The following is a 55,242-nucleotide window of genomic DNA, read 5'->3' as shown; positions in this document are numbered from 1 at the left end:
GCCAGCAGCGTCTTGCCGGTGCCCGGTTCACCCTTGATCAGCAGCGGGCGCTGCAGCGTGACCGCTGCGTTGACCGCCATCTTCAGATCGTCGGTGGCGACGTAGCGCTCGGTTCCTTCAAACCTCATCTGTAAATCCTCGCTCGATTCAGGCGGCCGGCTTGCAACCGGCGCAAAGCTTCGAGTCTAGCAGCGTCGGGGCGGCGGCTGAATGGCGAGAGCGGACAGAGGCTTGACTCAAGGGGTCAACTCATCGGAGCGATGCCATAGATTCGGCAGTTCGTCGTTGGAGTAACCGGAGATGAAGCGCTTCTGTTCGCCGCTGGCGCTATCGTAGCTGTGACGGCTGACGGCGCCGATGTTGGCGCCGTAGACATGGATGCTGACGGTCGGTGCGTCCGGCAGGGCGTTGGAGACGCGATGGATGTCGCCGATGCGCGGTGAAACCAGATCGATGCTGCCCGAATGCAGTTCGTGGCTGCCCAGCGCCAGCAACTTGCCGGTCTGCGGGTCCGGTGCGAACTCCTCGCAGCGTTCAACACCCCGCAGCACCCCGATCATGCCCCAGACCGTGTGATCATGTATCGGCGTGCTCTGGCCCGGGCCCCAGACGAAGCTGACCACGGAGAAGCGCTCCAGCGCGTCGCAGTGCAGCAGGTACTGGCGGTAGCTGCCCGAATCCGGCCGGCTGAAGGCCTCCGGCAGCCAGTCGTCGTGGCGGATCAGATCGGCCAGCAGCGCCTCGCCCGAGTCGAGCATCCGCGCCTCGTCGTCGCCGTATTCGTCGATCAGGGCGGTGAAGGCCTGGATAAAGTCGCGCAGGCGGGAAATATTCGACATGCCTATCTCCTCGAATCAGTGTGGCGATCGAAAGCGGTGTTCTATCGCAAGCGTAACAGAGGGCGAGGGGTTGTGCCTGATGCAGATCATCTCCGTGGGTCGAACGTCTCAGCCTGCGGGCGTGAGCCCGAGCACGATATCGAAGCGGGCGTTCTGCTCCAGCGGGCTTTCCGGCCTGGGCACGAAGTCCGTCAGCACCGTTTCTCGCAGTGCCGCCGGTATCCGGGTGAAAAGACCGTCGCGCAGGTTCTGCGCTTCGCCGCGAATGTAGCACTGGGTCGTGAAGCGTGGCTGGCCGGGCCGGGACACGGCCACATGAATATGGGGCGTGCGGCCCGGATAGGGAACCGGCCTCAGGGTCCGGAAGTAGTACTTGCCGTCGCTGCCGGTCTCGAAGCGGCCATAGCCCTGAAAGTGGCTGTCACGGCGCGCATGGCCGAAGCTGCCGCTGTGCAGGTAGACGCCTTTGCTGTCCACCTGCCAGATCTCGACCAGCGCGCCGTGCAGGGGGCGTCCGCGCAGATCCAGTATGCGGCCGTGAAGATGCACCGCAATACCGTCCGCCGGCGTCAGGCTGTCGTCGACGATCAGCAGGTCGTTATCGCGATCGATCGGCAGCCGGTCCGGGTAGAAGGGGCCTTCCGTCTGGCGCACCGTTGCCGTCAACTGCTCGGCGAAGGCTCCGGGCAGCCAGAGACTCTGAGCGCCCAGGCAGGCCACGCCGGTGCCGAGGCTCTGCAGAAACCGCCGCCGAGTTTGCGATTGCCTGTTCATCGCACGTCTCCCAAGTTAGCTAGCTATATTAGCTTACACCGTATACTGGTGAGTGGTGAGTGCTGAGTGCTGAGTGGTGAGTGGTGAGTGGTGAGGCGTGAGGCGTGAGGCGTGTGGTTGGTACCCGGGTTATCGGAACTCCGGATTGGAGGAAGGGTTTAGCGATGCATCGCAGGGGGATCTATGTCTGCAGCAAAGTACAGGCATCGCGTAACCACCAGGGAGGGTGGAAATCCTGTAAACGCAGGAGCGGTTTTCAGGGAAACCGTCATATCGATCGCCGTACAGATCGATTGGCTTCAGCTGGCAGTTGGTAGGATGGGGACGGCGATGCACCACAGATGATTTTAGATCTTCTGCCTAAAGGGTATCGAGTAACCCATCAAACCAGCCGGCACTTCGTTACAGATGCCCACTAGGGCAACGACAGGACCAGGGACAATGAGCGATCGGTTGATAGAGGCGCGCAATCTCTGCAAAAGCTACCGCAACGGCCGCGAAACGGTCGCGGTGCTGCACAATCTGTCGCTCGAACTCGAGCCTGGCGAAACCGTTGCGGTGACGGGGCCCTCGGGATGCGGCAAGAGCACGCTGCTGAACCTGCTCAACGGCCTGTCGCGGCCGGATGCCGGCGTGCTCGAGGTTTTCGGCAGCACCCCGGCCGACGATGACGCCTGGGCGGCGTTGCGACGAAGCCGCATCGCGACCCTGTTTCAGGACGGCAACCTGATTCCGACACTGACGGTGGCGCGCAATCTGGCGTTTCGGGCAGGTCTCGCCGGACGATCGGCCGACGGCGCTGCAGCGTTGCTCGAAGCGCTCGATATCGCTGCGGTGGCCGAGCGCTATCCCGACCAGCTTTCCGGGGGCCAGCGCCAGCGTGCCGCGCTGGCCTGCGCCTTTGCCATCGAGCCGCGCCTGATGCTCGCCGACGAACCCACCGGCAGTCTGGACGAGGCCACCGCCTCCCGGGTGATGCCGCTGTTCGTCGAGGCGGTGCGCCAGCGTGGGCTGACCGCGCTGATCGTAACCCATAACCCCGAGCTTGCCGGGCGCTGCGACCGGGTCCTGCGCCTGCATGAGGGCGGGCTGGTGCCATGTCCGTAGCGCTGGTCTTTTTCAGCCACTACCGGCGCCATCCCGGCCAGCTGGCGGCGTTGTTGCTGATACTGGCGTGCGCGGCGGCGCTCTGGAGTGGCGTGCAGGCGTTGACCGGCGGGGCGCGGGAGGCGGTGGCCGGGGCCAGCGAGGCTTTGCAGCCGCGGTTCGCGATCGAGCGCAACGACGGGCAGGCGGTGACGGTGGCCGATTTTGCCCACTTGCGCCGCGCCGGGGCCTGCGTGACGCCGCAGCTGGAACTGCGTATCGGTGCCGATGCGCCGCGACTGCTCGGCATCGATCCGTTCAGCGCCGCTTGCCTCGGCGATGCCGGCAGCGGCGCAGCGCAGTTGCCGCTGTTGCTAGACGCGCTGGATAGGCCTCTGGTGCTGGGGCGAGCCGGGGATCTGGCGCACTGGCGCCGGCTGCGCCCGCAACCGGACTTCGAGGGCCAGGTCGTGGCGCAGCTGCCGGCAGGTCTGCTGCTTGCCGATATCGCCGTCGTCGAGCACTTGAGCGGTGCGCAGGAGACCCGGCTCGAGCTGTTGTCGGACGCCGACGGCAGCGCGGCACTGCCGGCCGGTTATCGGCGGCATCTGGTCGATTACGGCGTCGAGTCCGACCCGCTGGTGGATGCTTTTCTGCTCAGTCTCGACGCACTGGCGCTGCTGGCGCTGCTGGTGGCGGCCCTGCTGCTGCGCAGCGTCTACCGCCTGGCGCTGGTGCAGCGCCGGCGCACGCTGGACATCCTGCACCGCGTTGGCGTGACGCGTCGACGCCTGCATCTTTGCCTGGGTCTCGAAGTACTGCTGCTGGTGCTGATCGGCGGCCTGGCGGGCAGCGGCGGCGGCCTGCTGCTGGCCAGGCTGCTGAGCGACGGCTTCGAGGCCACCCTGGACGGGCTCTACGATGTCGGAACCATGGCCGGGCCTGCGGCCTTTATCGATGTCGGACCAGGCGCGCTGCTGCTTCTGCTGTCGCTGACAGCCTGGTCGGCGCTCGATCTGTGGCGTCGCCCGGGTGCCGGCAAAGGAGGCGGGCGCCGGCGTCTGGCCCCGGTAGTGGCCCTGCTGCTGCTGGCAGGCGCTGTGCTGCTGACGGCGAAAAGCCTCGGCGTTATCTACGCCGCCAGTGCCGCGACCCTGCTGGCGGCGGGCCTGCTGATGCCGCCTTTGCTGGCGTGGCTGCTGGAGCCCCGGACCGGGTCGGGTGCGGGCTCGCTTTGGGAGTGGTCGCGTTCGGAAATGGCCGCGCTGAGCCGGTTGCTGAGCCTGCCACTGGTGGCACTGGCGTTTGCCGTCGCCGCTTCGGTCGCGGTGCAGGCGATGGTCGCCAGCTTCGAGTCCACCTTCGAGCGCTGGCTGGAACAGCGCCTGCAGGGCGATCTGTACCTCGATCCGGGACGGCCTTTGCCGGCCGCTGACGACTGGCGCGCCCGGCTTGAAGCGCTGCCCGGTGTCGCCGGGGTACTGCCGATGGTGCGGGGGCAGGGACTGTTGAACGACAGGCCCGTGGATATTCTCGGGGTCGATCCGGGCTCGCCTTTGCTGGGCGGCTGGCGCTTTCTGGCCGGTGATCCGGCACCCTGGCAGATGCTTGACGACGATGCCGTGCTGATCAACGAGCAGCTGGCGCGCCGTCGCGCTCTGGCGCCGGGCGAGCGCGTCGAGCTGCGCCTTGGCGAGCAGCTGCTGCAGCGGTGGGTCCTGGCCGTTTATGCCGATTATGGCCGTCCGGAAGCTGAGGTGCTGTTGCCGCTCGAGGCGTTGCCCGCCGATCTGCCGCGCCGCTACGCAAGCTTCGTGCTGCAACTCGACGGCGCCGACTGGTCGGACTGGTCCCGACGTTATGACTGGCTGGCGGACAGCCGCCTGCGGGACCAGCAGAGCCTGAAGGCCGCGGCGCGGGCCGCCTTTGACCGTACCTTCCGGCTTACGCGCACGCTGGAGCACCTTACCCTGGCTCTGGCCGGACTTGCCCTGGCGCTGATGGCGCTGGCGATGCTGCGTTTGCGGCGCGGTGTCTACAGCCTGCTGTTCGCCTGGGGGCTGCCGCGCAACGAGCTGCGCCGGATCCTGGTGCTGCAGGCAATGCTGGTGACCGGCCTGCTCGGTTTGCTGGCGATACCGCTGGGGCTGTTCCTCGGCTGGGTGCTGGTGGCGAAGATCAACCCGGCGGCGTTCGGCTGGTCGCTGCCGCTGGGTCTCTATCCCGGATTCTGGTTGCAGGTCTGGCTGCTGTGCCTGCTGATCGGCGCGCTCGCCGGCCTGGTACAGGGCGATCCGGTCAGGCTGGAGTCACTGAAAAATGAATAACTCGTGGGCGCGACGGTCCTGGTTGCAGCCGGCTTTGCGCATGGCGCCAGGCTGGCTTGAGCGGCTGGCGCCGGGGCCATTGCGCCGCCTGCGGATCCTGCTAGGGTGCCTGCTCGCGTTACTGCTGGCCGGGTGCGGTGACCACGAAGGCCGGGACGAGGCGGTGGCGACGCTGAGCGGGCAGGGGGAGGGCTTTGCGCAGGCGGTCCCCGGCATGGAAATCGGGTTGCCCCGGGATCTCGGCCCGCACCGGCGCTTTCGCCTGGAATGGTGGTACCTGACCGCCAACCTGCGCACGGACGACGATCAGCCGGTGGGCGTGCAGTGGACGCTGTTCCGTCTCGGGCTGCGGCCTGGCCCCAACGCTGACCGGGCGCCCGGCTGGCGTCGCGACGAGGTCTGGCTGGCGCACGCGGCCCTGAGTCGCCCCGACGATCATCGCTTTGCCTCGCGCAGCGCCCGCGGCGGCGCGGGGCAGGCCGGCGCCCGGGCGCAGCCCTTCCATGCCTGGCTCGACGACTGGGAAATGGCTCAGCAGCCGGACGGCCGCTGGAGACTGGCGGTTCGGGCGGACGACTTCGCTTACCGGCTCGACCTGCAGCCCGTGCTGCCGGTGGTGCTGCACGGCGACAACGGCTTCAGCGCCAAATCCGCCGACGGTGGCGGTTCGATGTACTTCAGCTATCCATCTATCGCCATTGACGGCAGCGTCGAGATCGATGGCCGACACCAGGGCGTGTCGGGTCAGGGCTGGTTCGATCGCGAGTGGAGCAGCCAGTATCTGTTGCCCGAACAGCAGGGCTGGGACTGGCTGGCGCTGCATCTCGATGACGGGCGCCACCTGATGCTGTTTCGCATCCGCGGCGACGATGACTACCATACCGCGACCCTGGTCGAGGCCGACGGGCGATACCGGGTACTGGCTGACGGGGATTACCAACTGACGCCGACCGGACACCGCGACAGCCGCTTCGGTCGGGTGCCGGTGGCGTGGCGACTGCTGATGCCGCAGGCGGGACTGGATCTCGATATCGCCGCCTGGCCGGGCGACTACTGGAACAGCGGTCGGCTTCGATACTGGGAGGGGCCGGTAACGGTCGGCGGCAGTCACGCAGGCGAAGGCTATCTGGAGATGACCGGCTATGGGGAGTGACTGACGGTTTACGACCGAAGGCCGCTTCGGGTTATGCTTTGCATCCGACTGGTCCGGCTGTATCAGGGATACGATGGCACTTTTCGTCAAACTGGGATGGTTTTTCCGCGAACACCGGCGTACCTATCTGCTGGCGCTGCTGATGCTGGCGGGTGTTGCCGTGCTCAACATGGCCGTCCCCTGGCTGGTTGGTCGCGCCATCGATGCGCTGGTGGCCGGTAACGGTAAAGCCGGTCTGCAGCTGCTGGCATTGCTGGCCCTGGGAGTGGCGCTCTACGGCCTGCGTTTCGGCTGGCGCCTGGTGCTGTTCGGCACGTCCTACCGGCTGGGCAACCTGCTGCGTCTGCGCCTGTTCCAGCGCCTGACCCGGCAGGGGCAGGCGTTCTACACCGTTCACAACACCGGCGATCTGATGGCGCGGGCCACCAACGATATCGACGCCGTCGAACTTGCCGCCGGCGAAGGCGTGTTGTCCGGCTTCGACGGCGCGCTCACGCTGGTGCTGGTGTTGCTGATGATGCTGGTGGTGATCGACTGGCGCCTGACGCTGGTGGCGCTGCTGCCCTTTCCGCTGATGGCGTTCGGCTTCTACCGTATCTCCAGCGCGGTACACCATCAGTTTCAGCGTGCGCTGGAGCAGTTTTCCCGCCTCAACGACCGCACCCAGGAAGCGCTGTCCGGTATCCGGCTGGTCAAGGCGATGGGGCGCGAAAGGGCCGAGGATCTGGCCTTTGCCGCCATTGCCCAGGACGCGGCGGACACCAACTACAGGGTTGCCCGCAGCGAGGCGCTGTACGAGCCGGTCATTTTCCTCTGCATGGCGGCGGCGCTCGCGCTCAGCGTCGGCTACGGCGCCTGGCTGATTCTGCAGCAGTCGCTGACGGTGGGGGCGCTGGCCAGTTTCATCCTCTACCTGGGTCAGCTGATCTGGCCGATGTTTGCTTTTGGCTGGCTGCTGAACATCGTCGAGCGCGGCAGTGCCGGTTTCGACCGTATCGAGCAGCTGCTCAAGACGCCCGACAGCATTGACGACAGCGGGGTGCGCATGCCCGACGGCGCCGATATCGTCGTTCAGGGGCTCGGCTTCACTTATCCCGGGAGTCGCTCGCCCGCGCTGCAGTCGATCGACTTCAGCCTGCCGGCCGGCGGTGTGCTCGGCATTGCCGGCCCCACCGGCGCCGGCAAAAGCACCCTGCTGCAGCTGCTGATGCGCTACTGGGAGCGCAGCGACGGCGAGATCCGCTTCGGCGGCCAGCCGCTGCCAGCCCTCAGCCTTTCGGCGCTGCGCCGCGGCTTCGCCTACGTGCCCCAGGACGCCTTTCTGTTCAGCCTCAGCATCGGCGACAATATCGCGCTTGGCCGTCCGGGTGCCAGCGCGCAGGCGATCGAAAACGCGGCCCGACTGGCGTCGGTACATGAGGATATCGTCGCATTGGCGCAGGGTTATGACACCCTTGTCGGCGAGCGCGGCCTGACCCTTTCCGGCGGTCAGCGCCAGCGTCTGGCGATCGCGCGGGCGCTGCTCAGCGATGCGCCGGTGCTGGTGCTGGACGACGCTCTCTCGGCGGTCGATGTCCAGACGGAACAGCGCATCCTGGCGGCCCTGCGCCACGAACGCCACGGCAGAAGCTGCATCATCGTCAGCCACAGGCTGTCGGCGCTGCAGCATGCCGACGAGATACTGGTCCTGTCCCACGGCCATCTGCAGGAACGTGGCGATCATGCCGCGCTGATGGCGCGCGACGGCTGGTACGGCCGCATGTACCGCTATCAGAAGCTGGAGGCGAGTCTCGATGCGTTCTGACAGCTCAGTGCAGGCGAAAGAGCGGCGCGGCGCGCTGCGCCTGCTCGGCGGTTACGTACTGCGCGATCGCGGCCTGCTGACCCGGGCGTTGTTGCTGTTGCTGCTGGCGACCGCCGCCGATGTCACGGGCCCTGTGCTGATCAAGATCTTCATCGACGATCACCTGCTGGCCGGCGACTTCGCACCGGGGGCGCTGGCGCTGCTCGGCGGCACCTATCTGCTGACGCAAACGGCCGCGGCCTGGCTGCGTTACCGCCAGACCCTGCGTTTTTCCGAGATGGCCCTCGGCGCCGTGCTGGATATTCGCAAGCGTGTGTTCGCCCGGGTGCTGCGCCTGCCGCTGGCATTCTACGATCGCGCCATCACCGGTCAACTGGTGAGCCGGATCACCAACGATACCGAGGCGATCAAGGATCTCTACGTGCAGTTTCTGTCGGTGGTGCTGACCAACCTGGTGCTGCTGCTCGGCATCATCGTGGCGATGGCGCTGCTCGATCTGCAGCTGATGCTGATTGCCCTGTTGCTGGTGCCGAGCGTGGTCGGCGTGATCTATCTCTATCAGCGTCTGAGCGGCGCCGCGGTCAGCGAAACGCGGCAGCTGCGTTCCGACATCAACGCCTCGATATCGGAGTCCATTGGCGGCATGCCGGTGATCCAGGCATGCAATCGCCAGCAGGGTTTCATCGACCGCTTCGACGGGCTCAACGTTGACTATTATCGCGCGCGAATGCGCAGTGTGCGCGCCGGCGCCATGCTCCTGCGCCCTGCCATCGACCTGCTCAGCGTACTGGTGCTGACCGCGGTGGTCTGGGGGTTCGGGCTGCAGGTGCAGGCGGGGTTTGCCGAGGTCGGAGTGCTGTACGCCTTTCTCAACTATCTCAGTCGATTCACCGAGCCGCTGGCCGAGATTACCCAGCGCTTCAATCTTTACCAGCAGGCGATGGTCGCCGGTGCCCGGGTACAGCAGCTGCTGCAGGAGTCCGAGGAAACCTGGTCCGGAGCCGAGGCGAGGGTCGAGCGCGGGGCGGTGTGCTTCAGCGCGGTGGACTTCCACTATGATCCGGGCAAACCGGTGCTCCGCCAGCTCGAGTTCGAGGTGCCTGCGGGCGGTTTCTACGCCGTGGTCGGCCATACCGGCAGCGGTAAGAGCACGCTGCTCAATCTGCTGCTGAATTTCTATCAACCGGTGGCGGGGGAGGTCCGCATCGACGGCAGACCCCTGCCGGCGTTCAGTCAGGCCGCGTTGCGTGCCGGGATCGGGCTGATCCCGCAGGAGCCCTTCGTGCTGGCGGCCACGGTGCGCGACAACATCGACATGGGGCGGGGGCTGCCGATGGCCGCTATCGAGCAGGCCTCGATGCGGGCGCACCTGCATCCGGTGGTCGCGGCGCTGCCGCAGGGTTACGATACCGAACTCGGTGAACGAGGCACCCGGCTCTCGACCGGGCAGCGACAGCAGTTGATCATTGCCCGCGCGCTGGCGGGCTCGCCGCGAATCCTGCTGCTCGACGAGGCAACCTCCAGCGTCGACAGCGAAACCGAGCAGGTGGTGCAGCAGGCGCTGGCGGAGCTGCACGGCGAGGTGACGCTGATCGTGGTGGCGCACCGGCTTTCCACGGTGCGTCAGGCCGACCGCATTGTGGTGATGTCCCACGGCGAGTTCGTCGAGGCCGGCAGCCATGATGAGCTGATGCGCATCCCCGGGGGACTTTACGCGTCCATGTACCGGCTGCAGTTGCAGGCGCATCGGATCGAAGCGCTGGAAAGGCCTTAATTTTGCGATCGGTATCGAACTTATCGCCGGTCGGGCACTCTACAGTTTCCGGAATCATTGCTACCAACGGACCTGCGACGACGCCGGTCTGCAACTGCTGCAGGGAGCTGCAACAACAGTGAAAGCGCTGCTCTACAGTCTGACATTGCTGCTGTTCTCGCTGGGTGTCGAGGCGGCGGACCGCTCGCAACTGGCGACGGCGGTGCAGTCGGTTGGCGTCGAGTCGCTGGTGCTGCATTCGGCTCCGGAACCGGCCGCCTGTTGCGGTCTGGACAACAGCGTCCTGCCCGTTGCGGTCTCGGGTGTGGCCACCGGCTACCGGCTGCTGCCCGAATCCCTGCCGCCGTTTTTCGCTCCCTCCGCAAGCAAGACCCGCAGCTCCATTCGCGCGCCTCCCGCCGCACTCTCCTGAATCAGGGTTCTCCATCATCGATGTACCGTGAATTTTCCATATCAGGAGACGGCGTCCTCGCGCGCGCGGCGTTGTCGGGAGCAGAGCATGATTACCTCGACACTCGTTCGCTTTCGCGGAATCACCGCAGGTCGGGCGCGACTGACCGACTGATGCTACAGGAGAAAAGGATATGACACGAAAAATCCGTTATCTGATGGTTTTGCTGCTCTGCACCCTTTCGCTAGGCGCCAGTGCGGCGCTGCCGATGAGCGACCCTGCGGGCAGGGAGCTGCCGTCGCTGGCGCCGATGCTGGAGGAGGTCAATCCGGCTGTCGTCAATATCGCCACCTACGCCAGGCATGAGCGCGAGCAGAATCCGCTGCTCAACGATCCCTTCTTCCGTCGCTTCTTCAATATTCCGGACGAGCAGGCCCGTCCCCGTCAGGAGCGCCGCCAGGCCAGCGCCGGATCCGGCGTCATTGTCGACGCCGGCGACGGCATCATCGTGACCAACTTCCACGTCATCAAGGGCGCCGACGAGATCCAGGTGTCACTGATCGACGGCCGTACCTTCGAAGCCGAGCTGGTCGGTGCCGACCCCGAGGTCGATATCGCGGTCCTCAGCATCGAGGCGGATGACCTGTCCGAGGTCGCGCTTGCCGATTCCGACAGCCTGCGCGTCGGCGACTTCGTTGTCGCCATCGGCAACCCCTTCGGCCTCGGTCAGACCATCACCACGGGCGTGGTCAGCGCGCTGGGCCGCACCGGTCTCGGCATTGAAGGCTACGAGGACTTCATTCAGACCGACGCGTCGATCAACCCGGGCAATTCCGGAGGCGCCCTGGTGAATCTGCACGGCGAGCTGGTGGGCATCAACACCGCCATCATTGCCCCGGGCGGCGGTAACGTCGGCATCGGTTTCGCGATTCCGGTCAATATGGCCCGTGCCAGTCTCGAACAGATCGTCGAGCACGGCGAAGTGAAACGCGGCCAGATCGGCGTTGCCATCCAGGACATGAACCCGGCGCTGCGCAAGGCCTTCAAGCTGGATAACGGTCAGCACGGGGTGCTGGTCACCGACGTCAAGAAAGACTCGGAGGCCGAAAAGGCCGGCATCGAGTCCGGCGATCTGATCACCGCGGTCAATGGCCGTGCCACCCCGACCACCGGAGAGCTGCGCAACAGCATTGCCTTCAGCGACATCGGCGAAACCGTCACCCTGACCGTGCTGCGGGACGGCAAAGAACAGGAGATCAAGGTCAAGGTCGGTGAGCCGATGACGCTGGCTGGCAGTGAGATACATCCGCTGCTCAAGGGCGTAGAGCTCGCGCCAAGCCCGGACGGCGGCGTCAAGATCACCGGCATGGAGCGCTCCTCGGGTGCCGCGGCAAGCGGTCTGCGTCCGGGCGACGTGTTGCTGAGTGTCAATCGTATCGAGGTGTCGACGGTCGAGGAGGTCGAGCAGGCGCTGGCGAAGGACAAGGACCAGGTGCTGCTGCAGGTTCAGCGCGGTCGCGGGGTCTTTTTCCTGGTGCTGCGCTGATTGCCAACGGCCGGCAGTGCCGGCCCTGATCCCCAGCCCAGCCTGTTGTCGGGAATGCAACCCAGGGTGTGAATTCGCAGGAGCCGCGTACCCAAACTTACGGGCACTTCCCCGCGGCGAAGCTTTTGGCCAAGGCGGCTATTCGCGGCGAGGCGCCGCTCCTGCGAGTCCTCGGCGCTTTGCCTTGGCGGCCTCGATACGGTCTTTCAACAGCCGGTCTCAGCGGTTTTCCAGCCGGCTGTAATCGAGTATGCCGGCCTCCAGCGGTTGTATCCGCTGGTAGTCCAGCAGCAGCTTGTCGCTGTATTCCCAGAAATCGCCGGCGGTGCGGCGGATGCCGTACCGGTCGAGCATCTTGCGGTAGGCGCGCTCCGAGTCCACCCGGGCCAGGCGCTCGACAAAGTCCTCCACATCCCCGGCTTCGACGCGCAGGAACTGGTTCGGGTAGGCTCCCAGCACGCCGGTGGCAAGCAGCAGGCTGTCCTCTTCGGGCAGGCGCCGGTCCTGCTCGTGAAACAGCTCCGAGACATTGCTGTGGGCACTGTTGCGCAGCAGCGTGAAATACCAGCGTTGACCGTCGTCGCCATCGACCCGAATCAGCGAGATTTCCGGCAACAGCGCAAGCCCCGCGCCCTGCAGCGACTGCAGCCGCACGAGTGTCCTGACAACCCCTGGCGGCGCGCTGCTGTCTTTGGGCCTGGCCCCGGCCGGTTGCAGGTCTGCAAAGTGCTGGCGCAGCATGTCGTAGAGCTCCGGCAACGGCGCTGAACTGCTGAACTCGATCGCCGAGTCGCCGTTGTAGAGCAGCTTCCGGTCGAACAGGTAGCCCTTGATATGGGACAGGTAGTCACGCACGTGTTCGCCGGCGTCGCGGTACCAGTGGTCCCGTACCGCTTCTCGGGCGCTGCGGGGCAGCAGGGTGAGAAAGTTGAACTCCGACTCCATGCGCAGAAAGTCCATGTAGATCCGGCTGCTGAGCTGGTGTCCCACGTTGCCGTAGACATCGAAGCCGGCTACCAGCAGGTAGTGAATGCGCTCCAGGGTCGGATAGCCGATCAGCCAGGCGGTCTGAGGCTTCTCGCCGAGCAGGCCGCGAACCACGGTGGCGCTGTCGAAATGACGGAATACCGTCAGGCTGGCGTTGCTGTTGTCGCCGTCGCCATCCCACAGGTAGTCAAGCGACGGTGGCACGCGGCGCGCAAAGCGTTCGACGGCGTGGCGCTTGGCGTCCAGATAGTCGGCCTCTTTTTCGGCATATCGCAGCCAGTTGAGCAGGCCGGCGCTGCTTTCGGCGGGCAGTCGCAGCTTGTCCCGCTGTTCGGCGAGAAAGCGCGCCTCGCCTTCGGCCTGCAGCAGCTCCGGGTCGACAAAGAACACCCAGAAATAGTCGTTGATCACGTTAAGCGCCACCTGACCCCGGCAGACCGGGCTCTTGATAAAGCCACGAATGGTGAATCCGGCCTCGTCGAGCATAAAGCGGTATCGGCTGCTGACCGGCAATGCCTCGAAGGTGACGAAGGGATTGGCGGCGCTTTCGGGATCGTAGCCGGGCAGCCTGTCGACGCTGTAATCCGGGGCGAGAAACAGCTGTTGCCAGCGCTGCAGGCGCCGCGGATTCAGCGCGTAGGGTAGACGGGTTTTGGCCAGGCCCGCATCCTGCAGCGGTATCAGCCGGTAGTAGACGCGCTCCGTGCCGGGCGGGTCGTAGGGACGGCGGCTGGCGATCGCCACGACCGGCTGCCCCGGTGGTGTATTGGAGCGGACCAGCCGGAAGAAGGTGGGCGCGGCGTCGCCCCTGCCGACGGCGTCGAAATGCAGACTGGCGGTGAACAGGTGCTCGTAGATGTAGCGGCTCATCAGCCTTGCCTTGTTCGACGGCTGGTTGAGAAACGCCTCCCAGTCGGCAATGGCGGCGCTGTAAGGCGCCACTGGCCAGCTTTTCGCCCGCCCGGGGGCGCCGGCTTCGAGCCAGCTCAGCAGAGCTTGCTGTTCCTGCGCAGGCAGTGCCGGCAGGCCGTAGGGCATCCCCCAGAGCGGATGCTCGTCGGCATAGTCGTCGAAATCCCCGGGCGCCGGGCAGCTCTGATCGCGGTTGAGCCTGAGATCGAAACCGTCGGGCAGCCGAGGACCCGCTGGCAGCGGGTGCAGCTGCTTGAGCTTGAGCAGCTGCAGCATCAGGCTGCTGTCGCGGGTGTCACCCAATACCGGGTGAAAGCCCTTTTCGCGCCAGGCCCCGGCGCCCTCGGCATCTTCCAGCCGGGTCAGGGGCGCGGCCAGCAGCCGGGTGACGTCGTAGATTCGGTCAGGGTTGGCGCCGCGTACCAGGCCCTCCCAGGTATTGAGCTTGAGCTGGCAGGGCGCATCGTAACAGCCGTGGCAGACCACACAGCGCCGCTCGAGAATGGGGGCAATCTCCTCGAGGTAGTCCGGCGTGGCTGCACGCAGCAGCGGTGAAAGTGACATCCAGAGCAGAAATGCCAGTCCCATCGCAAGCCTGTATCTTGGGTCGAGGCCGTGCTGCGTTATCATCAAGGGCATCCAGTGGAAGGGCGGGGGGAGCCCGGTAAACGGGCATCTCTGCAGCATAGTCCCGATTGGCCGAAGCTTCATTCTGTGCTTCCATGGCTGACACCACATACAACACAGGGACGCTCGATGCCTTACGCTATCACCTTGCACCTGCTCGCCGCCGTGATCTGGGTTGGCGGCATGTTTCTCGCTTATGTCTGCCTGCGCCCGGTGGCGGCGTCGATCTTGGAGCCGCCGCAGCGTCTGCGGCTCTGGGCGGCGCTGTTCGGCCGCTTTTTCCGCTGGGTCTGGGCCTGCGTGCTGGTGCTGATCATCACCGGGCACTGGATGATCGCGCTCTACGGCGGTTTCGCCGCCGTGGGACTGCATGTGCACCTGATGCTGGTCAGCGGATACCTGATGATGGCGCTGTTCGCCCATCTCTACTTCGCGCCCTTCCGGCGCCTGCAGCAGGCGGTCGACGGTGCCGACTGGCCCGGCGCCGGTCAGCAGCTGAACCAGATCCGCCGCATTGTCGGTATCAACCTGGTGCTCGGGTTGCTGACGGTCGCCAACGCGGTCGGCGGGCGTCTACTGTACGGCTGATATACTGTCTGGATCAAGGTCGCAACCGTGCGGCCGTTCCTGACCCAAACGCGCGCAGGCCCTTATATGAAGTCGGTGGACGGCGAGTCGCTTCTGCAAGCCTGGGGCCCCGAATTCTTTCGGGAGCTCTCCACATTCGGAGCCCTGTCGGACCGGGTGGTTCGGCGGCTGCTGTGCGAGGGCAGCATTTTCGAACTCGATGCCGGAGAGGTCGTCTACCGTGCCGGCGAGCGTACCGACTCCTTCTATGTGGTGTTGCGCGGCGCCATGAATCTGTATGTCAGCACGGACCATCTTCACGTGCTGACGCGGCAGCACCTGCGTGGCGAGGAATTCGGTTTCGTGCCCATGATCGCCCTGCACGATCGCACCGCGACTGCGGTATCGGCGCAGGCGGGCACGCTGGTGGTGAAAGTGACCGCCGGCCAGTTCCACGAGCTGCACCTCAGCGAACCGGATGACTTCGGTCTGCTGCTGCTCAACCTTGCGCGCGAGATGGCGCGGGCTGTCGGTGTCCTCAGCCAGTCCATACTCAAGCTCAGCGAGCAGGCGACAACGGGGCGGCCGCCGGCGGCTCCCTGAGCGGGCGGGTCGCACGGTTCACAGCCTTGGCGTAAAGTGTTGGGCAACTCAGTCCCGGAATCCTGCCGATGCGCCGCCGTTCCTCCTATCATCCCGACGATGACGATGTCCGCTTCAATCTGCAGACACTCAGGTCGCTGATTCCCTACCTGCTCGAATACCGCCTCCGGATCGGCCTGGCGCTGGCATGCCTGGTCGCGGCCAAATGCGCCAGTGTGGGAATGCCCTTTATCCTCAAGCACGCGGTCGACGCGCTCGACGCCCAGCAGGGTGCGTTGGTGGCGCTGCCGCTGGGGCTGTTGCTGGCGTACGGCGCGGTGCGTTTTGCCAACGTGCTGTTCGGCGAGATCCGCGACACCCTGTTCGGGCGCGTCACCGAGCGGGCGATGCGTCGCATCGGCCTTAGGGTGTTCCGCCACCTGCACGACCTGGAACTGGATTTTCACCTCAATCGCAGTACCGGTGGCCTGTCCCGCGATATCGAGCGCGGCGTATCGGGAGTCAGTTTCCTGATGCGCTTCATGGTGTTCAACATCGTGCCGACGCTGTTCGAGATTGCGCTGGTGGTGGGATTGCTGCTGGCGAACTATTCGGCCTGGTTCGCGCTGATCACGCTGGTGGCGGTGATCGTCTATGTCGCCTATTCGGTCGTCGCCACCGACTGGCGTACCGGCTACGTGCGCGCAGCGAACCGCGCCGATTCCGAAAGCAACTCCCGCGCCATCGACAGTCTGCTGAATTACGAAACCGTGAAGTACTTCACCAATGAAAGCTACGAGGCGCAGCGGTACGACCGCGACCTGGCTGCCTGGGAGCAGGCACGGCGCAAGAACCGGCTGACGCTGTTTGCGCTCAATGGCGGTCAGGCGCTGATCATCGCGCTGGCGATGACCTCGATGATGGTGCTGGCGGGGCGCAACGTCGTCGCCGGCAACATGACGCTGGGGGATTTCGTGCTGATCAATGCTTTCATGATGCAGTTGTTCATGCCGCTCAACTTTCTCGGTTTCGTCTATCGCGAGATGAAAGGATCGCTGGCCAATATCGAGCGCATGTTCGCGTTGCTGCGGCGCGAGCCCCGCATCCGGGATGGCGCCGGCGCGCAGGCGCTTCGCGTCGCAGACGGACGGATCGAATTTCGCGATGTGGATTTCGCCTACCGGCCCGAGCGGCAGATCCTCGACGGCGTCAGCTTCGAGGTACGACCGCGGCAGAAGGTGGCGGTGGTGGGCGCCAGCGGTTCCGGCAAGTCGACCCTGGTGAAACTGCTGTTCCGCTTTTACGATATCGATGGCGGCACCATTCTGATTGACGGCCAGGATATCCGCTCTGTGACGCAGGATTCGTTGCGCCGGGCGATCGGCATCGTGCCGCAGGATACGGTGCTGTTCAACGCCTCGATCTACGACAACATTTGCTACGGCCGCATCGACGCGACGCCGGCTGAGGTGGACGAAGCGATCCGACTGGCGCATCTGGACGATTTCATCGCCCGGCTGCCGGACGGCCACGGAACACTGGTGGGTGAACGCGGCCTCAAGCTCAGCGGCGGTGAGAAGCAGCGTGTCGCCATTGCCCGTACCATTCTCAAGCGCCCGCCGATTCTGGTATTCGACGAGGCCACCTCGTCACTGGACAGCCGTTCCGAGCGCAGTATCCTGAGGGCGATTCGCGAAGTATCGCGCGGCCAGACCAGTCTGGTGATCGCGCACCGGCTGTCGACCATCGTCGACGCCGATCATATTCTGGTGATGCAGGACGGGCGCCTGGTGGAGCAGGGCAGTCATGCCGAACTGCTTGGCCACGACGGCACCTACGCGCACCTCTGGCGGATCCAGCAGCAGCAGCGGGAAGCGGCGAGCCGGCACCCGCAGGCGGCAAGCGAAACCTAGGATGGGTCAAGCGATGCGACCCTGGTCCTTCCCCTCTTGCGCCGCCGCCCGGGCATCGCGGCCCCATCATATCGATCGCCGTACAGATCGATTGTCGTCGGCCGGCACGGGTGTTGGGTTACGCGCCTTCGGCGCTAGACCCAACCTTGTGGAAGTTTTGGCACCGCCTTCAATCATGTGCGATGGGCTTTTCGGTAAAGATGTAGTCGCGCAGTTCGGCGTCGAGGGTGGGATCGCGGCGTCGGATCCACTCCAGCACCATTGCCGCGTGCTCCTTCTCCTCGTCGCGGTTGTGCTTGAGAATGGCGCGAAGCTCGTCGTCCTTGCAGGCATCCACGCGCTGGTTGTACCAGTCGACCGCCTCCAGTTCCTCCATCAGCGAGGTAATGGCGCGGTGCATGTCGCGGGTTTCGTCGGACAGTTCGTTGATGGGCTCATGGTAGCCTTCGTTGGCCATGCCTGTACTCCTGTGGTTGTCGCTTGGATCAAATGTCTTCAACGGTCAGAAATAGAGTGTAGACGAGGCTGGTCCCGGACATCCGGATTTTGCCGTTTCGGCTATGCTAAGAGAAAGTCGATGGCACCTGGAGACAACTCATGGGCCGGCGATACGACAGCATACTGGAGACCGTCGGGCGAACGCCGGTGGTGCGGATCAACCGACTGGGTCCTGAGGGCGTAAATCTTTACGTCAAGCTCGAAGCGTTCAACCCGATGGGCTCGGTCAAGGACCGCCTGGCGCTTGGTGTTATCGAGGATGCCGAGCGCCGCGGTGCGTTGCGGCCCGGGCAGACGGTGGTCGAGGCGACGAGCGGCAACACCGGCATCGGCCTGGCGATGGTCTGCGCCTGCAAGGGTTACCCGCTGGTGGTGACCATGGCCGAGAACTTCAGCGTCGAACGCCGGCGCATGATGCGCTTTCTCGGCGCTCGGGTGGTGCTGACGCCCGCGGCGGAAAAGGGCAGCGGCATGCTGGCCAAAGCGGTCGAGCTGGCCGAAAAGCACGGCTGGTTCCTGTGCCGGCAGTTCGAAAACGAGGCCAACGCCGATTTCCATTCCCGCACCACGGCGGTCGAAATATTGGAGGATTTCGCCGACACCCGGCTCGATTACTGGGTCACCGGATTCGGTACCGGCGGCACGCTCAAGGGCGTGGCGCGTGTGCTGCGCGAACGCAGCCCCGCTACCCGCGTGGTGGTGTGCGAGCCCGACAACTCGCCTTTGCTTGGCAGTGGCGTCGCTCAGGCGCGCACCGACGACGGGGCTCCGGCGGCGAGCCATCCGGGGTTCCGCCCCCATCTTATGCAGGGCTGGACGCCGGATTTCATTTCCCGGCTGACCGAGGACGCAGTCGCGTCCGGCTATGTCGATCAGGTGATGCCGATAGCCGGGAACGACGCGCTGCGCCTGTCGCGGGAGCTTGCACGTCAGGAGGGGATATTCTGCGGCATTACCGCCGGTGCGACGCTCGCAGGTGGGCTCGAACTTGCCCGCAGCTGTAACCCGGGTAGCCATATTCTCTGCATGTTGCCGGATACCGGCGAGCGTTATCTCAGCACGCCGCTGTTTGCCGATATCGAAACCGAGATGACCGAGGAGGAGCTGGAGATCTCCCGCTCGACACCGGGTTTCCGTTTCGACCGTTCAAGCGCGCCGCCACCGGCGGCAAAGGCGACGACGGTGGCGCCAAGCGCCGATGCGCAGGCGTTCGTCGACGAGGTGCTGAACGATCCGAACCGACCGGTGGTGATGTTCGCGCTCGAATGGTGCGAGTTCTGCTGGTCGCTGCGCAAACTGTTCGCGCGCTGCGGTATCGACTATCGTTCCGTCGATCTCGACAGCACCGAGTACCAGGCCGATAACCGCGGCGGCGCCATCCGCGCGGCGCTGAACGACCGTACCGGTTGCGTCACGATACCGCAGGTGTTCGTGGCCGGGGAGTTCGTCGGCGGCTGTACCGAGGTGTTCGACGAATTTCGCAGTGGTGAACTGCAGCAGCGCCTGGCGCGCGCCGGCGTGGATTTCGACCGGAACCTGGAGCTGGATCCCTACTCGTTGCTGCCGACCTGGCTGCATCCGCGCGATTCGTAGGTTGGGTCTAGCGGCGCAGCGACTGCAATGGACTGCAGAAATGCCGGCATTGCAGGAGCAAATGCCGTCCGCGTAACCCAACATGCGTGATGGATCCACCATACGCTGCGGGCAGTGCCGGGGTGATGGGTTGCGCTGCGCTCCACCGCATCCTACAAAAGCGTGATACCACAAGCTCTCGTAGGTTGGGTCCAGCGGCGCAGCGACTGCAATGGACTGCAGAAATGCCGGCATTGCAGGAGCAAATGCCAGTGAACCCAACACACCTGACTACGGTCTTCCGAAGATATCGTCGCCCTGCTGATCGATCGTTTGTTTCGCTTTCTGCAACGTGAGTTCGTCGCACATCTCGCGGCTCGGGAGCTGGTCTGCACGGAAGAAGAGGTGCTCGCGGGTCTCGCCGTCGATTTCCTTGCGAATCACTCCACCGACGCCGAACTGGCCGTCCAGCGGTCGTGCCTTCAGGTAGATCCGATACCCCTTGTACTCGATCGCGTCGCCAAGGCTTTCTTCCCCGGCGCCCTCATCGGTGCCACCCAGCAGTTTTTTCAATATGGATCCCAGGCCCACGGCGTTCTCCTTAGCTCTGATCAAGGCCAGACCCTAGCCCGAGATGGAAAGGCTGGCAAGTGGGCACTGACTGTTCCTCTCAGCGCCTGAGTTCGGCATCCCGATAATGGTCGTCGGTCCAGCAGCGGGGCAGGGCTTCGCCCGAGAGGAAGATCAGGTCCTGCTTGTCGAAATCTTCGGGCTCCTGGGCTTCCTCGCCATGGTTGTAACGGCCGTTCACGGTCGACTGGAAGGGGTTGAACAGGTCCTGCAGCGACAGGACCTCGATCAGGTGGCCACTGGATTTTTCTTTCAGGAACATGGGTATCCTCCGGGAGGGCGGTCTCGGCACGGTGCAATACAAGGATAGATGATGTTGCCGCAGGCTGCCCTGCATCCGGAAACCCTTCACCATCCTGCGAATTCTGCAACCTAATGCCGGAATGCTTGGATACCGTTCATGATGGATCCCTGTATTCTTCGATCTTTATGCTCTCGATTTTCAGTCTTTAACTGTTTGATTTTTATAAATAAAAAATAGAATTCTGCTGGTTGCTCCCTGTCTTTATCATTATTTGTAATTCATAATTTAGCTGGTGCGTATTGTTAACAATCATGTTCAATAGTATGTACATAACTTTGTTTATTGTGTAAAACGAAAGGGCACTGAACGGAAACAGGTAACACCACCATGCAGATTCGAGTAATTAACCCCAACACCACGGCAGGCATGACCGCCAAGATCGGGGAGGCGGCACAGCGGGTCGCCTCGCCCGGCACGCGGATCCTCGCCACCAATCCGCACAGCGGCCCCGTCTCGATCGAGTGCCATTTCGACGAGGTGGTCAGCGCAGTCGGCGTTGCCGAAGAGGTGCTTGCAGGAGAGCGGGAACAGACCGACGCCTACGTCGTGGCCTGTTTTGGCGATCCCGGCCTGCTGGCCGCGCGAGAACTGACCCGGGCTCCGGTCATCGGGATCGCCGAGGCCGCTTTCCATATGGCGACGCTGATCAGCACCCGCTTTTCCATCGTCACCACTTTGGGGCGCACCGGCATCATCGCGGAGCACCTTTTGCAGTCGTATGGCTTCGCCCACCACTGCCGCCGCGTGCGCGCGGCGGAAATACCGGTGCTGGACCTGGAGGACGACGGCCGCGCCGCGCTGGACCGGATCATCGAGGAATGCCTGCGCGCCAAGGCCGAGGACAATATCGGGGCTATCGTGCTGGGATGCGGCGGCATGGCCGACCTGACCGATGAAATCCGCCGCGAGGTCGGGCTGCCGATCGTCGAGGGGGTGACCGCTGCGGTCAAGCTGGCCGAGTCGCTGGTGAGCCTGGGACTGGAGACCAGCAAGTTCGGCGATCTGGACTATCCGCGACCGAAGACCTTCAGCGGGGAGTTCGCGCGCCTGTCGGGCACCGGGGGCTGAATCCCGTAGATCCGGGCAATCAACGGGTCCGGGAATTACTACAAAAATAACAAGGCGGGTTGCGGCCCGCGCCATGAGGACAACACTATGAGTAACGATCAGGTACTACAGGCAGATCTGCCCGTGGATGGTGTTATCGAAACCAAGCATGCTGGCGAAGAATCGCTGGCGCCGCAGAAAACCCGGATCATGGGCCGGCTGTCCTACCTGCTGGCCTGGTTCGGCGGCTGCGTTTCCATCGGTACCTTCACCATGGGCTCCAGCATCGTCGGCACCCTGAACCTGCTGCAGGCGTGTCTTGCCATCGCCATCGGCTGTTTCGTCATCGGTATCGCGCTGGCGCTCAACGGCGCCGCCGGCTACAAGTACGGCATCCCGTTCATTGTCCAGGCCCGCAGTGCCTTCGGCTTTGGCGGTACTCACTTTCCCGGTCTGGTCAGGGCGGTGCCGGCCATCGTCTGGTACGGCTTCCAGAGCTGGGTCGGTGCCGGTGCCCTCAATGCGGTTTCGGCGACACTGCTCGGCTTCGACAATCTGATTTTCTACTTCATCACCTTTCAGCTGTTGCAGATCGGCCTTTCGATGTTCGGTTTCAAGGGCATCAAGTGGCTGGAGAATATCGGCAGCGGCTTTATCCTGGTTTCGCTGGTGTACATGTTCTACAGCGTCGTCGACAAGTACGGCGATGCCATCAGCACCCAGCTGGTGAATATCGAAGGCACCTGGGGGCTGCCGTTCTGGGGGGCCACCATGCTGTTCCTCGGTATCTACAGCACCATGATGCTGAACGTCAGCGACTACTCCCGTGAGCTTAAGGAAGGCACCGGCCGCGGCGTGCTGTCCACCCTGTACGCCATGTCGATCCTGCCCTGCACCCTGTTCATGGGCCTGATCGGCCTCATGGTTTCCGGCGCTACCGGCATTTCCGATCCGGTCCAGGTGTTCGCGAATGCCGTGGACAACCAGCTGCTGCTGGTCACCACGCTGCTGTTCATCGCCTTTGCCCAGGTCACCACCAACGTGCTCAACAACGTGGTGCCGCCGACCTACATCCTGATGAACGTGTTCAAGCTGAAGTTCCGCACCGCTACCATCATCGTCGGTCTGCTGGCCTTCTGCACCTTTCCCTGGGAGCTGGTCAAGGACGAGTCCGCCGCCGGCCTGCAGATGTTCGTGCAGATCTACTCGGCATTCCTGGGCCCGATCTTCGCGGTCATGGTGGTGGACTACTTTATCCTGCGCCGCCAGAAGCTGAACCTGGAAAACCTGTATGACGAGAACGGTCCCTACCGGGGCATCAACTACGCGGCCGTTATCGCCTCGCTGGCCGGCGCTGTCGTCGCGCTCTGGTTCTCGTCGGTATCCTGGTACGCCAGCCTGATACCGGCCGGTGTGACCTACTACCTGCTGATGACCAACTGGTCCGCCTGCGCGCGCTTTCGCCAGTAACCCTCCCGCCCCGTCGATGCGCGGGGCTTTTTCTCGCTCTTACTTCCGTCACAACCTGGAGATACAACAAAATGACAAAGCTCCGGCTAAGCGCTGCCCTGGCCAGACGATCGATCGGTTTCCTGTTGGGCGCCTGTCTATTATCCTCGACGGTCCAGGCCGGACAGGATGAGTCGATGCCCCCTGTACCAACCGAAAGCCGTGCCAAAACCATCGTTCTGATCAACCCCAACTCCAACGCCAAGGCAACCGAGTCGATGGTCGCGCTCGCGCGGCTCGAGACGCAGGGCGTGGCGGACGTGGTGGGGAGAAGCAATACGGACGCTCCGCCGTTGCTGACGACGCCGCAGGACATGATCGATGCCGTTCCCGGCGTGGTCTCGGTCGGGGTTGAGGCCGCCAGGGATGAGCGGGTGGCTGCGATCATCGTGTCGGCTTTCAGCGATCCGGGGCTCGAGGAGCTTCGCGCGGCGGTGGAGATTCCGGTGTTCGGTATCGGCGAGGAAGTGTTTCACGAAGCCGCGCGCGGCGACCGGCCATTCGGCATCGTGACCGTGACGCCGGACGAGGGCCTGATCGAGTCCTTCAGGCAAAAAGCCGCCTCCTTGGGTTACGAGCACCTGTATCGCGGCGTCAGAGTCACATCGGGCGATCCGCTGGTCCTGGTTCAGTCGCCGGAGAAGCTTGATGCGGCGCTTGCGGGTGCGGTGCGCGAATCCCTCGACAAGGATGGGGCCACAGCGGTAATCATGGGCGGGGGACCGTTGTCCGCATCCGCACTGCGATTGCAGCCGCAGTTCGACGCACCGCTGGTCGTGGCGGTCAACGCGGCGGCCCGCGCCGCAGTCAGGGCTATTCAGGGCGAGCCGAACTGACGGCATCGTGCCAGCTTTCGACTAAAAAGCCGGCTTCGCAAGGGGCCGGCTTTTTGTCGCATGATCGGCAGACTGTCTCGCTGCTCAGGGCGTCGGCTTTTTGCCTGCTTTCATATCCATTATCGCCTGCTGCTGGGCGGCCAGCAGCTGCCTGCTGTGATCGCGTTCGCTTGCGAGCTGCAGCCAGGCCCGGAGCTCGGGCTCATTCTGCAGCGGGTCCCACTGATAGACTGCGTTCATCATCGAGCGGGTCAGACCAAGGCAGTACAGCAGCACGATATCGGCATAGCTGAAGTCCTTGCCCGCGACCCAGGGCTCGAAGCGGGCGACCCGACCGAGCGCGGCCAGTCCCTTTTCCACATCCGCGCGCACTTCGCCCTTGGCCTCTTCCGACAGGGGGGCGCCGAAGAAAATATGTCCCAGAAAGCGGCGTGACGGGGCGTCCAGGTACAGCTCGGCGATGCGTTGAATCTCACGCGCCTTGGCGCGCTCGTAGGTCGCGGCGGGATAAAGCTTGGGTACCGGGTGCGTTTCTTCGAGATACTCGAGAATGGCGCTGGTTTCGGAAAGAAACCCCTGCTCCGTTTCGAGGCAGGGGATTTTCCCCATCGGGCTTTTCGCCAGGTATTCGGGCTTTTGTGACGGCGGTGCCGGCACCTCTTCGAAGGCGATGCCCTTTTCCAGCATCGCCTGCTTGACGATGTTGTAGTAATTGCTGAGCGGCAGGCCGTAGAGTTTGAGCATGGTGCGGGTCTCCTTGTCGGTGGCTGGCAACATCCGTTTCGATACCCGTATCGAGCGGGTGTTCCCAGACATTACCACAGAGTCCGCTTCTTTCACTGTGGTCTTCATGCCCGGTTCAGTTGCACTGGTGTTTCATGGGCATCAGTTGCACAGGGCCCCGACGGGTCTCTGATCTGCCAGAAGAGGGAGAGTCGCATGAAAAAGTTTCTACTGACATTTTTGCTGGCGACGCTGCTGCCGGCGACGGCCATGGCCCGCGATCTGACCACGGAATCGGCCATAGGCGGGGCCCTGGGCGGGGCAATCGGCGGTGCGCTTGGTGCCGAGATGGGCGGTCGCGACGGTGCCGTTCTGGGGGCCGGCCTTGGTGCCGTGGTCGGCACTGCGGTGGGTACCCGTGAGTATCAGGATAGATACCGGGATTACCGACCGGACTACCGGCCGGACTACCGTCCTGAGTATCGCCCGGCGCAGCGCCACGTAGTGATCGAGCGTCATTATTACGAGCGCGATCGCCGCTATCGCCATCATCACAAGCGCAAGCACTGGAAAAAGCACCATCGTCGCCACTATGGTTACCACGGCCATCACGGCCACCACTGGCGCTAACGCCCGTACCGACGACTAGAATCTGTATACCATCTGAATGATGCCCGCGCCCTTCGAAGGGGCGGGCGGGAGTAAGTCGCTGTGAAAAAATCGACAATCGCAATCGCCGTATTTTCCCTGTTGCCGGCCGTTACGTTTGCCGGCGACCTGACCGTGGACTCCGCTGTCGGTGGCGCCATTGGTGGCGCCGTCGGCGGTGCCATCGGTGCGGAACTCGGCGGCCGAGAGGGTGCGGTGATCGGTTCCGGCATCGGCGCCGCCGTCGGTACCTCGGCCAATACCAAAGACTACCGTGACGATCGTCATCGCGGTGAGCGGGAATACCGCGAGTACCGGGAGGAGCACCACTACTACGGGGACGATCGGCATAACCGGTCTACCTTCTGCCCGCCGGGACAGGCCAAGAAGGGACGCTGCTGATCCAGGGTCACCTGACCCACCCGAACTTACCCCTCAGCCGGTAAGGTCCTCGAGCAGCTCCCGCAACTCCGTCACTTCGGCCCGCAGATTTGCCACCTCCTGCTCGAGTGCCGTCAGGCGATCCTCGTCGACGGGCGTCGTTGCGGGGGCCGCTGCCGTCATCGGCTCGGCGGCCGTGACTTCGCCGCTGAACAGATGGGCGTAGCGCGACTCGCGTTTGCCGGGCTCGCGCGGAAGGCGTGCCACGAAGGGACCGTCGTCACGTGCCAGCAGTTTTTCCAGCACCTTCTCGACCTGCTGCACGTCGCTGAAACTGCACAGCCGGTTGGTGCGGGTGCGCAACTCCCCGGGGGTCTGGGGCCCGCGTAACAGCAGCACGCAGATGATGCCGAGTTCCTGCCCGGTAAACTGCAGCTCTCCGAACTCGGTGTTGCAGAAGCGGTGCTTGTACTTGGATACCCGGCTGCCGAAGCCCGTTTCTTCCTTCACCAGCCGCAATTTTGCCAGCTCGTCCAGCGTTTCCTGTACCGTGCTTTCTTCAAGTTCGAGCACCGGGTCGCGGTTGCTTTTCTGGTTGCAGGCCAGTGTCAGCGCATTCAGCGACAGCGGATACTGGTCCGGGGTGGTGATTTCCTTTTCGATCAGCGCGCCGATCACGCGCGCCTGCTGGAGACTCAGGTTTAGATCCATCGCTGCTTTCCGAAAGATGTATCGTTGTTGGCATTATTGATAGACCCCTAAGCATGCACCAGTATTGGGTCTGTGGCGAGGCCTGTCGAGTGGAGATGCCAACGACTGGCCACCGGCGGCCGGGCGCTTCGGCTGCTATGGTTGGAGCAGTGGCCGGATACCTGTCCGGCTGTTATCGAGACCAGGGGGATGTCGAGATGAGAGATGCCTTCCTGCACGACCTGCAGACCCAGCTCGACCAGATCAGGGCCGACGGCTTCTACAAGGACGAGAGGGTGCTCGACAGTCCCCAGGCGGCGCAGATCCGCCTGAGCGACGGCCGTGAAGTACTGAATTTCTGCGCCAACAACTATCTCGGTCTTGCCGACGACCCTCGGCTGATCGAGGCCGCGACCCGGGGGCTCCAGCAGTTCGGCTTCGGCATGGCTTCGGTGCGCTTTATCTGCGGCACCCAGTCGCCGCACAAAACGCTGGAGGGGGCGCTGTCGGGATTGCTCGGCACCGAAGACACCATCCTCTATTCGAGCTGCTTCGATGCCAACGGCGGTCTGTTCGAAACCCTGCTCGGCGAGCGGGACGCGGTGATTTCGGATGCGCTCAACCATGCCTCCATTATCGATGGCGTCCGCCTGTGCAAGGCTCGGCGCTACCGTTATCGCAACAATGACATGGACGACCTCGAAGCGCAGCTCAGGCAGGCCGTCGCCGACGGTACCCGCTACCGGCTGATTGCCACCGACGGGGTGTTTTCGATGGACGGCGTGATCGCCGACCTTGGCTCGATCTGCGAGCTGGCGGACCGTTACGGCGCTCTGGTGATGGTGGACGACTCCCACGCGGTGGGATTTGTCGGCGGGCGCGGGGCCGGTACGCCCGAATACTGCGGCGTGCAGGACCGGGTCGATATCGTCACGGGTACCCTCGGCAAGGCGCTCGGTGGTGCCTCCGGCGGCTTTACCTCGGGTCGACGCGAGATCGTCGAGCTGCTGCGTCAGCGTTCCCGACCCTACCTCTTCTCCAACAGCCTGGCGCCGGCTATCGTCGTCGCTTCGATCGAGGTACTGCGGTTGCTCGACAGTGATGAGGGCAGGGCACTGCGCGAGAGGCTGCGCCGCAACAGCGAGCGCTTTCGTACCGGCATGGCGGCTGCCGGCTTCGAACTGGCCGGCGCCGGTCACCCCATCGTGCCGGTGATGCTCGGCGATGCGGCGCTGGCCGGGCGCATGGCCGGGGCCTTGCTGGCCGAGGGCATTTACGTTATCGGTTTCTCCTACCCGGTGGTGCCGAAAGGGCAGGCGCGCATCCGCACCCAGATGAGCGCGGCCCACAGCGATGAACAGATCGACCGTGCCATCGAGGCGTTCGCCCGAACCGGGCGCGAGCTGGGGGCGCTGCGATGAAAGCGCTTTGCAAGCTCGAGGCGGGGCCGGGGCTGACGCTTGCGCGCACGCGCCGGCCCGTGCTGGGTCACAACGACGTCATGATCCGGATTCGCAAGACCGCCATCTGCGGCACCGATATCCATATCTGGAACTGGGATGCCTGGGCGCAGCGGACGATTCCGGTACCGATGCACGTCGGCCACGAGTACGTCGGCGAGATCGTCGAAATCGGCCAGGAGGTCAGGGGCTTCAAGATCGGCGACAGGGTTTCCGGGGAAGGGCACATCACCTGCGGCTTCTGCCGCAACTGCCGTGCCGGGCGCCGCCATCTGTGTCGCAACTCGGTCGGGGTGGGTGTCAACCGGGAGGGGGCCTTCGCCGAGTATCTGGTGATTCCGGCATTCAACGCCTTCAGGATACCGGACGATGTTTCCGATGACCTTGCGGCCATCTTCGATCCGTTTGGCAACGCGACCCACACTGCGCTCAGCTTCGATCTGGTTGGCGAGGATGTGCTGATCACCGGAGCCGGTCCCATTGGCGTGATGGCGGTGGCGATTGCGCGCCATGTCGGCGCTCGCAGCGTGGTGATCACCGACATCAACGACTACCGGCTGGGCCTTGCCAAGCAGATGGGCGCGACGCGCACGGTCAACGTCGAGCGTCAGTCTCTCAAGGAAGTGATGGATGACCTCGGTATGCAGGAGGGCTTCGATGTCGGGCTGGAAATGTCCGGCGTGCCGTCGGCGTTCAAGACCATGCTCGAGCGCATGAACCACGGTGGCAAGGTCGCGCTGCTCGGAATTCCACCCGAGAACACCGCCATCGACTGGAACCAGGTGATCTTCAAGGGGCTGGAGATCAAGGGCATCTACGGCCGGGAAATGTTCGAAACCTGGTACAAGATGGTGGCGATGCTGCAGAGTGGGCTGGACCTTTCCCCGGTGATCACGCACCATTTCCCGGTTGCCGACTTCGAGGCCGGCTTCGCCGTCATGCTGTCGGGCGAGAGCGGCAAGGTGATACTGGACTGGAGCGACTGATACATCGGGCATTAAGGCGGGATTGCATACCGTGCTACAAGGGTCGGGATAATGACACCACAGGGAGAAAACCGAATGATCAGCCTGAACAGGGCGATAATGCTGTGCTGGGTACTGCTGCTGGCGGGCTGTGCCGCCGTGCAACCGAATTTTCAGAAGCCTGAGGTCAGCGTGACATCGTTCCGGGCGCTGCCGTCCGAGGGTATGGTGCCGCGCTTCGAAATCGGCCTGCACGTGATCAACCCTAACCGCGATGCACTCAGTCTGGAAGGCATGGTTTACAGCGTGTCACTGGAGGGGCGCAAGCTGCTCAACGGCGTCGCCAACGATCTGCCGACCGTGCCGGGATACGGCGAGGCGGATATCCGTGTAACGACCACGGCGGACCTGTTCAACGGCATTCGCCTGCTGGCGGATCTGATGCAGACGCAGCGCGACAGCGTCAGCTACGAGCTCAGTGCACGGCTGGATCTCGGGCGCTTTCTGCCCTATGTCGACGTAGTGGAGGAAGGGGAGGTCAAACTGGCGGGGCAAAGCAGGTAACGCGTAACGCGTGACGGGTTACGCGTCACCCGTCACGCGTCACGAATGCATTACTTCTGGGCTTCGTAGGCGGCAGCGGCCTTGGTCACGGCTTCGCGCGCGGCGTCGGCGCCGGCCCAGCCTTCCACCTTGACCCACTTGCCTTTCTCGAGCGTCTTGTAGTTCTCGAAGAAGTGGCCGATCTGCTCCTTCAGCAGTTCCGGCAGGTCGTCGATATCGTTGATATCGTTGTAGGCCTGGCTCAGCTTCTGGTGCGGTACCGCAACCAGCTTGGCATCTTCGCCGGCCTCATCAGTCATGTTCAGGATGCCGACCGGGCGGCAGCGGATAACAGAACCGGTCATGACCGGGTGCGGCGTAACGACCAGCACGTCCAGCGGGTCGCCGTCGTCGGCCAGGGTGTTGTTGACGTAACCGTAGTTGGCCGGGTAGAACATCGGCGCGGCCATGAAACGGTCGACGAAGATGGCATCGGCATCCTTGTCGATTTCGTATTTGACCGGCGAGCTCTCGGCCGGGATTTCGATGATCACGTAGAGATCGTTGGGCAGTTCTTTGCCGGCAGGCACTTTAGCAAAGCTCATGCGAGTATTCCTGTTTCTGATTATGGGGAAAGCGTAGAGTCAGCGTTGGATTATACCCGGCAGCGGCCCTGTCTATGAATACGACTTAAGGCCGCTGTCGGTTACGGGTCACTGGTCCGGCGTATGGTAGCGCAGCAGGGCTTCGACCTCGTGGCGCGAGCCCAGGGCGATCGAAACGCGCTGATGGATTTCGGTCGGCTCGACGTCGAGAATCGGCGAGTAGCAGGTGCTGGCAAGGCCGCCGGCCTGTTCGATCAGCAGGCTCATCGGGTTGCCTTCGTACATCAGGCGCAGCTTGCCCGGCTTCTGCGGTTCGCGTTCGTCCCAGGGGTAGGTGAAGATGCCGCCGCGGGTCAACACGCGGTGAACCTCCGCGACCATCGACGCGATCCAGCGCATGTTGTAGTTCTTGCCGCGCGGGCCGTCGCTACCCTTGAGCAGGTCGCCGATGTAGCTCTGCATCGACGGCTCCCAGAAACGCTGGTTTGACATGTTGATGGCGAATTCCCTGGTTTCCGCCGGCACCTGAACATTTTCCTGGGTCAGGATGAAGTCGCCGGTGTGCGCCAGGGTGAAGAAGTTGACGCCCTGGCCGGTGGTCAGCGCCAGCACCGCGGACGGGCCGTACAGGACATAGCCGGAGGCCAGCTGTCTGCGGCCGTTCTGCAGGTAGGCCCCGTGGCTGGCGGGATCCTCGCCTTCGCGCAGCTCGAGGATCGAGAAAATGGTGCCGACCGACACGTTGATGTCGATGTTGGACGAGCCGTCCAGCGGGTCGAAGGTCACCAGGAAACGGCCTTCGCGGTTGCCGGCGACCGGATCGTCTTCTTCCTCGGAGGCCAGGCCCGCGACCAGCGGGTTGTCCAGCAACACCTTTTTCAGCACGTCGTTGGCGATGATATCCAGTTTTTTCTGGGTTTCGCCCTGCACGTTGACGTTCTCGGAAGTGCCCAGAACACCGGCCAGCGCGCCTTCGCGCAGCTGAAGTGCAATTTCCTTGCACGCGACCATCAGGGTTTCGATCAGTTCGACCAGTTGTTCGTCGGTTTTGCGGTGTTTCAGGAACGAGCTCAGGAGCTGCATTGTTCTGTTTTGACCTTCGAGGTTTTGGAACGGGATTCGGCGCGCAATTGTACGGGAATCGGCAGCCGAATGCATGGTTTGGCGCCCACTTATTGTAGACCAGAGAGCCTGCGCGCAACCCCGGTTGGAGCTCTTCGGGGCAGTCGCGCGAATCCTGGCCTTTGGGCGGGCGCTTTCCTCCGGTGTGTCGAGCCTGGCCGTCGTAAGTGCGGTCCTGGACCTCTGCGCCCGATCCTGATGTGCTGTTGCGCCACCGATGCGGTGCCCCGGTGAAAAAACGGTTATCATCTGCGCCAGACTTTCTGAACAGGATTTGGTTGCGTGCATATCCACATTCTCGGCATCTGCGGCACCTTCATGGGCTCGCTGGCAATCCTGGCGAAGCAGCTCGGCCATCGGGTGACCGGGTGTGACGCCAATGTTTACCCTCCAATGAGCACTCAGCTCGAGCAGCAGGGGATCGACCTGATCCAGGGCTTCGATCCGGCGCAGCTCGACCCCGCGCCGGATCTGGTGATCGTCGGCAACGCCATGTCGCGCGGCAATCCCTGCGTCGAGTACGTGCTCGATCGCGGGCTGCGCTATACCTCCGGCCCGCAGTGGCTGTCGGAGGAACTGCTGCGCGACCGCTGGGTGCTGGCGGTGGCCGGGACCCACGGCAAGACCACCACCGCAACCATGCTGGCCTGGCTGCTGGAGCAGGCGGACATGGCACCGGGATTTCTGATCGGCGGGGTGCCGAAGGATTTCCCGGTCTCGGCGCGCCTGGGCGATTCGCCGTTCTTCGTTATCGAGGCCGACGAGTACGACACCGCCTTTTTCGACAAGCGCTCGAAGTTCGTCCACTACCATCCGCGCACCCTGATCCTGAACAATCTCGAGTACGACCACGCGGATATCTTTCCCGATCTGGCGGCGATTCAGCGGCAGTTCCATCATCTGCTGCGGATCGTGCCGGGCAATGGCCAGATTGTCGTGCCGCACGACCAGCCGGCGCTCGACGAGGTCGTCGCCCAGGGCTGCTGGACGCCACTGGTGCGCACCGGTTTCGGCGAGGGCGAGTGGCAGGCGCGGCTGCTCAGCGACGATGGCAGCCGTTTCGAGGTGCTGCACCGGGGTGAGTCCCAGGGTGTCGTCGACTGGGCGCATACGGGCAGGCACAATGTGTCCAATGCGCTGGCGGCGCTGGTGGCCGCGCGCCATGTCGGGGTACGGCCCGAGCACGCCATCGAGGCGCTGTGCCGTTTCGGCGGGGTCCGGCGCCGAATGGAGCTGGTGGCCGAGGTCGGCGGCGTCTCGGTCTATGACGATTTCGCTCACCATCCGACCGCCATCGCCACCACGCTCGAGGGGCTGCGCGCCCGGGTCGGCGCGGCGCCGGTGACCGCGGTGATCGAACCGCGCTCCAACACCATGCGTCTCGGCGCCCACCGGGCCGCGCTGGCGCCGTCGGTGGCGGCGGCCGACCGGGTGTACTGGTATCAGCCGGCCGGGCTCGACTGGTCGCTCGACAGCGTGGCGGCGGAAAGTCCGGTGCCGGCGTCGCTGGCGCGCGATACCGAACGTCTGATCACCGAGCTGGTCCGCGATTCCGTGCCCGGCAGTCATATTCTGATCATGAGCAACGGTGGCTTCGAGGGGATTCATCAGCGCCTCGTCGCCGCCCTTGAGGAGAAACAGGCGTGAGCGACAGCCGGCAGCGTGTGACCCTGGCGATTACCGGCGCCTCCGGTGCCCAGTACGGGCTGCGTCTGCTGCAGTGCCTGCTGGCGGCCGACGTTCAGGTGATGCTGATGATCTCCAAAGCAGCCCAGGTGGTGATTGCCACCGAGAGCGACGTCGACCTGCCGGGCCGGCCGGCGGAGCAGGAAGCCTTCCTTGGCCAGCTTTACAGCGCCGCGCCGGATCAGCTCAGGGTGTTCGGGCGCGAGCAGTGGATGGCGCCGGTGGCCTCGGGCTCCGGCGCGCCGGCGACAATGGTCGTCTGCCCGTGCAGCACCGGCTGCCTCTCGGCGATCGCCACCGGCGCCAGCAACAACCTGATCGAGCGTGCCGCCGATGTGGCGCTCAAGGAGCGCAGGCGCCTGATACTGGTACCGCGCGAGGCGCCCTATTCGGAAATCCACCTCGAGCATATGCTGAAGCTGACCCGCATGGGGGCGGTGGTGATTCCCGCCAGCCCCGGATTTTATCACCGGCCGCAGTCGGTCGAGGATATGGTGGACTTCATCGTCGCCCGCATCCTCAATCAGATCGGCATCGAGCAGACGCTGCTGTCGCGCTGGGGCGACGCCCTGCTGGGGGAAGCGCCGTAACGCTGACACCGACGGCCTGTTCAGGACTCAACCGTTTAACCTCTGTCTGAATCGAAGTAGGTATCAATGAGCAAGATTCTTGCGCTGGATACGTCCACCGACGCCTGTTCCGTCGCCCTCTGGGTCGACGGCGAGGTGCGGGAGGATTTTCGCCTCGCGCCGCGCGAGCACACCAGGCTGCTGCTGCCGATGGCCGAGGCGCTGCTCGCCGAGGCGGGCCTTGCCCCCTCGCAGCTGGACGCCGTCGCCTTCGGTCGCGGTCCCGGCTCCTTCACCGGCATACGTATCGCCACCGGTGTCGCCCAGGGCCTGGCGTTCGCCGCCGACCTCAAGGTCCTGCCGGTGTCGACACTGGAGGCGATGGCGCTGCAGCAGGGACGCGAGCAGCAGCGCGACTGGATCGTTGCGGCGCTCGATGCGCGCATGGACGAAATCTACTGGTGCGCCTACGAACTGATCTGCGGCGTGCCGAATGCGCTGGTGGCCGAGCAGGTCTGCGCCCCCGACGAACTCTTCCTGCCCTCGCTCAAGCCCTGGCTTGCGGCGGGGCCCGGCTTCAACTACCTCGACCAGATGAGCGCCAGTGTTCAGGACGGTCTGCAGGGGGCCTCAATCATCGAGGTTTACCCGTCTGCCGGCGCCATGCTGCCGCTGGCCGAACGCGACCTGCTGGCCGGACGCGGGCTGGCCCCGGAGGAAGGGCTGCCGGTTTACCTGCGCGAAGGGACCTGGAAGAAGAAGGACGAGCAGTAGCATGGACTTTTTCCAGGCCGCCATGCTGGCGCTGATCCAGGGACTGACCGAATTTCTGCCGATCTCGAGTTCGGCGCACCTGATACTGCCATCGCAGCTGCTCGGCTGGCCTGACCAGGGGCTGGCGTTCGATGTCGGCGTGCACGTCGGCACCCTGGCGGCGGTGGTGTTCTATTTCCGCCGTGACCTGACGGCGCTGATCGGTGCCTGGCTGGCATCTCTGGCAGGGCGTCGCAGCACCGAGGCGGCGCTGGCCTGGTACCTGGCTTTGGCGACGGTCCCGGCGGTGCTGGCCGGATTCTTCCTCAACGACCTGATCGAGCACTACGCCCGCTCGATTCTGGTGATTGCCGGCACCACCCTGATCTTCGGTGTTCTGCTCTGGTACGCCGACAGCCGGCGCACCGAGTCGCGCCGGCTCGATACTCTCGGCCTGCGCGACGCCGTTACCATCGGGCTGGCGCAGGCGCTGGCGCTGATTCCGGGCACCTCCCGCTCCGGCATCACCATTACCGCGGGTCTGATGCTGGGACTCGAACGCCAGGCGGCGGCACGCTTCTCGTTTCTGCTGTCGATTCCGATCATTCTGGGAGCCGGCCTGTTCAAGGGCATGGATCTTTACAAGGCCGGCTCGGTGGAGAGCTGGGAGCTGGTCGGTTTTGGCGCGCTGCTGGCCGCGGTCAGTGCCTGGGTCTGCATCACGCTGTTCCTGAGCTGGCTCAACCGTATCGGCATGCTGCCGTTCGTGATTTACCGGCTGGCGCTGGGCGTGGCGCTGCTCGGCGTCTACTTCGCCGGCTGATGGAGGGGCCATGACAGACTCCTTTTCGCTGGCGGTCGGGTACGACTGCCCTGAGCGGCAGTCGCAAGCCCAGGCGCTGGGTGCGGAACTGGGGATACCGGTAGTCTTCGGTGCCGCTCCCGAACACTGCGACGACCACAACTGCCTGCTGCGCCTGACCGATCAGGGACTGCAGCTGCAGCAGACCGGGCGCAAGGCGCCCGGGCCTGTCTGGGTCGACTTCGTCGGCGGCGCCGTCGGGCACCGGCTGCGCCAGGGCGGGGGAAGCGGTCAGCAGATTGCCAAGGCGGTTGGCATCAAGTCCGGGATACGACCGCGGGTGGCCGATGTCACCGCAGGCCTCGGGCGTGACGCCTTCGTCCTGGCAAGTCTGGGTTGCGAGGTGCAGCTCATCGAACGGGTGCCGGTGATCCAGGCGCTGCTGGCCGACGGACTGGCGCGGGCGTCGCAGGTGGCGGAGACCGCGGATATCGTCGCGCGCATGCATCTGGTGCGGGCCGACAGCATCGCCTGGCTGCGCGGACAGGCCGGTGCGGCCTCGGCGCCCGAGGTGGTCTACGTCGATCCGATGTTCCCGCATTCCGACAAGTCGGCGGCGGTGAAAAAGGAGATGCGCCTGTTTCGCGACCTGGTTGGCGACGATAGCGACGCCGAAGCACTGCTCGCCGCTGCGCTGGAGGCCGCCTGCAACCGGGTGGTGGTCAAGCGCCCGCGCAAGGCGCCGGTCATTCCGGGGCCGGCGCCGAGCTATCAGCTCGAGGGCAAGTCCGGCCGCTTCGATATCTATGCGCTGAAGAAGCTGGGGTGAGGGGTAACGGGACGGCCGCTAATTGTAGGAGCCCGCTCTGCGAGCGAACAACCACCGTGCCAGAACGGTTCGCCGCGAGGCGCGGCTCCTACGAAAAATCCTGTCCCGCGGGCACTGTGCGCGCCTAACGACTAACGCCTCTATTCGCCCGGAGACCGGGCTCTACAATTCCCCCCGTCACCCGTCACCCGTCACCCGTCACCCGTCACCCGTCACCCGTCACCCGTCACCCGTCACGTTGCCTGATGGTGCGCTTCGTTACACTCAGGGCACCCTACCAACGCTATACCTCATCCAGCTGCTCGTCGATGAACGCCACCAGGTGGGCGGTCAAAACCTGACGCGCCTGGCGCATCAACCCGTCTACATCGGTGTTGAACGCGACGCGGTCCCGGTCGCAACGCAGTATTGCCCGATCGAGCAGCAGATCGATGAAGCCCCTGAGCACGCGCCGGTCCGCATACTCGGGAGAATCGAAACCGAATTCGCGTTGCAGCCGTTCGGTGAGTGCCTGGGAGGCGTCAAGCAGCGCCGGCATCTCGATCGCACCGCGGCGCTCGAGCAGGCGAAACAGGGCATAGTAGCGCAGCAGAACCGGTTCGGCCGTGCGCATCAGTGTCAGGGCGGCGTCGGACTCTTCCGCCACCAGCCGGCGGCCGTCCAGCCGCAGCAGCCCCCGGGCGATCAGTGCCTGCCGGGTTCGGGCCGCGGCCGGGGTGAAGTCGTCGTCGTCCCAGGGCAGGAACAGTTCGCTGCGCAGGTAGGGGTAGAGCACCTTGAGCATTAGGGTGATCAGCTGTGGCAGCGGGTTGTCGCTGCGGCGCACCAGCAGCAGGCACAGGCCCGGCAATGTCCACAGATGCATCATGTTGTTGCGGTAGAAAGTCATCTCTCTTGCCTGGCCCGCGTTCAGCCACGTCCGGGAGCCGTCGGTGTCCAGCTGACCGCGAGCGGCGGCCGCGCGGATCCAGGCGGCAGGCGTACTGTCGGGCACGGTGGCCGGCGCGTTGGGAAGCGCCTGCGCGAGTTCCTGCAGCCGCATCAGCACCGGGTGCAGCTGCGCGCTCGACATCGTAAGGCGCAGCTGTGCCAACAGCACCGTCGCCAGGGCGCCGCTTTCGGTCAGTGCGCCGGCGCCGTTGATATGGCTCATGATCCGCTGGGTGATTGCGGGTACCTGAGCGCGCGTCGGTTGGCGCAGGTCGAGATGCTGCTCCAGTGGCATCGGCTCGCCGATGCTCAGCGTTACGCGGCCGAACTTCTGCCGCAGCACGCCCAGGGCCGCGACCAGGCCACCGAGGCTTTCCTTTCGTTTCTCGGCGCCTTCGAGCTCGCGCTGATAGCTGTGGGCTTCGACGACCCGATCGTAGCCGATCCATACCGGAACCAGCGCGACCGGTTTCTCCGGCCGGGCGCGCCAGGCATCGAGCGTCATGGTCAGCAGGCCGGCACGCGGCGGCAGCAGGCGTCCGGTGCGGCTGCGCCCCCCTTCGATGAAGTATTCCAGCGCGTGTCCGTGCTGCGCCATCAGCGTCATGTACTGCTGGTAGAGCGCATGGTAGAGCGGGTCGTCCTGGAAGCTGCGACGCATGAAGATGGCGCCACCGCGCTTCAAGATGCCGCCGACCAGCGGCAGGTCGAGGTTCTCTCCGGCGGCGATATGGGGCAGCATCAGGCCATGGCGGTACAGCGCCCAGGACATCAGCAGGTAGTCCAGGTGGCTGCGGTGGCAGGGCAGGTAGACCAGCTGGTGATCGAGCGCCAGCTCGCGCAGCGGTTCCAGCCCCAGCACCTCGACATCGTCGTAGAGGCGCTTCCAGACCGCGTTGAAAAGCGGATAGAGCAGTCGGGTGGTGACCGGGCTGAAGTTGGCTGCAATGCGGTTCAGCTCGCGCTGCGCGTATTGCTCGGCCTCACGTTCGCTCTCGCGCCGTTCCCGGGCCCTGCCGGCGATGGCCCGGCGTACCTGGGGATGGCGCAGAATCAGTGACATCAGGGTACGGCGGTGTGACAGGTCGGGGCCGACGACGGCGCGGCGCCGGGTACGAAAATGCTGTTGCAGCATCAGCGTCGCCTTGCGCAGCAGCCTGCCGGCATCCTGCTCGGTTTCGCGCAGCGCTTGCAGCCGCAGGGGCGGGTCGATATGGATCAGTGTCTGGCGGCCATTGACCAGCAATTGCAGTACCCGTCCGATGCGTCCGCCCTGATCCCAGGACTCGGCGTACAGCAGGTTCAGCCACGAGGTTTCGCGAATGGGCAGGCGGCCGTGGAAGATCGAGACCGGTATCAGCTCGAGCCGGTAGCCCGGATCTTCGGCGCAGTGGCGGCAGAGCTGCTCCAGCTGTTCCGCCAGCACCGGCTCGCCGTTGCGGCGCGCACAGAGTATCTGCGAGGGACCTAACAGCACCCCGGCGCGTTGCGCCTGATCGAGCAGTAGCTGGCGATGGCTCCAGCGGTCCTGCTCCAGTACGTAAAGGCGGTGGCTGCCACCGCCGAGGTTTTCGTCACCGATGACGGTGGCGGGTACCAGGGCCCGCAGCAGTTTGCGGCGGATCGATTTGCGTTGCGACATCAGTAGTGGGGCGGGGTTTCGTCCCCCTGTTCGCCGCCGTTGCCGGGGTCGAGCTGGCGAAGCTGGCTGTTGATGATACGGATCATCTGGGTCAGCCGTTCGATTTCGAGTTCCTGGCGGGAGACGACATCGTTGAGCTTGTCGAGGGTGTCTTCCTGAAAAGCGATACGGGATTCGAGGTCGGCAATCCGGTCTGATTCAGTCATGGCTGCTCTGGCGTAGTGGGCGATTGTTCGTTGGTTCCTTAGTCTATGTTTTTAATTGACTTTTTGCGACCTGCCGGTCCGGCCTTGCGGGCAGGAATAACTCGGGCCAACCGGCCTGAAAGGGCCGTCATGCAAGGGATCTGTCCTGGGAATAGACCATTGGAAGAGGGTAAGCTGTTGATAAAATACGCAAAATTAGCTATATCTTGCGAGCGTCCGGGCGCCTGTCCGGATTTTGGGTTTTGTTGTTAATTCTGAAAATACAAGAGAAAACTAGATGAGTGGTGTTCAACTGATACGTTGTATTGTTGTCAGTGCCCTGGCGGCCCTGCTGATTCCCTTTTTGCTGGGGGCGGTTGCCAAGGTTGAAGTAGAGCTGAGTGTTGCGGTCCTGGCTGTTGTTTTCGTCGTCGTTCTGGCGGCAACCGTGCTTTCGGGCCTGGGCGCCGTGCCTCAGGGGGGCAGCGTTCGATCGCAGCAGCGTCGAGAAGTGGAAGATGAACCCGAGGAAGACGACAACCGGGAAATGGGCCAGGTCAAATGGTTCAACGTCTCCAAGGGCTTTGGCTTTATCACCCGGGAAAACGGAGACGATGTCTTCGTTCATTTTCGCAGTATCCGCGGCCGCGGCCACCGGTCTCTGACCGAAGGCCAGCAGGTGCGCTTCAATGTACGCGAAAGCGACAAGGGTTTGCAGGCGGAAGACGTTTCCATCGTGCGTACCTGATTCAGTACCTGTGCCAAAGGGGGCTTGAGTGCCCCAACGAAACGGGAGCCGCAAGGCTCCCGTTTCTGTTTCGGTGGCGGTAGCGTCGCTATTTCCGGAAAAGTTGTTCGTAGCGCAGACGCAGTTGCTGCGCGGTGCTGTAACCCGAGCTCAGTACAAACAGCTCGTCATCCCTTTGCAAAAGTAACGTCGGAAAGCCCTGGGCGCCGAGGCTGTCCCTCAGGGCAAAGTGTCGCTGCAGCTGCTTTTCGGTTTCTCCGTCCTGCAGCAGTTCCCGTAGCCGTTCTGTATCCAGCCCCTGTTCGCCGGCGATGGCAACCAGCACCTCGCGCTCGGACGGGTTTCGCGCTTCAAGATAATAGGCGTGCTGGATCCCGGCGATCATCGTTATTTCTGCGCCGGGAGCAAGGCGCCCCGCCGCGATGACGGCACGGCAGGCCTCCCAGGTGGAGCGGCGCGGACTGTTGAGGCGCCAGAAGTCGTGGTTGAAGCGGGTGCCGGTGCGCGACTCGATCTGGCGCCAGATAGCCTGGATCTGCTGTTGCATTGCGCCGGGCATCGGCGCGTCGGAGTCCTGTGCCAGACCGCCCATCACATGCTGCAGCGGCAGCTCTGGATGCCGGCTGCGGAAGGCTTCGAGCTCCGGTGCGAAGGCCCAGCACCAGCTGCACATAGGATCCATTACATAGATAAGTGATTGCATCAGAACAGTGTCTCCTGCTGGCGCAGGCTGTCGGGCCAGGGCTTGAATCCCCGGACCCCGGCGCGTACGGCCGCGAGTCTCTCGTTGAACAGTCGTGCCAGTTCCGGCGATTGCGCGTTATCGGGGGTGTGAAAGAATATGAAAGGCGTGCGGCCCTCGTCCAGCCAGGCGTTGACCTTGCCGACCCAGGGATCGAGCCAGTCGAGCGCGGCGTGGTAATCCAGCGGTGTGATGAAACGAACCATGGGGGCCTGGCCCGTGGCGATCACGTGCAGCGGCACCCTGGGCTTTTTCTGCAGTGCCTCCTGTGTTTCGGCGTCATCGGCGGGCAGCGCGAACAGCGCCCGGGTATCGAACAGGGTGCGGTTGACGCCGGTCTCCATCAGCAGTCTGTTGAGCGCACGTTCCTCTTCCCCCTTGGCGAAGAATGCCGGGTGACGGACCTCGACACCGTAGCGGAAGTCGCCGGGCAGTTGTCGCAAAAACTCAGTCAGTCGGGGCAGCGCGTCCGGGCCGAAGTTGGCTGGAAACTGCAGATACAGCAGGCCCAGCTTGGCCCCGAGCGGCGCCAGACAGTCGAAGAAGGTGCGCAGCTCGGTATCGCAGTGGCGCAGCTTGAGGTCGTGGCTGATACGTCTGGGCAGCTTGAAGCAGAAGCGGAAATCCGCCGGCGTATCGGCATCCCAGCGCTGCACCGTGTCGGCGTCGGGCAGGGCGTAGAAGGTGGAGTTGCCCTCCACGCTGGAAAAGTGACTGGCGTATCGCGCCAGCGGCGTTGTCTGACGGCTGCCGTGCAGCGCGCTCTGTCCCCAGTCGGGGTGATGCCACTGCGGCAGTCCTGTGTAGCAATAGTCGGGCACCGGCGTTTTCCCGAGGTCAGGATCTGGGCGGCCTATTATAGCCGCGTTCAGGAGCGGGGTTCAGCCCGGTGGATCAGTGCCGGCAAACCTTCGGCGCGCGATATTTCGAAAGTATTTCGCAGAAAGTGTTGACGGAGTTGCGGGCGGCACGTATTATTCGCGCCACGTTGATGCGGGGTGGAGCAGCCTGGTAGCTCGTCGGGCTCATAACCCGAAGGTCGTCAGTTCAAATCTGGCCCCCGCTACCAAATTCAAGGAAAAAGCCTGGGTTCGAAAGAACTCAGGCTTTTTTCGTTATCGCGGCGTTGAAATGATACGTCGGGCTCGCTCTTTATAACCACGGGCGAAGGTCGTCAGTGCAAATCTGGCCCCCGCTACCAAATTCAAGGAAAAAGCCTGGGTTCGAAAGAACTCAGGCTTTTTTCGTTATCGCGGCGTTGAAATGATACGTCGGGCTCGCTCTCTATAACCGCGGGCGAAGGTCGTCTGTTCAAGTCCGGCCCCCGCTACCAAACGTAGGTTGGGTCTAGCGACGAAGTCGCGTATCCCAACAGAGGCACTACCGAATTCAAGAGAAAAGCTCGAAATCGAAAGGTTTCGGGCTTTTTTCGTTACCGGCGTGTTAAAAAGCGCGTCGGGCTCGCTCTTCATAACCGCGGGCGAAGGTCGCCTGTTCAAGTCTGGCCCCCGCTACCAAACGTAGGTTGGGTCTAGCGACGAAGTCGCGTAACCGCCAGGGATGGCGGGAATACTGGCATTGCAGGAGCAAATGCCAGTGAACCCAACACTCTTTGTCATGGTGCCGGCTCATGCCGCTTGACCGGGAATATGGTCGATATGATGGGTTTCGCTTCGCTCCACCGCATCCTACGGATATTGAGTGTTCAGTCGGGCCCTGTGGCTAAGTCGCGTAACCGCAAGGGATGACGGGAATACTGGCATTGCAGAAGCAAATGCCAGTGAATCCAATACCCACACTGCCAGTTGCTACCAATCGATCTGCAATACGATCGATTTGACGGGTTTCGCGATGCCCGAGCAATGTGGAAACCCTTTGGTTTCATGCGGGTGCATCGCTCTACCCATCCTCCAATCTGTGCCTTCGATGTTTACCGTAGCTTGTGAGATGACGCCCGAGGCGATCGCAATCATCAGTTCACCGATTTGGTGAATAGTGACGTTTCGTTATGTATAGCCATGCTTGTGGTAAAAGCGCTTGAGCTCATGTGATTCTGGAAGCTTGCCGGTAAAAATCTTCACGTACTCGGGGATACGTTGCATGCGCTCGGCCAGGGATTCCTGCGTCTGCATGCTGATATAGCCAATCTGCACCAGATAGATCGTTCGCGCATGCACGTCGGCTTCGATGTCGTTGAACCCATGGCGCTTGAACATCTTCGCCAGCGCGCTCAGGCGCTGTGTGTCGGCCTGCTGAACCTCCTCCTGTATCGCTGGTGATCTCAGCGACCAGCTGCGAATGGCGAATTCGAACCTCGAATCGAACAGGCTTTCGTCGAGCCAGCAATCGAAGACATTCAGCGTGGCTTCGGCCAGGGAGTCGGCATAGGCTTGCGACTGCGCAAGAATGCCGCCGGTATTCTTGTCCTTCCAGGCGGTGACGAGATCGCTCAGTAGCGCCTCTCTGTCATTGAAAAACCAGTAGAAGCTGGTTCTGGACAGGTTGAGTCGCTTTGCCAGGGTTGAGATCTTGACCGATTCGATCCCGGATTCGAGCAGGATCTCGATCGCGGCTTCGAACCATACTTCCGGAGATCCGCGCCACCCGCTTTCGTTGTTCGACAGCTTCTTGTTCATTGCCCGGGTTCGCCATTCGAGTTGTACACCGTCGTCAATCATAAAGTATCTCGAAACATCATGATGTACGTTCATGTACCTTATATTGACACTACTGTACATTTTTCCTTAGCATCGGCTCAAAGGTGGTTGATCTTTCCTTACCCAGTCAGTGCTACAGCGGAACAGGAGTGCGGTCATGTCCAATGATCCTCTTTTACAGCCTTACCAGCTCAAACATCTCACCCTGAGAAACCGGATCATCATGACGGCTCATGAGCCGGCGTACCCGGAAGACGGCATGCCGAAAGGGCGCTACCGCGCCTATCATGTCGAGCGCGCCAAGGGCGGCGTCGCGATGACCATGACCGCGGGCTCCGCGGCGGTATCGAAAGACAGTCCGCCGGTGTTCAACAACCTTCTGGTGTACAAGGACGAGGTTGTGCCCTGGATGAAGGACCTGACGGATGCCGTGCACGAGCAGGGCGCCGCGATCATGATCCAGCTGACCCACCTCGGCCGGCGCACCCGCTGGGACAAGGACAACTGGCTGCCCGTGGTATCGGCTTCCCATCATCGCGAGGCAGCCCACCGGGCGTTCCCGAAGAAAATGGAAGACTGGGACATCGAGCGCATCATCAAGGATTACGCCGATGCTGCCGAGCGCATGAAAGCCGGCGGCATGGACGGTATCGAGTTGCAGGCGTACGGCCACCTGATGGATCAGTTCTGGTCGCCGCTGACCAACGAACTGGACGGGTCCTACGGTGGCTCTCTGGATAACCGCCTGCGTTTCACCTTCGATGTGCTGTCGGAGATGCGCAGGCGCGTCGGCCCCGATTTCATTATCGGTATGCGCTATACCGGCGATGAGTGTCTGGCCGGTGGCCTGGGCAAGGAAGAGGGACTGGAGATATCCCGTCGCCTGAAAGAAAGCGGCATGGTCGATTTCCTCAATGTGGTGCGCGGTCATATCGACACCGATGCCGGCCTGACCGACGTGATTCCGATTCAGGGCATGCGCAACAGCCCGCACCTGGATTTTGCCGGCGATATCCGGCAATCGACGGGTATGCCCGTTTTCCATGCCGCCAAGATCCCTGACGTCGCCACCGCCCGTCATGCCGTCGCAGCGGGCAAGGTGGACCTGGTGGGCATGACGCGGGCGCACATGACCGATCCGCATATCGTGCGCAAGATCATCGAGAAACGCGAAGACGAGATTCGTCCCTGCGTGGGCGCCAACTACTGCCTGGATCGTATCTATCAGGGCGGCGCGGCCTTCTGCATTCACAACGCCGCGACGGGGCGTGAAGAGAGCATGCCCCATGAGATTGCCAAAGCGGAAACCCGCAAAAAGGTCGTAATCATCGGTGCCGGTCCCGGCGGGCTCGAGGCGGCGCGGGTTGCGGGCGAGCGGGGTCACGAGGTGGTGGTATTCGAAGCCTCGAATGAACCCGGCGGACAGGTCCGCCTCAGTGCCCAGAGCGAGCGGCGCAAAGAGATGATTTCCATCATCGACTGGCGTATGGCGCAGTGCGAGCGCCTTGGGGTGCGGTTTGCGTTCAACACCTGGGCCGAGGCGGATATGGTCGCAGCCGAGAATCCCGACGTGGTGATCGTCGCCACGGGCGGCCTGCCCCATACCGAGGTGCTGGCCCGGGGCAACGAGCATGTGATTTCCGCCTGGGACATTATCTCCGGGGATGTGAAGCCCGGAAAGAACGTGCTGATATTCGACGATGCGGGCGATCACGCTGGCCTTCAGGCGGCCGAGATCATCGCCAGAACCGGGGCGAAGGTCGAGGTGATGACGCCGGACCGCTCATTCGCGCCGGAAGTGATGGCGATGAACCTGGTGCCCTACATGCGTACGCTGCAATCGCTGGATACCACCTTCACGGTGACCTTCCGACTCGAGGCGGTAGACAAGCAGGGTGGTTCGCTGAAAGCCCATATCGGCAGCGATTACGGTGGCGTGGCGCTTGAGCGCGAGTACGACCAGATCATCGTCAACCACGGTATCATCCCGCTGGACGATCTGTATTTCGAGCTCAAGCCGGAGTCTTCGAACCAGGGCGAGGTGTCGTACGACGAGCTGATCGACGGCAAGCCTCAGGACGTTGTGCGCAACCCTTCGGGACGTTTTCAGCTGTTCCGTATCGGCGATGCCGTATCCACCCGCAACACCCATGCGGCGATCTACGATGCGCTGCGTCTGATGAAGGATATCTAGACCGCAAACTCGCCCGGGGTGCTGACTGCCTTACCCCGGGCTCCTTTCCATCGCCATGGTATGCGCCAGCAGCCTGTCGGGCTTTTCCGCAGTAAATCAGTGTTAAGTCCGACAGGCTGCCAGGCCCAACCGTGCCTTCGGATTAGTGCTAGGCCCGGGGCTAGGCGTCGCTCTGCGGCCCGTTCAGGATCTCGCAATGCACGGCATAGCGGCCCAGGCGGCGTTCGATCTCCGCCGACACGGCGTCGTCGCCATCTGCAATTTTCACGCAAGCGCGGGTGCCGTGCCGGTCGCAGGCCTCGACACTGACGCGGAACTGCGCCGGCGCCAGCTGTTGCCCGAGCTCGTGCTCGAACACGCGGCGGATGGCGTCATGCCGCAGGCTGGGCTTGAAGATTTTGCCGACGCCGGTCAGCGGCAGCTCGTCGAGCACCCAGATGTTCTTCGGGATCGCCGCCCGTTCGCTGATTTCCCCCATGCAGAAGTCGATCAGCTCCGCCTCGCTTACCTTGCTGTCACGTCTGAGGCTGACGTAGGCCACCGGCAATTCGCCGACGCGGGGGCAGGGCTTGCCGACCGCGGCCGCCATCGCGACCGCCGGGTGGCGGTTCAGCGCCTCCTCGATCATGCCCGGGTCTATATTGTGGCCGCCGCGAATGATCAGATCCTTGCTGCGACCGGTGAGCCAGAAGCGGCCGTCGGCGTCCTGCCGGGCCAGATCGCCGGTATTGAACCAGTCGCCGTCGACCCAGATATCGCCGTTTTTCGCAGGATCGCTGTAGCCGGAGAAAATATGCGGGCCGCGCAGCACCAGGGTGCCGGCTTCGTCGGGTTCGCAGTCGCGCAGGTAGGCGCCATTCCCGTCCAGTTTTACCACCCTGGATTCGGCGTAGGGCAGGCTGAAGCCGATCGAGCCGGTAAGGCGCTCCGCCAGTGGCAGGTTGGCCGTGGCGCCGCAGGTGCTCTCGGTCAGGCCGTAGCCCTCCAGCAGGGGCGCGCCGGTGAGCGCTTCGAAGTTGCGGTGCACCTCGGTCGGCAACGGTGCGCCGCCACAAAGCGCGGCCTTGAGCGAGGAGGTGTCGCTGTCGCCGAAGGGGACCTGCAGCAGTGCCGCGTAGATGGCCGGCACCGCGCTGAAAAAGGACACCCGGTGACGTTCCACGACGCGCCAGAACTGCTCGATCAGCACGGGCGAGCGGTAACCCTGGGCGCTGGCAAGCAGTATTTCGGATCCGGTCAAAAGCGGCAGCACGCCGGTGACGACGGCGGCGTTGACGTGAAACAGCGGCAGGCCGCCGAGCACCACGTCATCGGCGTCGAACCGCAGCAGGCACTGCAGCATTCGGGCGTTGGCCACCTCGTTGTAGTGCGTGTGCGGCGCCAGCTTCGGCACGCCGGTGGTGCCGCCGGTATGGAACAGCGACGCGATATCGCCCCGGGCGATGACGCGGCCCGAAAGCAGACGGTCCCCGGGCTGCTGGTCCATCCAGGTATCGAAGTCCCGGGCCCAGTCGTGCTGCGGCAGCGGCAGTTGCCGGCGGATCTCGGCCGCCCGCTCGGCAGGCAGGTAGCGGCACAGATCGACGTAAAGCACGGTTTCCAGGGAGGGCACCATGGGCTTGATCTGCTCGACCTTTTCCCAGGTGTCGGTGCCGGGGAAGGGCGCCAGCGCCACCAGCACGCGGGTGTTCGCCGCGCACAGGACATGGGCGATGTGATCCGCCTCCAGCAGCTGGTTGACCGGATTCACGACGCCTGCCGCCTCGCCGCCCCAAAGGGTGAAGTGGGTCTGCGGCAGGTTGGGCAGCATGAAGGAAACGACGTTGGTCTGGTCGACGCCGAGGGCGTTGAGGCCGTTGGCGGTCTGCAGCACGCGCTGCAGGAACTCGGGATAGCTGTAGCTGACACCGTCCTCGTCGGCGCTGCCCTGCATCAGGAAGCGCAGCGCTGTGGCGTCGGGATGGGTTTCGGCCGAGTTCTGAATCAGCTCGAGCGTGCTGTCCGGCAGGCCGAGGCTCTCGATCGGGGTGTTCCGTTCAAAACGACGGATATCGTCATTGCTGACCAGTGGGGGGAGTACCTGCATGCGGATCGGCTCTGAAGACGTTGTTGTTGTAGCGGTCCCTGGCTGTAAAGCCTTGACCTTTTGCGTCCAGCATAGCGAACCGGCAAGCTTTGGATTGACTGAATCTACAAATATTTTGATAAATTACGACATGGCATTGCGCCGGCTGTGCGGTTTCGGCAGCTGCCGCCGAATACTGCGATCCGCAGCCGCGGTACCGGACGCTGCTCCAGGCCCGCGGCCACAAGTGGTTGGCGTGAGTGTCCGTTACTCTGCGTGATCGCGGATAAAGACCCAGGTGTCGCCTTTCGATGATTCGGCGTCGAAGCGATAGCCTTCGAGGTCGAAGGCCTTGAGCTGTTCCGGCTGATCGATGCGGTTCTGGATGATGTAGCGTGCCATCAGGCCGCGGGCCTTTTTGGCGTAGAAACTGATAATCTTGTACTGGCCGTTTTTCCAGTCCTTGAATACCGGCGTGATCAGGCGGGCGTTGAGCTGCTTTGGCCTTATCGACTTGAAGTATTCGTTCGACGCCAGGTTGACCAGCACCGGCTCCGCACCGGTCAGTTCCGCGTTCAGGGCATCGGTCAGACTTTCGCCCCAGAAAGCGTAGAGATCCTTGCCACGGCTGTTGCCGAGTTTGGTTCCCATCTCCAGCCGGTATGGCTGCATCAGATCCAGTGGCTTTAGCAGACCGTAAAGTCCCGACAGCATGCGCAGGTGGGTCTGGGCGAAGTCCAGGTCGTCTTCGGACAGGCTTTCGGCATCGAGGCCGGTATAGACATCACCCTTGAATGCCAGCAGTGCCTGCTTGGCATTGTGCGGGGTAAAGGGACGTGACCAGCTCTCGTAGCGGGCGACATTGAGGCTCGCCAGCTTGTCGCTGAGTTTCATCAGTCCGGCAACGTCCTGCACCGATAGGGTTCGCAACTCGTCGATCAGCAGCTGGGACTCATCGAGCCATTCGGGCTGGCTGTAGCGCTCGGTCGTCGGTGGCGTGTCGTAATCGAGGGTCTTGGCGGGTGAGATAACGGTCAGCATGGGCTCTGGTCGGTTGCGTCGGTTTGCCGACGATAATACGCAGTTAGTTGCGGTAAAAAAAGGCGATCACCAGCCCCCTGGCGTCGTTACCAGTCCATGTATGCCATGCAGGCCGAAGCGATTCTTATGGCCTCGGTTTCATCGATCACGCCCTCGGTATGGGAAATGCGATCGATGCAGCTGAGCAGCTGCTCGGCGAAAGGTTTCAGGGTTTCGATGTCGCCGCTCTCGCGCACCAGCTTCTCGACGTTTTTGCTCGCCAGCGCCCAGTCGGCCGATGTGGCCAGGCGGTTGGCGTAGCTCGCCCGGTTCCATTTCGCCACGGTGACCGCGTGCAGCGACCCGCCCTGGAACCATTCTTCTTCATGCGAATGGGCAAGGGGGCTCATCAGCAGCGACGCCAGTGCGGCGGCGAGCAGGTAACGTCTGGACATCGGCGACCGGGGCCCCGGGAGGCTCAGCTGCGCAGGCGTGAGTCGAGTTCGTCGACCACTTCGCACCAGTCCGAGTCCTCCTCGAAGGCTTCGCGCAAGAACTCGGCCTGGGATTCGGTCCAGAAAGTGGCCTTATCGAGCCGGATATCCTGGCTGAAAAGGCGATGGGTGCGAATGAATTGCTCGACATCGTGCTCGCTGCTGGGCAGGCCCAGCTGTTCGAACAGGTTGTGCATGCTGTGCTGCGAGGTATCCATAACGAACTCCTGCGATCGGGTGAGTGCGACGCATACTGGAGTGTTGTTCAGCTCAGCAGGGTTGTCAAAGTGGGCGGCCGGCGCGCTCAAGACGGGGCGCGCCTGTTTTGTGTATCATACGCCGTTATCTATTGTCCGGCTTGCAGCGAGCATATCGAGTGTCATGAGTAAAAAGACAGTTCTGACCGGTATCACCACCACCGGCACCCCCCATATCGGCAACTATCTCGGGGCCATCAAGCCCGCCATCGAAGCCAGTCGCGACCCGGCGCACAACAGCTATTTCTTTCTTGCCGACTACCACGCCCTGATCAAGTGTCACGAACCCGAGCGGGTGGCGCGTTCGACGCGGGAGATCGCGGCCACCTGGCTGGCGCTGGGGCTGGATACCGATGTTGCGACCTATTACCGTCAGACCGATATCCCGGAAATTCCGGAGCTGACCTGGATCCTGACCTGCCTGACCTCCAAGGGGTTGATGAACCGGGCGCACGCTTACAAGGCGGCGACCGATGCCAACCGGGATGCCGGCAGCGAAGATCTGGACGACGGCGTCACCATGGGGCTGTTCAGCTACCCGATCCTGATGGCGGCCGACATTCTGATGTTCAACGCCGATATCATTCCGGTCGGCCGCGACCAGATCCAGCATATCGAGATGGCGCGCGATGTCGCCGGGCGCTTCAACCACGTTTTCCAGCCGCTGTTTACGCTGCCGCAGGCCCAGGTCGACGAACAGACACAGCTGATTCCGGGGCTCGATGGCCGCAAGATGTCCAAGAGCTACGACAATACCATTCCGCTGTTCTGCTCCAGCGACGAGCTGCGCAAGCTGATCAACCAGGTCACCACCGACCTGCGCGAGCCCGGCGAGCCCAAGGACCCGGACGGCAGCACCCTGTTCCAGCTCTTCAGCTGTTTCGCCGACGAGCAGGAAATCGACGCGATGCGCCGCCAGTATCTCGAGGGCATTGCCTGGGGCGACGCCAAGAAGCAGCTGTTCGAGTTTCTCGACGCCAGGCTGAGCGAGCCGCGGGCCCGTTACAACGAGCTGATGAACGACCTCGGCTTTGTCGAGCAGGAGCTGAAAAAGGGGGCCGAAAAGGCCCGCGCCAAGGCGGCGCCGCTGCTCGAAAAGGTGCGCGTCGCGGCCGGTATCCGGCCTCTTACATACGTTCCCGCCGCCGTCGATACCGAAAATGCGAAGAAAAAGGAAAAATCGGCCGAGGAAATCGCCCGTGCCGAGGAAGGTCGGCGCCGCGCCATTCTGATGCAGCTCAAGCCGCTGCTCGATGAAGTGGCCAAGGCCGATGACAAGGCCGCCGTTGCCCGGTCGATCATCGCGACCAAGGCCGAAGAGGTCGAGCAACTGAAAAAGAAGGCGAAGCAGAAGGCGCAGAACGAACTCGATCTGCTGCGCGAAGAGCTCGCCCAGTACCTCGATTAACCCACAGGGTTAATAAAACGCTCCGGGAGCCCCGCCGTCATGTACCGTACCCTCGTTACCGCAGAGCAGCTCCGGCAGCATCAGGACGACTGGTGCCTGCTGGATTGCCGTTACAGTCTGGCCGATACCGGCTACGGCAGGCGCGTCTATGGCGAGGGGCATATCCCGGGCGCGTTCTACCTCGACCTGGATCGCGACCTGTCCTCGCCGATCGGGCCGCGGGATGGCCGGCACCCGTTGCCGGATGCGGCGAAGCTGAACGAGCGCCTGCGCCGTTGTGGCGTGGCGCCGGGCGTTCAGGTCGTGGTCTACGATGACTGCGGCGGTGCCATGGCCGCCCGCGCCTGGTGGCTGCTGCGCTGGCTCGGTCATGATGTGGTGGCAGTGCTGGACGGGGGCTATCCGGCCTGGCTCGAACTGGGTCGGACGCCCGAGTGCCAGGCACCCCGGGACCGGGAATCGGACTGGCAGGCGCAGCCGGATCGCGCCGCGCTTGTCGATGTCGAGGCGGTGGAGGCGAATCTGAAGGCGCCGGTGTTCACCCTGGTCGATGCCCGCAGTGGCGAGCGCTTTCGCGGCGAACAGGAGCCGATCGACCCGGTCGCGGGTCATATTCCCGGTTCCCTGAACCGGCCGCTTGCGGACAATCTCGAAGCCGGTCGCTTCAAGTCGCCCGCGCAGCTGCGTCGGGAGTGGCTGGCGCTGCTCGGCGAGCACCCGCCCGAGGCGGTGGTACACCTGTGCGGCTCCGGCGTGACGGCCTGTCACAACCTGCTGGCGATGGAGCATGCCGGGCTTGGCGGCGCCCGAGTCTATCCCGGTTCCTGGAGCGAGTGGATCCGGGACGGACGCCGTCCCATTGCGACGCAGATACCGGACGCCTGAATCTGGTTGTCACCTGTTTGAAATATGAGCTGCATCAAAGCGTAACTCTTTCCGCGTAGTCTATAATTTAAACTTATGACGATTATAAAAGAGTGGGGATGGGCGTATGCAACTCAAAGAAACGACCCGAAAAATCGCAGTGCTCGATATCGATGGCGAGTCCTTCGAAGTCGATGGGCACTACCGGGGGAAAGAGTCCAGGGCGCGCTGGTATACCGTGACCCGCAGTCGTGACGGCAGCGTCACGGGCGATCATCTTTCCAAGTTCCCGACCTGCGCCAAGATCCGAAGCCTGCTGCACTGATCCCGGGAGGTACGCCACCAGGAACAGAGGGTGCCTTTGAACCGCCAGGGACGACGAAAAAAGGGAGCCGCAAGGTTCCCTTTTTTGTGCGCGCTTTGGTGGGAAGGTGATGCAATTCGTAGGATGGGTGAAGCCGCCATCTACGCGTTCCTGTCGATAGGCAGAGCGTTCCGGGGCGGCGTAACCCATCACTGGCATCGAAGGCGTCGTCGTTTCGGCCTGCACCGACAGCATTGAACCGACCTTACCCTTCAATACCATCCTGGAGTGTCATTTCAACACCGGGATAACCGAAGTCATTGATGGGTTACGCCGCAACAAATCCGCTGCGCACTGAGCGCTATGTCCAACTGCGGCTTCACCCATCCTGCGAATGATCCTCCAGGCGGTCGCGATGGGTTACGCCGCCCCGGACAGTGTGCCAGCGGCACGCATATCGGCGAAGGCGGCTCCACCCATCCTACTGGACCATTTCGTTGTCGCTGAACACGCCTTCGAACAGCGCGCTCGACAGGTAGCGCTCGCCGGAATCGGGTAGCACCACGACGATATGCTTGCCGGCAAAGGCCGGGTCGTTGGCAACCCGCAGCGCGGCACAGGTGGCGGCGCCGCAGGATATGCCCGCCAGGATACCTTCCTTCTCCATCAGCGCCCGCGCCGTGGCGATGGCATCTTCATTGCTCACCTGCTCGACCCGGTCGACCATGTCCAGATCGAGGTTGGCCGGCACGAAGCCGGCGCCGATACCCTGAATCTTGTGCGGCGCCGGTTGCGGCTCGCTGCCGGCCAGGGTCTGGCTGATGACCGGCGAGTCGGTCGGTTCCACCGCCACAGAGGTGATCGCCTTGCCGCAGGTCTGTTTGATGTAACGCGAAACGCCGGTAATGGTGCCGCCGGTGCCGACGCCCGCTACCAATACATCGATCGCGCCGTCGGTGTCGTTCCAGATTTCGGGGCCCGTGGTCTTCTCATGGATCGCCGGGTTGGCCGGATTTTCGAACTGCTGCAGCATCAGGTGGCTGTCGGGATTGGCGTCGACCAGCTCGTTCGCCTTGGCGATGGCGCCCTTCATGCCCTTGGCAGGTTCCGTGAGCACGATTTCGGCGCCCAGCGCCTTCATCAGCTTGCGCCGCTCCAGGCTCATCGACGACGGCATGGTCAGCACCAGGCGGTAGCCGCGGGAAGCGGCGACAAACGCCAGTGCAATTCCGGTGTTGCCGCTGGTCGGCTCGACCAGGGTCATGCCCGGCTTGAGCTTGCCGGACTCCTCCGCCGCCCAGATCATGCTGGCACCGATGCGACACTTGACCGAGCCGGCCGGGTTGCGGGCTTCGATCTTGGCGTAGAGATTGGCATTGGGGGCCAGATGCTTGAGGCGCACCAGCGGGGTGTTGCCGATTGACTGGGAGTTGTCCTCGTAGACCTTCATGGCGTTCCTTTCTCGGTTGGAGCGCGCAGAACGCGCGCAGTGATGTTTCGATTGACCTGGTACAGTTCCCAAAAGACCTGTATAGCGGACAGAGCGCTTTTGTGAAAGGGGGGCGGCGCTTAGAATAGCACCTGGGGAACCTGCGCATCAGTCCCGAAGTGGCTCTGCAGGCCGCTCAAATGGGGCCTGTTCGCAGGCTCGCTCACCTTTGCGACGGGAGACGACATGCGACTGCTGATGAAGCTGGTGGCGCCACTGATTTTCTGGCTGGCCTACGGTCTGTTTCGCTCTAAACTGCTGCGCTCTTCGCGCCGAAAACACGATTGGGTGATGAAGCTGTTTCGCTTTGCCGCCGATAACGACAACCGTCGGGCACTGTCGGTTTACGGCCATCTGCTGCACTTTCGTGGCGACGGCATCGCCAACCGCATTCAGGGAGCCTTGTACCTGGAGCGCGCTGCCGACAAAGGCGATGCCAAGGCCTGCTATCAGATGGGTCGGATCTGCGAACAGGGCTTCGAACACCGCTTCCCGTCCGACGCCGTTCGGGCGCTCCACTATTACCGCCGCGCTGCAGAACTGAAGCATCCGCTGGCGCTGCGTCGACTGATCGATGTTTACCGCGACGGCGAACTCGGTCAAACGCCTGACAGCGCCGAGGTCGCGCGCTGGGAAGCGAAAATCGAGCCCGTGGCTGTGGCGTCCGCGTAAGCGAGACCCTGTCGGGGCCGACCGGTCGTCTACACCACCTGTGGGAGCCCGGTCCCCCGGGCGAACCGGGTTCAGGCCTGGACGCTCGGGATGTGCCGCACTGCCGAAAAGATCGCCCGCAGAGCGGGCTCCTACACAAGACTTGGGAGCCCTGAGGGACGGCAGTAGTAGCCGCGCCCCGCGGCGAACAATATTGGCACGGTGCAGGGCGTTCGCGGGTCCTTCGCGGCGGGGCGCCGCTCCCACGGTCTTGCTCGGTAATCCCCGGTGCGTAGGATGCCGCGCCCCGCGGCGAACAATATTGTCACGATGCAGGGCATTCGCGGGTCTTTCGCGGCGGGGCGCCGCTCCTACGGTCGTGCTCGCTGGGCCCCGGTGCGTAGGATGCCGCGCCCCGCGGCGAACAATATTGGCACGGTGCCGGACATTCGCGGGTCCTTCGCGGCGGGGCGCCGCTCCTAAGGTCTTGCTCGCTGGGCCCCGGTGCGTAGGATGCCGCGCCCCGCGGCGAATAATATTGGCACGGTGCAGGGCATTCGCGGGTCTTTCGTGGCGGGGCGCCGCTCCCACGGTCCTGCTCGGTGGGTCCCGGTGCGCAGGATGCCGCGCCCCGCGGCGAACAATATTGGCACGGTGTAGGGCATTCGCGGGTCTTTCGCGGCGGGGCGCCGCTCCCACGGTCTTGCTCGGTGGGCCCCGGTGCGTAGGATGCCGCGCCCCGCGGCGAACAACATTGGCACGGTGCAGGGCGTTCGCGGGTCCTTCGCGGCGGGGCGCCGCTCCCACGGTCTTGCTCGGTGGCGCCAGTGCGTAGGATGCCGCGCCCCGCGGCGAACAATATTGGCACGGTGTAGGGCATTCGCGGGTCTTTCGTGGCGGGGCGCCGCTCGCACAGGCGTCGCGCCTACGATTGCGGCTTCTTCAGCTTGACCCGAAACCGCAGCATGGATTTGTCGCCGGGGGGGACGCTCAGCGTCCACTCGGCGCGACCGCCGCGGCTTTGCGTCATCGGCCGGTTGCTGTGCTGCAGATCCCAGGGCTGGGTGAAGTTCACTGCCAGTTGCAGTTGCCTTGCGGCCTCGCCGCTGTTGCGCACCAGCACCTCGTATTCGAGCAGGTCGCCGTCGTATTCCTTCTGGAACAGCGTCTGCTGGCGTTCCACGACGAGGTCGAAGGCCTCGCCAAGCTGCATTTCCACGTCCTGGCCGGTGGCCGTATGGCCGATGCGGCTGCCGCCGATAAATTGCTGACGGCCGCTGCTGTCCGGGGCAAAGGCGCGTACCGCACCGGCGGGCAGTGGCTGGTCGGCGGCGTTGGCGAAGCGCAGCCAGGTCTGGGGTGCCGACTTGTGGCGCTGGCTGTCGGGGCGCGGTACGGCGAGGAATTCGTGACGGTACTCCCGGGTCACCGGCAGCGCGTCGATGCTGATCAGCGGCAGTTGTTTGTGCTGGCGGTCGAGCAGGCTGGTAGGTAGTGGCAGGCTGTAAAGGTGGTAGTCCTGAAAGGCTTCCGGCGGTGGCGCCGCGTCGGCGGCCATGGCCGCCATCTCCATCGTGGCCTTGCGGTAGGCCACCGGAGCCGGCTGGTTCAGGTTGCCCGCCAGCAGTTGAAAGCTGGCGTCGCGAAAATCGGTGCCGGTTTCGTTGTACAGCGTGGCCAGCCCTTCCAGTGACATCTGCTGGCCGTTTTCAGCGAGGTTCAAGACGTAGTCCATCTGCCAGCTGAGGCCGTCGGTCAGGTAGCTGAAGGTCGCCGTGGCCGGCACTTCGGTACCGTTGCTGCGAAATTCCAGGCTGGGCTTGCTGATCAGATGTGGTGGCAGCTGCGGAAAGATGAAGCGCCAGTCCCGGTCCAGCGGGACGCTTTCGACCCGCTCGTCACGGCGGACCAGGGCGCGGTCGCCCTCGACGCTGAGCAGCGTCACCTGCGCGATGCTCTCGTCGCCGGTCGCGGGGTTGCGGCGCGCCAGACTCAGCTCGCGGCCGAGGTAATGCTGCAGCAGCGCCTGGTGCGACAGCAGGTTGGTGTTGAGGGTCTGTTCCAGGATGCTGCCGGCGCCACGGATCGACAGCGTTTCGGTCTGCATGCGCCGGCTGACGTCTTCGATGGCGACCGTC

At 63.6% G+C, this 55,242-nt stretch carries 52 protein-coding genes and 1 tRNA gene (2 of these 53 only partly in view); 31 read left to right on the top strand and 22 right to left on the bottom strand.

What is annotated here, in order from left to right:
- From IEX85_RS11645 to IEX85_RS11635, 3 genes are all read right to left on the bottom strand, one after another.
- Positions 1-128, bottom strand: the beginning of a protein-coding gene (locus IEX85_RS11645) for an AAA family ATPase (RefSeq protein WP_188860762.1). Its footprint begins 718 nt before the window's first position; 128 of the gene's 846 nt are visible here — the first part of the coding sequence; its start codon is at positions 126-128; the stop codon falls past the left edge of the window.
- A gap of 108 nt (positions 129-236) precedes the next feature.
- Positions 237-839 (bottom strand): cysteine dioxygenase family protein, encoded by a 603-nt coding sequence (locus tag IEX85_RS11640; RefSeq protein WP_188860761.1) that lies wholly within the window; start codon positions 837-839, stop codon positions 237-239.
- A 108-nt stretch (positions 840-947) separates the two neighbouring features.
- Positions 948-1,613 (bottom strand): dioxygenase family protein, encoded by a 666-nt coding sequence (locus tag IEX85_RS11635; RefSeq protein ID WP_188860760.1) that lies wholly within the window; start codon positions 1,611-1,613, stop codon positions 948-950.
- Between the two features lie 441 nt (positions 1,614-2,054).
- On the opposite strand from IEX85_RS11635, the gene IEX85_RS11630 reads away from it, so the two are divergent.
- The 7 genes from IEX85_RS11630 (at position 2,055) to IEX85_RS11600 (ending at position 11,694) form a co-directional block, all read left to right on the top strand.
- Positions 2,055-2,720 carry an ABC transporter ATP-binding protein gene (locus IEX85_RS11630; RefSeq protein ID WP_188860759.1) on the top strand — a complete coding sequence of 222 codons (666 nt, stop codon included), beginning with the start codon at positions 2,055-2,057 and terminating at the stop codon, positions 2,718-2,720.
- Positions 2,711-5,026: an FtsX-like permease family protein gene (locus tag IEX85_RS11625; protein WP_188860758.1), complete on the top strand. Its 2,316-nt coding sequence runs from the start codon at positions 2,711-2,713 to the stop codon at positions 5,024-5,026. Before IEX85_RS11630 ends, IEX85_RS11625 begins: the two co-directional genes overlap by 10 nt.
- On the top strand, positions 5,019-6,179 hold the full coding sequence (locus IEX85_RS11620) for a lipocalin-like domain-containing protein (RefSeq protein WP_229721890.1): 1,161 nt from the start codon (positions 5,019-5,021) through the stop codon (positions 6,177-6,179). The genes IEX85_RS11625 and IEX85_RS11620 overlap by 8 nt, the downstream gene beginning before the upstream one ends.
- A 73-nt stretch (positions 6,180-6,252) precedes the next feature.
- The gene (locus tag IEX85_RS11615) at positions 6,253-7,983 is read left to right on the top strand and encodes an ABC transporter transmembrane domain-containing protein (RefSeq protein ID WP_188860757.1); all 1,731 of its coding nucleotides are present in this window, start codon (positions 6,253-6,255) and stop codon (positions 7,981-7,983) included.
- On the top strand, positions 7,973-9,757 hold the full coding sequence (locus IEX85_RS11610; protein ID WP_188860756.1) for an ABC transporter ATP-binding protein: 1,785 nt from the start codon (positions 7,973-7,975) through the stop codon (positions 9,755-9,757). Before IEX85_RS11615 ends, IEX85_RS11610 begins: the two co-directional genes overlap by 11 nt.
- A gap of 118 nt (positions 9,758-9,875) precedes the next feature.
- Positions 9,876-10,169: a hypothetical protein gene (locus tag IEX85_RS11605; RefSeq protein WP_188860755.1), complete on the top strand. Its 294-nt coding sequence runs from the start codon at positions 9,876-9,878 to the stop codon at positions 10,167-10,169.
- A 172-nt stretch (positions 10,170-10,341) separates the two neighbouring features.
- On the top strand, positions 10,342-11,694 hold the full coding sequence (locus tag IEX85_RS11600) for a DegQ family serine endoprotease (protein ID WP_188860754.1): 1,353 nt from the start codon (positions 10,342-10,344) through the stop codon (positions 11,692-11,694).
- Between the two features lie 219 nt (positions 11,695-11,913).
- Here IEX85_RS11600 and IEX85_RS11595 read toward each other — a convergent pair whose 3' ends face one another.
- The gene (locus IEX85_RS11595) at positions 11,914-14,181 is read right to left on the bottom strand and encodes a fatty acid cis/trans isomerase (RefSeq protein WP_229721889.1); all 2,268 of its coding nucleotides are present in this window, start codon (positions 14,179-14,181) and stop codon (positions 11,914-11,916) included.
- Positions 14,182-14,349: 168 nt separating this feature from the next.
- Between IEX85_RS11595 and IEX85_RS11590 the strand changes: the two genes are divergently transcribed.
- The 3 genes from IEX85_RS11590 to IEX85_RS11580 all read left to right on the top strand — a co-directional run bounded on the left by IEX85_RS11590 (position 14,350) and on the right by IEX85_RS11580 (position 17,282).
- On the top strand, positions 14,350-14,808 hold the full coding sequence (locus IEX85_RS11590; RefSeq protein WP_188860753.1) for a DUF4149 domain-containing protein: 459 nt from the start codon (positions 14,350-14,352) through the stop codon (positions 14,806-14,808).
- A gap of 66 nt (positions 14,809-14,874) precedes the next feature.
- A complete protein-coding gene (locus IEX85_RS11585; RefSeq protein WP_188860752.1) occupies positions 14,875-15,390 on the top strand; it encodes a cyclic nucleotide-binding domain-containing protein in 516 nt (171 codons plus the stop codon).
- A gap of 68 nt (positions 15,391-15,458) precedes the next feature.
- Positions 15,459-17,282, top strand: a complete 1,824-nt coding sequence (locus tag IEX85_RS11580; RefSeq protein ID WP_188860751.1) for an ABCB family ABC transporter ATP-binding protein/permease — start codon at positions 15,459-15,461, stop codon at positions 17,280-17,282.
- 169 nt (positions 17,283-17,451) lie between these two features.
- On the opposite strand, the gene IEX85_RS11575 is transcribed toward IEX85_RS11580, so the two are convergent.
- Complete coding sequence (locus tag IEX85_RS11575; protein WP_188860750.1) at positions 17,452-17,739, bottom strand: encapsulin-associated ferritin-like protein; 288 nt, start codon at positions 17,737-17,739, stop codon at positions 17,452-17,454.
- Between the two features lie 140 nt (positions 17,740-17,879).
- Between IEX85_RS11575 and IEX85_RS11570 the strand changes: the two genes are divergently transcribed.
- Positions 17,880-19,373, top strand: a complete 1,494-nt coding sequence (locus tag IEX85_RS11570; protein ID WP_188860749.1) for a pyridoxal-phosphate dependent enzyme — start codon at positions 17,880-17,882, stop codon at positions 19,371-19,373.
- 270 nt (positions 19,374-19,643) lie between these two features.
- Here the strand turns inward: IEX85_RS11570 and IEX85_RS11565 are convergent, their stop codons facing one another.
- Both IEX85_RS11565 and IEX85_RS11560 read right to left on the bottom strand, forming a co-directional pair.
- Complete coding sequence (locus IEX85_RS11565; protein ID WP_188860748.1) at positions 19,644-19,943, bottom strand: HlyU family transcriptional regulator; 300 nt, start codon at positions 19,941-19,943, stop codon at positions 19,644-19,646.
- Positions 19,944-20,022: 79 nt separating this feature from the next.
- Positions 20,023-20,244 (bottom strand): acetyltransferase, encoded by a 222-nt coding sequence (locus IEX85_RS11560; protein ID WP_188860747.1) that lies wholly within the window; start codon positions 20,242-20,244, stop codon positions 20,023-20,025.
- Between the two features lie 369 nt (positions 20,245-20,613).
- On the opposite strand from IEX85_RS11560, the gene IEX85_RS11555 reads away from it, so the two are divergent.
- From IEX85_RS11555 to IEX85_RS11545, 3 genes are all read left to right on the top strand, one after another.
- The gene (locus IEX85_RS11555) at positions 20,614-21,354 is read left to right on the top strand and encodes an aspartate/glutamate racemase family protein (protein ID WP_188860746.1); all 741 of its coding nucleotides are present in this window, start codon (positions 20,614-20,616) and stop codon (positions 21,352-21,354) included.
- 87 nt (positions 21,355-21,441) lie between these two features.
- Positions 21,442-22,803 (top strand): NCS1 family transporter, encoded by a 1,362-nt coding sequence (locus IEX85_RS11550; RefSeq protein ID WP_188860745.1) that lies wholly within the window; start codon positions 21,442-21,444, stop codon positions 22,801-22,803.
- A 176-nt stretch (positions 22,804-22,979) separates the two neighbouring features.
- A complete protein-coding gene (locus IEX85_RS11545) occupies positions 22,980-23,678 on the top strand; it encodes an aspartate/glutamate racemase family protein (protein ID WP_188860744.1) in 699 nt (232 codons plus the stop codon).
- 84 nt (positions 23,679-23,762) lie between these two features.
- Here the strand turns inward: IEX85_RS11545 and IEX85_RS11540 are convergent, their stop codons facing one another.
- Complete coding sequence (locus IEX85_RS11540; RefSeq protein ID WP_188860743.1) at positions 23,763-24,422, bottom strand: glutathione S-transferase family protein; 660 nt, start codon at positions 24,420-24,422, stop codon at positions 23,763-23,765.
- 195 nt (positions 24,423-24,617) lie between these two features.
- On the opposite strand from IEX85_RS11540, the gene IEX85_RS11535 reads away from it, so the two are divergent.
- Together IEX85_RS11535 and IEX85_RS11530 are read left to right on the top strand one after the other, a co-directional pair.
- On the top strand, positions 24,618-25,031 hold the full coding sequence (locus IEX85_RS11535) for a YMGG-like glycine zipper-containing protein (RefSeq protein ID WP_188860742.1): 414 nt from the start codon (positions 24,618-24,620) through the stop codon (positions 25,029-25,031).
- A gap of 81 nt (positions 25,032-25,112) precedes the next feature.
- The gene (locus IEX85_RS11530) at positions 25,113-25,451 is read left to right on the top strand and encodes a YMGG-like glycine zipper-containing protein (protein ID WP_188860741.1); all 339 of its coding nucleotides are present in this window, start codon (positions 25,113-25,115) and stop codon (positions 25,449-25,451) included.
- A gap of 33 nt (positions 25,452-25,484) precedes the next feature.
- Here the strand turns inward: IEX85_RS11530 and IEX85_RS11525 are convergent, their stop codons facing one another.
- The gene (locus IEX85_RS11525; protein ID WP_188860740.1) at positions 25,485-26,141 is read right to left on the bottom strand and encodes a YceH family protein; all 657 of its coding nucleotides are present in this window, start codon (positions 26,139-26,141) and stop codon (positions 25,485-25,487) included.
- Between the two features lie 197 nt (positions 26,142-26,338).
- Between IEX85_RS11525 and IEX85_RS11520 the strand changes: the two genes are divergently transcribed.
- From IEX85_RS11520 to IEX85_RS11510, 3 genes are all read left to right on the top strand, one after another.
- Positions 26,339-27,541 carry a glycine C-acetyltransferase gene (locus IEX85_RS11520; RefSeq protein WP_188860739.1) on the top strand — a complete coding sequence of 401 codons (1,203 nt, stop codon included), beginning with the start codon at positions 26,339-26,341 and terminating at the stop codon, positions 27,539-27,541.
- Positions 27,538-28,566: an L-threonine 3-dehydrogenase gene (tdh, locus tag IEX85_RS11515; RefSeq protein WP_188860738.1), complete on the top strand. Its 1,029-nt coding sequence runs from the start codon at positions 27,538-27,540 to the stop codon at positions 28,564-28,566. The genes IEX85_RS11520 and tdh overlap by 4 nt, the downstream gene beginning before the upstream one ends.
- 75 nt (positions 28,567-28,641) lie before the next feature.
- Positions 28,642-29,109 (top strand): LEA/WHy family protein, encoded by a 468-nt coding sequence (locus IEX85_RS11510; protein WP_188860737.1) that lies wholly within the window; start codon positions 28,642-28,644, stop codon positions 29,107-29,109.
- A gap of 50 nt (positions 29,110-29,159) precedes the next feature.
- Here the strand turns inward: IEX85_RS11510 and ppa are convergent, their stop codons facing one another.
- Positions 29,160-29,693 carry an inorganic diphosphatase gene (gene ppa / locus IEX85_RS11505; protein ID WP_188860736.1) on the bottom strand — a complete coding sequence of 178 codons (534 nt, stop codon included), beginning with the start codon at positions 29,691-29,693 and terminating at the stop codon, positions 29,160-29,162.
- A gap of 108 nt (positions 29,694-29,801) precedes the next feature.
- Positions 29,802-30,776, bottom strand: coding sequence for a class 1 fructose-bisphosphatase (locus IEX85_RS11500; RefSeq protein WP_188860735.1), 975 nt, complete (start codon positions 30,774-30,776; stop codon positions 29,802-29,804).
- A gap of 321 nt (positions 30,777-31,097) precedes the next feature.
- Between IEX85_RS11500 and mpl the strand changes: the two genes are divergently transcribed.
- From mpl to IEX85_RS11475, 5 genes are all read left to right on the top strand, one after another.
- On the top strand, positions 31,098-32,462 hold the full coding sequence (gene mpl / locus IEX85_RS11495) for a UDP-N-acetylmuramate:L-alanyl-gamma-D-glutamyl-meso-diaminopimelate ligase (protein WP_188860734.1): 1,365 nt from the start codon (positions 31,098-31,100) through the stop codon (positions 32,460-32,462).
- Positions 32,459-33,091 carry a flavin prenyltransferase UbiX gene (locus IEX85_RS11490; RefSeq protein ID WP_188860733.1) on the top strand — a complete coding sequence of 211 codons (633 nt, stop codon included), beginning with the start codon at positions 32,459-32,461 and terminating at the stop codon, positions 33,089-33,091. The genes mpl and IEX85_RS11490 overlap by 4 nt, the downstream gene beginning before the upstream one ends.
- Positions 33,092-33,157: 66 nt before the next feature.
- The gene (tsaB, locus tag IEX85_RS11485; RefSeq protein WP_188860732.1) at positions 33,158-33,844 is read left to right on the top strand and encodes a tRNA (adenosine(37)-N6)-threonylcarbamoyltransferase complex dimerization subunit type 1 TsaB; all 687 of its coding nucleotides are present in this window, start codon (positions 33,158-33,160) and stop codon (positions 33,842-33,844) included.
- Position 33,845: 1 nt separating this feature from the next.
- A complete protein-coding gene (locus IEX85_RS11480) occupies positions 33,846-34,646 on the top strand; it encodes an undecaprenyl-diphosphate phosphatase (protein WP_188860731.1) in 801 nt (266 codons plus the stop codon).
- Positions 34,647-34,656: 10 nt separating this feature from the next.
- Positions 34,657-35,454, top strand: coding sequence for a class I SAM-dependent methyltransferase (locus tag IEX85_RS11475; RefSeq protein ID WP_188860730.1), 798 nt, complete (start codon positions 34,657-34,659; stop codon positions 35,452-35,454).
- Between the two features lie 283 nt (positions 35,455-35,737).
- On the opposite strand, the gene plsB is transcribed toward IEX85_RS11475, so the two are convergent.
- Together plsB and IEX85_RS11465 are read right to left on the bottom strand one after the other, a co-directional pair.
- Positions 35,738-38,026, bottom strand: a complete 2,289-nt coding sequence (plsB, locus tag IEX85_RS11470; protein WP_188860729.1) for a glycerol-3-phosphate 1-O-acyltransferase PlsB — start codon at positions 38,024-38,026, stop codon at positions 35,738-35,740.
- The gene (locus IEX85_RS11465) at positions 38,026-38,232 is read right to left on the bottom strand and encodes a SlyX family protein (protein ID WP_188860728.1); all 207 of its coding nucleotides are present in this window, start codon (positions 38,230-38,232) and stop codon (positions 38,026-38,028) included. The genes plsB and IEX85_RS11465 overlap by 1 nt, the downstream gene beginning before the upstream one ends.
- A 277-nt stretch (positions 38,233-38,509) precedes the next feature.
- Between IEX85_RS11465 and IEX85_RS24190 the strand changes: the two genes are divergently transcribed.
- Entirely contained in the window at positions 38,510-38,959 is a 450-nt protein-coding gene (locus IEX85_RS24190; protein WP_188860727.1) for a cold-shock protein, read from the top strand.
- Between the two features lie 88 nt (positions 38,960-39,047).
- On the opposite strand, the gene IEX85_RS11455 is transcribed toward IEX85_RS24190, so the two are convergent.
- Together IEX85_RS11455 and IEX85_RS11450 are read right to left on the bottom strand one after the other, a co-directional pair.
- Positions 39,048-39,662, bottom strand: a complete 615-nt coding sequence (locus tag IEX85_RS11455) for a DsbA family protein (protein ID WP_188860726.1) — start codon at positions 39,660-39,662, stop codon at positions 39,048-39,050.
- On the bottom strand, positions 39,662-40,522 hold the full coding sequence (locus tag IEX85_RS11450; RefSeq protein WP_188860725.1) for a DUF72 domain-containing protein: 861 nt from the start codon (positions 40,520-40,522) through the stop codon (positions 39,662-39,664). The genes IEX85_RS11455 and IEX85_RS11450 overlap by 1 nt, the downstream gene beginning before the upstream one ends.
- 171 nt (positions 40,523-40,693) lie before the next feature.
- On the opposite strand from IEX85_RS11450, the gene IEX85_RS11445 reads away from it, so the two are divergent.
- Positions 40,694-40,770: transfer RNA gene (locus tag IEX85_RS11445), tRNA-Met, on the top strand.
- Positions 40,771-41,707: 937 nt separating this feature from the next.
- Here IEX85_RS11445 and IEX85_RS11440 read toward each other — a convergent pair.
- Complete coding sequence (locus IEX85_RS11440) at positions 41,708-42,379, bottom strand: TetR/AcrR family transcriptional regulator (RefSeq protein WP_229721888.1); 672 nt, start codon at positions 42,377-42,379, stop codon at positions 41,708-41,710.
- 136 nt (positions 42,380-42,515) lie between these two features.
- Here IEX85_RS11440 and IEX85_RS11435 point away from each other — a divergent pair, with 136 nt between their 5' ends.
- Positions 42,516-44,552 (top strand): NADH:flavin oxidoreductase, encoded by a 2,037-nt coding sequence (locus IEX85_RS11435; RefSeq protein WP_188860724.1) that lies wholly within the window; start codon positions 42,516-42,518, stop codon positions 44,550-44,552.
- A gap of 160 nt (positions 44,553-44,712) precedes the next feature.
- Here IEX85_RS11435 and IEX85_RS11430 read toward each other — a convergent pair whose 3' ends face one another.
- The 4 genes from IEX85_RS11430 to IEX85_RS11415 form a co-directional block, all read right to left on the bottom strand.
- The gene (locus IEX85_RS11430; protein ID WP_188860723.1) at positions 44,713-46,638 is read right to left on the bottom strand and encodes an acyl-CoA synthetase; all 1,926 of its coding nucleotides are present in this window, start codon (positions 46,636-46,638) and stop codon (positions 44,713-44,715) included.
- 246 nt (positions 46,639-46,884) lie between these two features.
- Positions 46,885-47,658, bottom strand: coding sequence for a peroxide stress protein YaaA (gene yaaA / locus IEX85_RS11425; RefSeq protein ID WP_188860722.1), 774 nt, complete (start codon positions 47,656-47,658; stop codon positions 46,885-46,887).
- An 86-nt stretch (positions 47,659-47,744) separates the two neighbouring features.
- Positions 47,745-48,092 (bottom strand): hypothetical protein, encoded by a 348-nt coding sequence (locus tag IEX85_RS11420; RefSeq protein ID WP_188860721.1) that lies wholly within the window; start codon positions 48,090-48,092, stop codon positions 47,745-47,747.
- A gap of 23 nt (positions 48,093-48,115) precedes the next feature.
- Positions 48,116-48,349 (bottom strand): DUF2789 domain-containing protein, encoded by a 234-nt coding sequence (locus tag IEX85_RS11415; protein WP_188860720.1) that lies wholly within the window; start codon positions 48,347-48,349, stop codon positions 48,116-48,118.
- Positions 48,350-48,512: 163 nt separating this feature from the next.
- Between IEX85_RS11415 and IEX85_RS11410 the strand changes: the two genes are divergently transcribed.
- The 3 genes from IEX85_RS11410 (at position 48,513) to IEX85_RS11400 (ending at position 50,985) form a co-directional block, all read left to right on the top strand.
- Positions 48,513-49,796, top strand: coding sequence for a tryptophan--tRNA ligase (locus IEX85_RS11410; protein WP_188860719.1), 1,284 nt, complete (start codon positions 48,513-48,515; stop codon positions 49,794-49,796).
- Between the two features lie 39 nt (positions 49,797-49,835).
- Positions 49,836-50,681: a sulfurtransferase gene (locus IEX85_RS11405; RefSeq protein ID WP_188860718.1), complete on the top strand. Its 846-nt coding sequence runs from the start codon at positions 49,836-49,838 to the stop codon at positions 50,679-50,681.
- 106 nt (positions 50,682-50,787) lie between these two features.
- Positions 50,788-50,985 (top strand): hypothetical protein, encoded by a 198-nt coding sequence (locus IEX85_RS11400; RefSeq protein WP_188860717.1) that lies wholly within the window; start codon positions 50,788-50,790, stop codon positions 50,983-50,985.
- Positions 50,986-51,445: 460 nt separating this feature from the next.
- On the opposite strand, the gene cysK is transcribed toward IEX85_RS11400, so the two are convergent.
- Positions 51,446-52,414, bottom strand: a complete 969-nt coding sequence (gene cysK, locus IEX85_RS11395) for a cysteine synthase A (RefSeq protein ID WP_188860716.1) — start codon at positions 52,412-52,414, stop codon at positions 51,446-51,448.
- 225 nt (positions 52,415-52,639) lie between these two features.
- Between cysK and IEX85_RS11390 the strand changes: the two genes are divergently transcribed.
- Positions 52,640-53,125 carry a tetratricopeptide repeat protein gene (locus IEX85_RS11390; RefSeq protein WP_188860715.1) on the top strand — a complete coding sequence of 162 codons (486 nt, stop codon included), beginning with the start codon at positions 52,640-52,642 and terminating at the stop codon, positions 53,123-53,125.
- A gap of 904 nt (positions 53,126-54,029) precedes the next feature.
- Here IEX85_RS11390 and IEX85_RS11385 read toward each other — a convergent pair.
- Positions 54,030-55,242, bottom strand: partial view of a DUF4139 domain-containing protein gene (locus IEX85_RS11385; protein ID WP_188860714.1) — the 3' portion only. It continues 176 nt past the right edge of the window; the window shows 1,213 of its 1,389 coding nt (coding positions 177-1,389); the start codon falls outside the window, past its right edge; its stop codon occupies positions 54,030-54,032.

The sequence above is a fragment of the Marinobacterium nitratireducens genome (assembly GCF_014645375.1).
In the GTDB taxonomy this organism is placed as follows: Bacteria; Pseudomonadota; Gammaproteobacteria; order Pseudomonadales; family Balneatricaceae; genus Marinobacterium_A; species Marinobacterium_A nitratireducens.
Note: the sequence above shows the minus strand (reverse complement) of the source record. Positions and strands in the feature narration are given on the sequence as shown.

What these genes read in the sequence shown, in the direction of transcription:
- IEX85_RS11640 (WP_188860761.1), bottom strand. Translation starts at nt 839, where the DNA reads ATGTCGAATATTTCCCGCCTGCGCGACTTTATCCAGGCCTTCACCGCC.
- IEX85_RS11635 (WP_188860760.1), bottom strand. Translation starts at nt 1,613, where the DNA reads ATGAACAGGCAATCGCAAACTCGGCGGCGGTTTCTGCAGAGCCTCGGC.
- IEX85_RS11630 (WP_188860759.1), top strand. Translation starts at nt 2,055, where the DNA reads ATGAGCGATCGGTTGATAGAGGCGCGCAATCTCTGCAAAAGCTACCGC.
- IEX85_RS11625 (WP_188860758.1), top strand. Translation starts at nt 2,711, where the DNA reads ATGTCCGTAGCGCTGGTCTTTTTCAGCCACTACCGGCGCCATCCCGGC.
- IEX85_RS11620 (WP_229721890.1), top strand. Translation starts at nt 5,019, where the DNA reads ATGAATAACTCGTGGGCGCGACGGTCCTGGTTGCAGCCGGCTTTGCGC.
- IEX85_RS11615 (WP_188860757.1), top strand. Translation starts at nt 6,253, where the DNA reads ATGGCACTTTTCGTCAAACTGGGATGGTTTTTCCGCGAACACCGGCGT.
- IEX85_RS11610 (WP_188860756.1), top strand. Translation starts at nt 7,973, where the DNA reads ATGCGTTCTGACAGCTCAGTGCAGGCGAAAGAGCGGCGCGGCGCGCTG.
- IEX85_RS11600 (WP_188860754.1), top strand. Translation starts at nt 10,342, where the DNA reads ATGACACGAAAAATCCGTTATCTGATGGTTTTGCTGCTCTGCACCCTT.
- IEX85_RS11595 (WP_229721889.1), bottom strand. Translation starts at nt 14,181, where the DNA reads ATGGGACTGGCATTTCTGCTCTGGATGTCACTTTCACCGCTGCTGCGT.
- IEX85_RS11590 (WP_188860753.1), top strand. Translation starts at nt 14,350, where the DNA reads ATGCCTTACGCTATCACCTTGCACCTGCTCGCCGCCGTGATCTGGGTT.
- IEX85_RS11585 (WP_188860752.1), top strand. Translation starts at nt 14,875, where the DNA reads ATGAAGTCGGTGGACGGCGAGTCGCTTCTGCAAGCCTGGGGCCCCGAA.
- IEX85_RS11580 (WP_188860751.1), top strand. Translation starts at nt 15,459, where the DNA reads ATGCGCCGCCGTTCCTCCTATCATCCCGACGATGACGATGTCCGCTTC.
- IEX85_RS11575 (WP_188860750.1), bottom strand. Translation starts at nt 17,739, where the DNA reads ATGGCCAACGAAGGCTACCATGAGCCCATCAACGAACTGTCCGACGAA.
- IEX85_RS11570 (WP_188860749.1), top strand. Translation starts at nt 17,880, where the DNA reads ATGGGCCGGCGATACGACAGCATACTGGAGACCGTCGGGCGAACGCCG.
- IEX85_RS11560 (WP_188860747.1), bottom strand. Translation starts at nt 20,244, where the DNA reads ATGTTCCTGAAAGAAAAATCCAGTGGCCACCTGATCGAGGTCCTGTCG.
- IEX85_RS11555 (WP_188860746.1), top strand. Translation starts at nt 20,614, where the DNA reads ATGCAGATTCGAGTAATTAACCCCAACACCACGGCAGGCATGACCGCC.
- IEX85_RS11550 (WP_188860745.1), top strand. Translation starts at nt 21,442, where the DNA reads ATGAGTAACGATCAGGTACTACAGGCAGATCTGCCCGTGGATGGTGTT.
- IEX85_RS11545 (WP_188860744.1), top strand. Translation starts at nt 22,980, where the DNA reads ATGCCCCCTGTACCAACCGAAAGCCGTGCCAAAACCATCGTTCTGATC.
- IEX85_RS11540 (WP_188860743.1), bottom strand. Translation starts at nt 24,422, where the DNA reads ATGCTCAAACTCTACGGCCTGCCGCTCAGCAATTACTACAACATCGTC.
- IEX85_RS11535 (WP_188860742.1), top strand. Translation starts at nt 24,618, where the DNA reads ATGAAAAAGTTTCTACTGACATTTTTGCTGGCGACGCTGCTGCCGGCG.
- IEX85_RS11525 (WP_188860740.1), bottom strand. Translation starts at nt 26,141, where the DNA reads ATGGATCTAAACCTGAGTCTCCAGCAGGCGCGCGTGATCGGCGCGCTG.
- IEX85_RS11520 (WP_188860739.1), top strand. Translation starts at nt 26,339, where the DNA reads ATGAGAGATGCCTTCCTGCACGACCTGCAGACCCAGCTCGACCAGATC.
- tdh (WP_188860738.1), top strand. Translation starts at nt 27,538, where the DNA reads ATGAAAGCGCTTTGCAAGCTCGAGGCGGGGCCGGGGCTGACGCTTGCG.
- IEX85_RS11510 (WP_188860737.1), top strand. Translation starts at nt 28,642, where the DNA reads ATGATCAGCCTGAACAGGGCGATAATGCTGTGCTGGGTACTGCTGCTG.
- ppa (WP_188860736.1), bottom strand. Translation starts at nt 29,693, where the DNA reads ATGAGCTTTGCTAAAGTGCCTGCCGGCAAAGAACTGCCCAACGATCTC.
- IEX85_RS11500 (WP_188860735.1), bottom strand. Translation starts at nt 30,776, where the DNA reads ATGCAGCTCCTGAGCTCGTTCCTGAAACACCGCAAAACCGACGAACAA.
- tsaB (WP_188860732.1), top strand. Translation starts at nt 33,158, where the DNA reads ATGAGCAAGATTCTTGCGCTGGATACGTCCACCGACGCCTGTTCCGTC.
- IEX85_RS11480 (WP_188860731.1), top strand. Translation starts at nt 33,846, where the DNA reads ATGGACTTTTTCCAGGCCGCCATGCTGGCGCTGATCCAGGGACTGACC.
- IEX85_RS11475 (WP_188860730.1), top strand. Translation starts at nt 34,657, where the DNA reads ATGACAGACTCCTTTTCGCTGGCGGTCGGGTACGACTGCCCTGAGCGG.
- plsB (WP_188860729.1), bottom strand. Translation starts at nt 38,026, where the DNA reads ATGTCGCAACGCAAATCGATCCGCCGCAAACTGCTGCGGGCCCTGGTA.
- IEX85_RS11465 (WP_188860728.1), bottom strand. Translation starts at nt 38,232, where the DNA reads ATGACTGAATCAGACCGGATTGCCGACCTCGAATCCCGTATCGCTTTT.
- IEX85_RS24190 (WP_188860727.1), top strand. Translation starts at nt 38,510, where the DNA reads ATGAGTGGTGTTCAACTGATACGTTGTATTGTTGTCAGTGCCCTGGCG.
- IEX85_RS11455 (WP_188860726.1), bottom strand. Translation starts at nt 39,662, where the DNA reads ATGCAATCACTTATCTATGTAATGGATCCTATGTGCAGCTGGTGCTGG.
- IEX85_RS11440 (WP_229721888.1), bottom strand. Translation starts at nt 42,379, where the DNA reads ATGATTGACGACGGTGTACAACTCGAATGGCGAACCCGGGCAATGAAC.
- IEX85_RS11435 (WP_188860724.1), top strand. Translation starts at nt 42,516, where the DNA reads ATGTCCAATGATCCTCTTTTACAGCCTTACCAGCTCAAACATCTCACC.
- IEX85_RS11430 (WP_188860723.1), bottom strand. Translation starts at nt 46,638, where the DNA reads ATGCAGGTACTCCCCCCACTGGTCAGCAATGACGATATCCGTCGTTTT.
- yaaA (WP_188860722.1), bottom strand. Translation starts at nt 47,658, where the DNA reads ATGCTGACCGTTATCTCACCCGCCAAGACCCTCGATTACGACACGCCA.
- IEX85_RS11420 (WP_188860721.1), bottom strand. Translation starts at nt 48,092, where the DNA reads ATGTCCAGACGTTACCTGCTCGCCGCCGCACTGGCGTCGCTGCTGATG.
- IEX85_RS11415 (WP_188860720.1), bottom strand. Translation starts at nt 48,349, where the DNA reads ATGGATACCTCGCAGCACAGCATGCACAACCTGTTCGAACAGCTGGGC.
- IEX85_RS11410 (WP_188860719.1), top strand. Translation starts at nt 48,513, where the DNA reads ATGAGTAAAAAGACAGTTCTGACCGGTATCACCACCACCGGCACCCCC.
- IEX85_RS11405 (WP_188860718.1), top strand. Translation starts at nt 49,836, where the DNA reads ATGTACCGTACCCTCGTTACCGCAGAGCAGCTCCGGCAGCATCAGGAC.
- IEX85_RS11400 (WP_188860717.1), top strand. Translation starts at nt 50,788, where the DNA reads ATGCAACTCAAAGAAACGACCCGAAAAATCGCAGTGCTCGATATCGAT.
- cysK (WP_188860716.1), bottom strand. Translation starts at nt 52,414, where the DNA reads ATGAAGGTCTACGAGGACAACTCCCAGTCAATCGGCAACACCCCGCTG.
- IEX85_RS11390 (WP_188860715.1), top strand. Translation starts at nt 52,640, where the DNA reads ATGCGACTGCTGATGAAGCTGGTGGCGCCACTGATTTTCTGGCTGGCC.